Consider the following 55141-nt stretch of genomic DNA (forward strand, 5'->3'; position numbering starts at 1 on the left):
GGCGCTGAGCGTGAGCGACGCCGCGCCGGTCCAGCCGATGGTCGAGGCCACGTCGATGTCGCCGCTCGTGCCGCCCGCGCCGGTGGTCTGCAGGTTGATGGACGTACCCGCGTCGAGATTGCGCTGGAAGACCGGCGCCGCCAAGCCGTCGATCGTAAAGCCGGGTACGGTGATATTCCATTGCCTTGCGGTCACGGTCGGGCCGCCCGCGATCCGCAACGTGGCGGCGTCGGTATCGACGGTGCCGCCGCTGCCGTCCGCATTGTCCGCTTGCACCGTGCCGTCGAGCCAGACTCTGCCCGTATCGGCGACGAGCCAGACGCGACCGCCACGCGTGGTAGTGCCCGTCGCGCGTAGAACGGAATGATTGCCGGCCAGCGCGTAGATATTTCCGTCGGCCGCTTGCAGGTTGATCTGGGCCGCTTCGATGGCGCCGCGATTGACGATCGTACCGTTGTTGCCGTTTTGGACGAACACTTGCCGGCCTTCGGTGGAATCCTGTAACAGCACCCGTTGCCCCGCGGCAATCTCTACGGTTCCATTGGGCGCGCTGATGCTGCCGACGTTATCGATCTCGCTGCTGGCGATGAGGAATACGTCGGCGCCGCTCGAGGCAATTTTGCCGAGGTTGACGACGGTGCCGGCGGCGGTCCCCAAGGGGCTCGAGAACGTCAGTGCCCCGCCGTTCATGAACGCGGCGTTGTCGGTATCCAATGAGGAAGCGACGAAGCGTCCGCCGGTGGAGACGACGCCGCTTTGGCCGACGACGATGCCTTGCGGATTGATCAGATAGACGCTGCCGGTCGCCGAAAGCGTACCGAGAATCGACGAGGGATTCCCACCGGTCACGCGGTTCAGCGTCGCGCCCGTGCCGTTGTTGATGGTCACGTGGTTACCGCCGCCGATGGAAAAGCTATTCCAATCGATGATGCCGCGACCGGATGTTTGGTTGATCTGCAGCGAAGTGGTATTACCCGTGATCGAACCGGTGCCGGCGACGAACTGCCCCCCGCTCGGCAACGGCCCGGCGGCTCGAGCGATGCCCGGCACAGCGAGCGATAGCGCGAGGAAGATCGGTGTGAGTGCCGGTAGCGTCGCGCGACGCAAGCGGCGAAATCGTTCGACTTTCGAGGTGACGAGCATCGCGGTTACCCCTGGATCTTTTTGGAAGATGTTCGAACCCACGCGGTGAACTCGGCCTCCACTCGACGAGTGGGATGCGGCTCATTCTATTTGTCTGATGAAAATGATCTACCGCTACGCACGCCATAAACGCAGTCGTTCGCGCCATCGTGGACTGGAATGAAGGGTCGATCGAAGCAGGTACCGCTTGCGCGAGGGATTACCTCTTAAGGATGGTTTAAGGCGCCATGCCCAATATTTGACCCCAGCTCTACGCGATGGAGGCCGGCCCGATGAATGACTCAAAAGAACTCGCCACGCCGCGCAAGGCGCGCACGATGCTGCGGCGCATCCTAAGCCATCACGAGCTGGCCACGCTGCTGCTGTTGCTGCACTCGCCCATCGATCTCTCCGCCAAACCTGAAATCCCGATGCTGCAAGAGGCCGGGCTCGTCGAGCCCGTCGAACTGGAATCGGGGGCTACCCGGTTTCAATTAACCGAAGACGGCACCGCCGTCTTACGCGGGCTCGGACTCAGTTAAACGCCGCCCCTCATCCCGGTCAACGCCACGTCCGCCTAACAGGTGGCAAATGCGCTCACGCAAAGTGAGCGGCTTGAGCATCGAAAGCGGCCGCCGCGCTGCCTACACTTCGACGCGTAACATATCGGCATAAGCGGCCAAAGATCCGCCATGCCCGGCGCATCGATCGGAGACAACGATGAACGCATCACAGCGCTTTCTAGCCGCGCGCGATTTCCTGCTGCGCCATCGGTCGGACTACGACCACGCCTATCGCCACTTCTCATGGCCCGAACTCGGCGAGTTCAATTGGGCGCTCGACTATTTCGATGAGATCGCACGCGGCAACGACGCCTGCGCGCTTTGGCTCGTCGATGGGAGCAGCGGGCTCGAAACGAAGCGCTCCTTTGCTCAGATGTCCGAGTGCTCGGCGCGCATTGCGAATTATTTGCGCGAGCTCGGCGTCGGCCGCGGCGACCGCGTTTTGCTGATGCTGCCGAACCGGGTCGAACTATGGGACGCGATGCTCGCCGCGATCAAACTCGGCGCGATATTGATGCCGGCGACCACGCAACTGTCCGCGGACGACTTGCGCGAACGCATCGAAATCGGCGTACCGCGCTTTGCGATCGTCGATGCCGCCGAATGTGCGAAGTTCGACGGTATCGAGGCGCCGCTCGTCAAGCTGGCCGTCGGCGCGCAAGTCCCAGCCGCGGGCTGGCACCGCTTCGAAGACGGCTATCGCGCCTCGCCGGCTTTCGAACCGCTTGCCGTCACCCGTGCGCGCGATCCCCTGCTGCTCTATTTCACGTCGGGCACGACCGCCAAGCCCAAGCTCGTCGAGCATACCCACGAAAGCTACCCGGCGGGCCATCTGTCCACCATGTATTGGATCGGCCTCCAACCGGGCGACATCCACTGGAACATCAGCTCGCCCGGGTGGGCCAAGCACGCTTGGAGCTGCTTTTTCGCACCATGGAATGCACAAGCCTGCGTCTTCGTCCTCAACTACGCGCGGTTCGATGCGAAGACCGTGCTCGAGACGCTCACGCGTTACGGCATCACCACGCTGTGCGCCCCGCCCACCGTCTGGCGCATGCTCGTGCAAGAGCCCCTCGCGTCGCACCGCGTGTCGCTACGCGAAATCGTCGGCGCCGGCGAACCGCTCAATCCGGAGATCATCGAGCGCGTCAAAACGGCTTGGGGCATCACGATCCGCGACGGCTACGGCCAAACCGAAACGACGTGTCAGATCGGCAATTCGCCGGGGCAACCCGTGGTGCCGGGCTCGATGGGCCGCCCGCTGCCGGGCTACCGGATCATGCTCGTCGATCCGGACGGCGAGCGCGCCGACGAAGGAGAAATCGCGGTGTTGCTCGGCTCCGAACCGGATGATGCGGACCGTGCTCAGCGCCCGCTGCCGCTGATGACGCGCTATGCGAACAACGCGGAGGCAACCGTGCACGTCACGCGCAATGGCCGCTATCACACGTCGGACGTGGCGATGCGCCGCGACGACGGCTACTACGTCTACATCGGCCGTGCCGACGACGTTTTCAAATCGTCGGACTATCGTTTGAGCCCGTTCGAACTCGAGAGCGCGTTGATCGAACACGAGGCCGTGGCCGAGGCCGCGGTCGTCCCCAGCCCCGACCCGCTCCGTCTTGCCGTTCCGAAGGCGTACGTGATGCTGCGCCATGGCTACACGTTCGGCCCCGAGCTTGCAAAAAGCATCTTCGCGTTTTCCCGCGCGCGGCTCTCGCCGTACAAGCGCATTCGGCGACTGGAAGCCTATGAGCTGCCGAAAACGATTTCCGGCAAGATCCGGCGTGTCGAATTGCGCCGCCGCGAGATCGAGCGCGGCGACGCGGCCGAGCGGCTGCCGGGCGAATACTGGGAAGAGGACTTCCCCGAACTACGTTGATTTACGAACCGATCAGGAGTCTATCGATGAGCACCCCTTCCGCCGCGGGCACGAACGTTCCGTCCGTCAAGCTGCTGATCAACGGCGAATTCGTCGAATCCGCTTCGACCGAGTGGCGCGATATCGTCAATCCCGCCACGCAGGAAGTCTTGGCGCGCGTTCCGTTCGCGACGCCCGACGAAGTCGATGCGGCGGTGGGCGCCGCCCAGGCCGCGTTCGCGCAATGGAAATCGACGCCGATCGGCGTACGCGCCCGCATCATGCTCAAATACCAGGCGCTGATCCGCGAGCACATGCCGCGCATCGCGAAAATTCTGACCGCCGAACAAGGCAAGACCCTGCCCGACGCCGAAGGCGATATCTTCCGCGGGCTCGAAGTCGTCGAGCATGCCGCGTCGATCGGCACGCTGCAACTGGGCGAATTCGCCGAGAACGTCGCCGCCAACGTCGATACGTACACGCTGCGCCAGCCGATCGGCGTCTGCGCGGGCATCACGCCGTTCAACTTCCCCGCCATGATCCCGTTGTGGATGTTCCCGATGGCGATCGTCTGCGGCAACACCTTCGTGCTCAAACCGTCCGAACAAGACCCGCTCTCGACGATGGCGCTCGTCGAACTCGCGCTCGAGGCCGGCATACCGCGGGGCGTATTGAACGTCGTGCATGGCGGCAAGGACGTCGTCGATGCGCTGTGCACGCACGAGGATGTGAAAGCGGTGTCGTTCGTCGGCTCGACAGCGGTCGGCACCCATGTCTACACGCTGGCGAGCGAACACGGCAAGCGCGTGCAATCGATGATGGGGGCGAAGAATCACGCCGTCGTATTGCCTGACGCCAATCGCGAACAAACGCTCAATGCGCTGGCCGGCGCCGGCTTCGGCGCGGCGGGCCAGCGTTGCATGGCCACCTCGGCCGTGGTGCTCGTGGGCGAGGCGCGCGAGTGGCTGCCCGATCTCGTCGGGCGCGCGAAGACGCTCAAAGTCAACGCCGGCACGGAGCCCAATACCGACGTGGGCCCGCTCGTTTCGAAAGCGGCCAAGGAACGCGTCGTGTCGCTCATCGCCAAGGGCGTCGAGGAAGGTGCGACGCTCTTGCTCGACGGCCGCGACGTGCGGGTGCCTGGCTATGAGCACGGCAACTTCGTCGGTCCGACGATCTTCTCCGACGTGACGACGGAGATGACGATCTACCGCACCGAGATCTTCGGTCCCGTGCTCGTCGTGCTGTCGGTCGATACGCTCGACGAAGCGATCGCGCTCGTCAACCGCAATCCGTTCGGCAACGGCGTCGGCCTATTCACGCAAAGCGGCGCCGCGGCACGCAAGTTCCAGAGCGAGATCGACGTCGGTCAAGTCGGCATCAATATTCCGATCCCCGTGCCGGTCCCGATCTTCAGCTTCACGGGATCGCGCGGCTCGAAACTGGGCGACCTGGGCCCGTACGGCAAACAGGTGGTGCAGTTCTATACGCAGACGAAGACCGTCACGGCGCGCTGGTTCGACGATGCGCCCGGCACGGGCGTGAACACGACGATCAACCTGCGCTGATACCCAAGCCGAGCACGACAACCGGAGACATTCGCCATGAAGATCGGATTCATCGGACTGGGCAACATGGGTGCGCCGATGGCGCGCAACCTGCTGAAAAACGGCCACGCACTGCAAGCGTTCGACTTGAACGAACCGGCGCTGCGCGCCCTCGCCGAGGCGGGCGCGACCGCGTGCGCTTCGCCGCGACAAGCGGCCGCCGATGCCGAACTCGTCATTACGATGCTGCCCGCCGCCGCGCACGTGCGCGCCGTGTTGACGGACGAGCACGGCGTGCTGGCCGGCATCGCGCCCGGGGTGACGATCATCGATTCGAGCACGATCGACCCGGCAAGCGCGCAGGCTTTCGCCAAGCTCGCGGCCGCGCACGGCAACGCGTTCGTCGATGCGCCCGTCTCGGGCGGCACGGGCGGCGCGGCGGCCGGCACGCTGACGTTCATGGTCGGCGCGAGCGAGACGCTATTCGCGCACGTTCAGCCCGTGCTGGCCGCGATGGGCAAGAATATCGTCCGATGCGGCGACACGGGCATGGGCCAGGTCGCGAAAATCTGCAACAATCTCCTACTCGGCATCACGATGACGGGCGTCGCCGAGGCGATGTCGCTCGGCACGGCGCTCGGCATCGATCCGAAAGTATTGGCGGGCATCATCAATACGTCGACGGGCCGTTGCTGGAGTTCGGATACCTACAACCCGTATCCGGGCATCGTCGAAACCGCACCGGCATCGCGCGGCTACACGGGCGGTTTCGGCGCGGATCTCATGCTCAAGGACCTGGGGCTAGCCACCGAAGCGGCTCGCGGCGCCAAGCAGCCGATCTTCCTCGGCGCGCTCGCGCAGCAGCTCTATCAAGCGATGAGCGCGAACGGCCAAGGCGGGTTGGATTTTTCCGCCATCATCTCTTTGTATCAACACCGCGCGGCGCGGCAATGAACGAGGCTCGGCCGCGCTTACCGTCCTGTATCGACCATGAATGGAGACAACGAATGAACGCACGTGTTGAACTCTCGGATGCCGGCCGCGACGGCGTACCGGGCGCCACGCCGCCGGCCGAGGGACGCGTGCTGACTCACGTCGTGAACGGCGTCGCGATTCTCACGCTCGATCGGCCGCACGCGCTCAATGCGCTCTCGCATGCGATGGTGCGCGAACTCGCCGAAGCCGTCGCGCGTTATCGCGACGACGACGCGATCGTCGCCTTGGTTCTGCGCGGCAGCGGCGAGAAAGGTTTTTGCGCGGGCGGCGACGTGCGCGCGCTCTATCACGCCGCGAACGCCGGCCGCGCCGAAGGCGATGACGGCTGGCGGCAGTTTTTCGTCGACGAATACCGGCTCGACTTCGCGCTGCACGCGTTTCCCAAGCCGATCGTCGCGCTCGCCGACGGCATCACGATGGGCGGCGGCATGGGCCTTGCGCAGGCCGCGTCGCTGCGCGTGGCGACCGAGCGCAGCAAAATCGCCATGCCCGAAACGCGGATCGGCTTTGTCCCCGATGTCGGCGCCACGCGCTTTCTGAGCGTCATGCCAACGGAACTCGCGCTTTACGTGGCGTTGACCGGCGCCGTACTGACGGGCGCCGACGCGGTGCGCTGCGGCTTGGCCGACGTTTGCGTCCAAAGCGAATGGCTGCAAGGATTCGAGGCGCGTCTGGCCGCCTTGCCCGCCGGCGAGGTCGGCGCGCGTCTGCGCGAGGCCTTCGTGCCGCCCGCCGCGCCGCTGCCGCCCGCGCCGATCGAAGGGGTGCTGCGCGGGATCGAAAAGCACTTCGCGGCCCGCTTGACCGTCGACGAAATGGCCGCCTCGCTGGCGGCCACGCTGATCTCGAACCCGCCCGCCGAAATGCGCGCGTGGCTACAGACGGCGCTCGATGCGCTGCACGGCTATTCGCCGACGATGCTCCACGTCACGCGCGAAGCGATCCTGCGCGGACGGCGCATCACACTGGCCGACGCCTACCGGATGGAACTCGGGATCGTCTCGCGCGCGATCGAGGAAGGCGATTTCCGCGAGGGCGTGCGCTCGCACCTGATCGACAAGGACCGCAGTCCGCGCTGGCAACCGGGCTCGCTGGCCGAAGTGCGGCAAGAGCGGATCGCGCACTTTTTGCGCTCGCCGTGGCCCAGCGCCCGGCATCCGCTCGCCGAACTCGGCGCCCTGCCGGAGCAGCGCGCCTCGCGACTGCCGTCGTAGGCGGCTAACCCACGTCGTCGTCAAGCGATCAAACCGACGCGATCAGCCCCATCGCGATCGCTTTGACGACCGCCTGCACCTTGTTGGTGGCGTTGAGCTTCAACAAGACGTTGTTGACGTGAAAGTTGACGGTCCGCTCCGAGATATTGAGGATCTGGCCGATCTCGCACGCCGTCTTCCCCTCGCCCGTCCAGCACAGCACTTCGCACTCGCGCGGCGTCAGCACGACGCCCGCTTCGGGCGCGAGCCGCGGCACGAGAAACTCGCTCATCAGCGAGTGCGACAAGTTCGCGAGCCAACTCGCCTGCAGCGTCAAGTCGTCGATTTCGCCGGTGCTGAGCGCGCCGTCGTGCCGAGCCATCGTCAGCAAACCGTAGACGCCATGCGCGGCCCAGCTCGAGTGGGCCACGCCCACGCGCAAGCCGAAATCGCGCGCATCGCTCCATAGCCGCGGCGCGTTGGCCGATGCTTCGGGCCACACGATGAGGCGCGAGCTCGTCATACCCTCGCGCACCGTCGGATCGACGTCGATGAAGTGGTTTTCCTGATAGTGCTTCATCCACCCCGACGGGTAGGTATCGAAGATGGCGACGGCCGGATTCGACACGGGCAGCGGTACGCGAATGCCGTAACAGCAGTACTCGAAGCCGAGCCGCTTGGCCAACCCCGCGATCCGGTCGAACAGTTGCCGCTCATCGCCCGCCGAGCGCAACTCCTCGTAACTATCTTGCCACCGCAACGGCGCTTCCATGAATACCCCAATTGATAAGTAACACGGGACACAAGGCTGTCATAGTTGCCAGGTCCCACGGCTGCGACAGGCTGCTACAGTCCGGCGCATGAGACACCCTTCCGCCACGCTGCCCAGCCTCCATGTCGACGGCTATGTCCGCCTCCAAGAGTGCGCGCTCGCCGGGCTCCATTTCGTCCACGTCGACTCCGCGCTCGACGACGGTCTGCTCGCGGAATTGCGCGCCGAAGGGGTCGATGCGAGCACCGCCGGCTACACCGAATGGCAGCGCCCGCGCGCGCCCGGCGCCGTGCACGTGACCCTCGGATGGGACTGGTACGTCGATCGCGCCTCGGGCGCCCTGCTGGTGGCCTGGAGCGATATTCGCAGCAACGTCATGTGCATCGACACGAACGGCGTCGACATGGGCATGAGCCATACGGCCCAAGCACTGCTGCGGCGCGTCGCGGGTCTGAACTGGCCGAACGCCGTCGCACAAGCCGCACTGGCCCCATGGGGCAACGCGGTCAACCGCGGCCCGACGCTCCAATAAGGCCGAGTGGGGTTGCCTAATCGGCAAGTCCGTACTCGATTCATCTGTAAATTCATCCACAGGTCTCATTTATAAGCAAATCGTCGGCTCATTTCAATCTCATTATTAGTTTGGACTGACTTGCCCGGAAGCTGAGCAGCGCTTCGGCAGGAAAAAGTGCGTCTTTTGTAGTCCTGTCAACGTTGACAGTTACCGACCCTCGGAGCGCGCGCTGTAATGCGCTCATCAAAAATCAAAAGCGAGGGATTTCATGCGGACTTCTGTTCACGGCGACGGGCGACTGCCCGAAGATCTCGATGCCGCGCTGGCGAATTACCGGCATCGGATTTTCGTCGAACTGTTGGGATGGCGTCTGCCGTGTGCCGATGATCGCTTCGAGCGTGACCAATACGACCGCGACGACACCGTGTATGTCGTCGCTCATGACGAATCGGGGGCCATTTGCGGTTGCGCGAGGCTGTTGCCAACTACCCGTCCTTACTTGTTGCAGGAACTCTTCCCGTCCTTGCTGGCCGACGGCATGACGCCGCCGAGCTCCGCGGACGTCTGGGAACTCTCGCGTTTTGCGGCCAGCACCTCCGATGGCGCCTTCGGGGAAGAGGCGGGAGCATGGGCCGTGCGCCCGATGCTCGCGTCCGTCGTCGAGTGTGCCGTCAAGCTGGGAGCGCGCCGTTTGATCGGCGTCACCTTCCTCAGCATGGAACGGCTCTTCCGCCGCGTCGGCGTCCACGCTCACCGGGCCGGGCCCGCGCAGCGTATCGATGGCCGGATGGTTGTCGCTTGCTGGATCGATCTCGATGCTCAAACGTTGACGGCGCTCGGCCTCGATCCGGCGCTGGCCGTGCACACCGAGGAGCGCGAGCCGGCTTTGCTGGCCTTGGCCTGACACGCTCGCTGCGGGCCGCTCTCCGGGGTTCGCGAAGGAGCGGCGGCGACCGCCTTCCAAGTTCGGCCGCTTGGCCGATCACGCGCGGCGCGTATCTGTGGTTTTCCACGAAGCCCTCGCTTGCACGCTACCGCGCGACGAGGCCGCCTATGCGCTCGGATCGGCGCCGCGGCCCGCTGGCGTAATGTAGAAGGAGAAACACCGTGTATATCACTCGCGACCTGCCGGCACCCGTTTTCGACGACGATTTCACCGCCCGGACCCGAATCGAGGTTCGATACGTCGACCACCCGGTTTCGATGCCCCTGACGCGGCTGGATCGGCACGGGTTGACCGTCACTGTCGCCCATGCCGAACAGCCGGTCATCGGTCTGCCGCGGCGCGCGCTGATCGTTGCCGATGGCGCGACGCTTTGCGAGTTGCGCCTCGTCGCGCGCTCGACGGCTCCGCTGCAAGGCGATTGCGTTGCGGCGACGCTGCAACCTTCGCGTGCCGACGATCATGATCTGCTTTGGCAGGCGTTACGCGCCTATCAACTGCACCTGTGCGCCGTCGCCTCGGGCGACGAATCGGCTCGATGGGCCGGGCCCATGGCCGGCGAAGCCGTTGCGACGACGCCCCATGCGGTTCGAACGCCGCGCGGCGTGACGCGGAGCACCGCCCTCCCGGCGCGGGCGTCCGAGGGTCCTCATGCGACGGCGTCGCTGTGGGAAAGCGAATCCGGTTTGCACAGCGTCGTTTCGTGCGATGCGGCGTTTAGCTTGGCGAGCCAAGAAGATGCTTGGTTTTTCTCGCATTGGCTCGATTACCACTTCGAGGAAATCCGCGCTTGGGCGAGGATGAGCGACGGCGCAGCCGACCTGCGCGAGATTTTCATGCGCGTCGCCGATCACGAGGTAGAGGTTCGTTTCGTCTTCCAATCTTCGGAGCGGGCCATGCGAGCCGCCACGGAAACGGCCTGCGGCTGCATCAAGGCGGAGGCCGCTCGCCAACTCGCGATGACGATCGACTACTGCTTGCCGGGTACCGGAGCTACTTTGGCTTCGCCGATAGTATGGTCCGGGCGCGGGGCGGGCGGCCGGTCGGGGGCGAGCGTTTGCGCGTTTTCCTCGAAGTAACGCGTCGGCTAGGTCGGTCTGGATAGGTCACCGAAAGGCAAAGCCCGCGGTGACCGCCGGATGAGCATTGGATAATTGTTGCGTTGTCGCGCTCAAAGCGGGTAGACGCGCAACGACTTGACCGACATCGCGTGGCCGGCCGGATCCGCGGGAATCTTGCCGGCGTAGTCCATCAGTGCCGACGACAGACGGATATCGGCCCGGCCGTTGATCGAGCCGTTCGTGCGGATCGCCGCTACGGGCTCGCCATCCACCTCGAACACGATATCGCTTGCGGTCCACAACACGCCGAAATCGTGAAAATCGCTGGAAAAATTGTCGGCGAAGCGGCTGTCGAAGCCGACCGCGAGCGGGAATGCACCGTCGATTTTGTTGTTATCGTGGAGCGTCATGCGATCGATATTGGGGTAATGCAATTCGCAGATGTCGATCTCGAAGTGATCGTCGGTGACGAGCCAGAACGCGTTATTTAGACCATCGATATCGGCGGCCCTAATGCTCGCTTCATAAAAGCCGTAGCCAAAGCGTTGCCGGCTGATGATGAAGCCGGTCGACCATCGCGCCCGGCAACCCGCGGCATCACGAGTCTGCAATTGCAGTCCGGACTCTGTCGCGACGGCGTTTTCAGGCCGCCGGCACGATTTCAGATAGTCGTCGGACTGCGCCTGCCAGTCGGAGCCGAGCGCCCCCGGATCGGAAAAGCCGGTGACGAAAAGCGGGCTGCCGTGCCGCCCGGCGCGGTAGCGCTGAATCGCCGCTCGATCGGCTTCGGTAATAGGCCGCCTCGTGCCCCATGACTGGTCGGGGTTACCCCATGTCAGTTTTTGCAGGCTCGCGGCTCGCGATAGGCAGGGTAAGCACAGGACCAGTACAACGAGAAACGCGAATTTCAGCGGACGCATGCGAACCACCTCTCGAGTTTTCGCTAGGCTGCACTATAGCAATAGCCGATTTGGCCAGTACGCGAAAATACGTGGGATAGGTTCCTAATGGTTCCGAATGTGTAGCAGCGTGAACGCCGCAACGAGGCGGCCGCCCGAGGCGGCCAGCCATCGCTCAGTGCACTTTCGGAAAGCCGTGACGCTCCGCCAACAGCGCGAGAATTCGCTTCGAATCGGTCACGAAGCGCTTGTCGCCGAGCGTTTGCGCGTCGTCGGGGACAGGGTATTCGTCGCCCAAGACCAAAGCCGGCAACCCCTGATGCGCTTCGTCGAGCGCCGCGATCACGTCCGGCCTCGGGCGCGGGAACGGGACGCGTTTGATATCTAGCCGAGCCGTGCGCGCCGGGTCGCTCGCGAGCAGCCCTTCGATCGGCGCACCATGAGGGCAGATGAAACGTTCGCCAGGATAGGCGGGATCGGTAAAACCCGGTTCGAGCAACAGCAGCAAATCTCGACTCATAATTCGACACTCTCCTTCAAGGATGAGCCGGCGGCTCTGAAACGAGCGCGACCTTCGCGTAGCCGGCGTCGTTGATTTCTCCCATCGTCGCGATGACCTTCCCATAGGGCAGCGTCTGATCGCCGCGCAGATAGATTCGGCGTTCGCGATCGCCGCTCGATGCCTGCGCGAGCACGGGCAGCAGGGTATTTTCGTTGACCGCGGTTTTGTCGACGTACACCTGGCCATGCGCATCGAGGCTCACCGCGATCGGCGGCTTTTCTTCATTCAATGGCTTGGCATTGCTCGTCGGCAAATCGACCTTCACACCCGACGCCATCAACGGCGCTGCAATCATGAACACGATCAGCAGCACGAGCATCACGTCGACGAGCGGCGTGACGTTAATGTCGCTAACCGGTACGCCGTAAGTCGCACCCGGCCCATAGCCCGAATTGGGTAGACGCACGCCCATGTCAGGCTCCCGTCGCGGCCACGCCGCCGGTCGCGAAACCGGCCGCATGGCCTGCCGTCTCGCCGCCCGTCCCGCGCGCGGCGGCACCCGCGTGATTCAAGCCGTGCGCGCCGTTCGAATGAGCGAGCTGGGTATCGCCGGCTTCGAGCGCTCGCGACAGCTCCACTTCGACGATTCCGGCCAGGGAGCCGAGGCGATTCGCGTAGACGCCGAGGTCGCCGGACGCGCGGTTATAGGCCACGACAGCCGGAATCGCGGCGACGAGCCCGAGCGCGGTGGCAAAGAGCGCCTCCGAGATGCCGGGCGCCACGACGGCGAGGCTCGTGTTGTTAGTCGCCGCGATACCTTGGAACGCGTTGATGATGCCCCACACCGTGCCGAACAACCCGATGAACGGCGCAACCGACCCGACGGTCGCCAGCAACGGCAAGCCGCGCTGTAATCGCTCGATTTCGACGCCGGTCGCGATATGTGCGACTCGCCCGATGCGCTCCTTCAAGGCATCGCGAGCGGCGGGCGTATGCGTCAACTGCGCCGCATGGCTTCGATCCCACTCGCCGGCGATCGCCGCATGGACGCTCGCGAATGGATCGGACGGCGCTTTCGCGAGCGCCTCGGATAGCGCCGCGAGTCCATCGGGCTGCGCGAGCGCCGCATGCCAGCGCGCGGCGCGCTCGCGCAATTCGCGAAAGCGCAAGAGCTTGTCGGCGATAACGGCCCAGCTCGCGAGCGAAGCGAGCACGAGTACCGCCATGATCGTCTTGACGACGGGATCCGCCTGCAAAAAGAGTCCCCACGGAGAGAGATGCTGCGCGATTTGAACAGTGCTCATGAAATGACGTCCTCAACGATGATGCGGGGCAAGCCGTCAATCGGCCTGATAAACGATGGTGCCTTGGAGCACGTAGGAAGAGCCGCCCAACTCCGGCAGCCGCGGGAACGGCGCCGCGGCACGAATGGCGTCGTTCGCGGCCGTGTCGAGCGTATCGTCGCCCGAAGAACGCAATTCGCAGCGCAAGAGCGTTCCGTCGGGCGCCAACGTCAAGCGATAACCGACGCGCCCTTCCAAGTGTTTGAAGCGCGCGATGCGCGGATAGTGCTCGGCCGCACTGCTGTTGATGCGCTCGAACACCCGGTTGACGTAGTCGGACGGGATGCCGTCCTGGCTAATCACACGCGGGGCCGGTGGCGCGGACGGTGCGGGCGGCGCAGGCGGTGCGGCCACGACGGGCTGCGGCGCGGCCGGTTGCGCGGGCGGTGTGGCAATCTGCGCCGTTGCGGGCGGCGCGGCTACCGTACGCGGCTGCGGCTGCATGCTACGCACCGGCTGCGGCGCCACATGCGGCACGTTAGGCCGCGCGGGCTCGGCGCGCTTGAGAGGTTGCGGCTCGGGCTGCTCGACTTTTGGCGGCACTACTTTGACGGGCTGCGGCGCGGGTCGCTCGAGTATCAGCGTGATCGCCTTCTCGGGCGCAGCGCTGTGCGGTTCGTACGCGGACCATGCGGCCAGCGCCGCGAGCGCCACCGCATGCAGCGCGACGGACGCCAGTAGGCCACGCTGCTCGCGCCACGCCGACGCTTGACGGCGCACGGACGCGGTACGCGCATCGAGCAGCGGCCATGCAAGTGCGGAACCGTCGTTCATCAGAGCACCTTCGACAAAAACTCGCGCGTGCGCGGATGCTCCGGCGAACCAAGCACCCTTTCGGGCGAGCCTGTTTCGACGATACGGCCGCGATCCATGAACACGATCGTATCGGCCACTTCCCGCGCAAAGCCGATCTCATGGGTGACGATGATCAGCGTCGTCCCCGAGCGCGCCAATTGACGAATCACATCGAGCACTTCGGTCACGAGCTCGGGATCGAGTGCCGAGGTTGGTTCGTCGAACAACAATACTTTCGGTTTCAACGCGAGCGCGCGCGCGATCGCCACGCGCTGTTGCTGCCCGCCCGATAGCTGCCGCGGCCATGCATCGGCCTTGTTCGCCAAGCCCACCCGCGCGAGCAGCTCGCGCGCAAGCTGCTGCGCCTCGGCGCGCGGCACGCCCGCCGCGACGGGCGCTTCGACGATGTTCTCCAGCACGCTCAAATGCGGAAAGAGGTTGAAGCCCTGGAACACCATGCCGACGTCGACGCGCCGCGATAGGATGTCTTTTTCCTTGAGCTCGTACAGCGTGCGGCCCTCGCGGCGGTAGCCGAGCAACTCGCCGTCGACGTCGATGAAGCCGTCGTCCAGGCGCTCGAGATGGTTGATCGAGCGCAGCAGCGTCGATTTGCCCGAGCCCGATTGACCGAGTACGACCGTTACGCTGCCCGAAGGCACGGTCAGCGAGATGTCGTCGAGCACCTTCTGCGCACCGAAGCTCTTCGACACGCGATGAATGCGCACCGTACCGCCCGTGCGGTGCTCGGCCCAGCGCGCGGCGGCCGCCGCGTCGATCGACTGGGCCGGCGCGGCCGCCTGCGCGCTGGCGCTCGTCCGTCGCTCGTCGCGCAAGCGGGCACGCCATCGCGCGATCTGCGCGCCGATCTTCGAAGGCACGGGATTGCGCGTCGCACCGCGCGCGAAATAACGTTCGACGTGCACCTGAATGGCGGACAGGACGGTCAAGATGATCAGGTACCAAACCGTCGCGACCATCAACAACGGAATCACCTCGAGGTTACGGTGGTAAATGATCTGCACCGTATAGAACAATTCGGGCATCGCCAGAACATAGACGACGGACGTGCCCTTGGCGAGCCCGATGATGTCGTTGAACGCGGTCGGCACAATCGAGCGCATCGCCTGGGGCAGCACGATGCGACGGACTTGGCGGCCGCGCGGCAAGCCCAGCGCCGCTGCCGCCTCTAACTGCCCTTGATCGACCGATAGGATCCCGCCCCGAACGACTTCCGCTGAAAACGCCGCATGATTGAGCGCGAGCCCGAGTACGGCCGCGAGGAACGGCCCGATCAGTTCGGTGGTCGGTTGCTCGAAGAACGTAATGTGCGTAAACGGCACGCCAAGCCAGACGTGCTCGTACAGATAGCCGAGATTGTTCAAAATCAACAGCAGCACGATAAGCGGGATCGAGCGGAAAATCCAAACGAACGCCCAGGCGCACGCAGCGAGCAACGGCGAACGCGAGACGCGCGCCAGCGCCACCGGTACGCCGAGCGCAAAGCCGATCAACGCGCCCAGCGCGGTCAGCAGCAGAGTCCGGCCCAGCCCCGACAGCACCGGTTCGGCGAAGAACCAATGCGCGAACACGTCCCAGCCCCAGCGCGGATTGCCGAGCACCGAGTTACCGACGATCGCGATCAATACGGCCGCCAGTAGCGTGCCGGCCGTCCGCGCGCGATTGCGCGCGGGCACGATACGGTAATGCGAATAGTCGTCGGGCTGGCGCGCGTCGGCGCCGAGCAGATTGGCGGGCGCGGGAGTATGCAACAGGGAATCGCTCATGATCCGCTCCTTCTTGCTCGCGTGCTCAGGCCGTTTCCGCGAGCGCGTACCGGCTCTCGCGTCGCGGCAACCCGAGGTGATCGCGCAGCGTCTTGCCGGCCGGCGCGCGGCTATAGCGGCCGCGCGCCTCGAGCACCGGCAGCACGTGCGCGACGAAATCGTCGAGCCCTTGCGCTTGCACGGGGAAGCCGAGAATGAAGCCGTCGGCGGCGCCAAGGTCGATCCAGCGGATCAACGTGTCGGCGATTTCCTCACCCGTGCCGATGAACTGCGTGCGCGGGGTCGCGACGTTGAGCGCGACTTCGCGCAAGGTCAAGCCGTCCTTGCGCGCGTCGGCCTTGATCCGGTCGGTCGTCGATCGGAAGCTGTTCTTGCCGAGATCGCCGAGTTCGGGGAACGGCGCATCGAGCGGATACTGACTGAAATCGTGGTGATCGAAGAAGCGTCCAAGATACGCCAACGCCTCGTCGATGTTGAGCAGGTTGCGGATCGCATCGTGCTTGGCTTCGGCCTCTTCGCGCGTCGCGCCGACGATCGGTCCGATACCCGGATATATCTTCACGTCGTCGGCGGAGCGCCCGTGCTCGACCGCGCTTTGCCGTACGCGCTCCCTGAACTCGCGTGTTTCTTCGAGCGACGGCGAATGCGTGAATACCGCGTCCGCGTATTTGCCGGCGAGCGCGATGCCCGCGTCGGACGAGCCTGCTTGAAAGATCACGGGCTGTCCTTGCGGCGAGCGCTGGATATTGAGCGGCCCGGCCACCTGGAAGAACTTGCCCTTGTGATCGAGCGTATGCAACTTGTCGCGGTCGAAGAAGCGCCCGGTCGCACGGTCGCGGACGAAGGCATCGTCGTCCCAGCTATCCCAGAGCCCCTGCGTGACGCTCAGATATTCGTCGGCGATTTCATAACGCAACGCATGATCGGGATGCGAGCCGCCATAGTTCTTGGCGGTGCCTTCGAGCGGCGTCGTCACGACGTTCCAGCCCGCTCGTCCGCCGCTGATCAAATCGAGCGACGCGAACTGACGCGCGACCGTGAACGGATCGCTGTACGACGTGGAGACGGTGCCGGCCAGGCCGATCGTCTTCGTCACGGTCGCCAGCGCCGACAGGATCGATATCGGCTCGAAGCGGTTCAGGAAGTGCGGGATCGACTTCTCGTTGATGTACAGGCCATCGGCGACGAACGCGAACGCGAAGCCGTTCGCTTCGGCCTTGCGCGTGACCTCGATGATGAAATCGAGGTTCACGCTGGCATCGGCCGGCCCCGACGGATGCTTCCAGGAGTTCATATGGCCGCCTGCGCCGTGCAGCATGATGCCGAAATTGACGTTACGCTGAGTAGTCATGCGAGGAATCCTTTTCTTCAAGCGGATAGCGGGTATCGGGCTAAACGAAATTCAGAGCGCCGTGGCGTGAATCGCACCGGCCAGCAGCTCCACCGAACCGAGCCGCAGCGCATAGTCGGTGACGGGCGAGTCGATCACGAACTCGTCGATGCCGTAGCGCGCGTGCAGCGCATCGAGCTCGGCGTGTACCGTATCGGGCGTGCCGGCGATCACGTGCGGGCGAGTCTCCTCCAATCGATAATCGGCGATGCCCGCTTGCCGCGCGAATTCGGCGGCGGCTTCCGGGCTCGGCAAATTGACGCTCTGCCCGCTTGCGAAGTGCACCTTGAAAATGCGCAGCGGCCCGACCTGCCGTTGCGCTTCGGCCTGCGACTCCGCGGCGAAGGCATACAGCGCAAGCAACGGCGCACGCCCGGTTGCGTTGCGATAGGCGTCGACCGAACGCTCGATATTGGCCTCGTCGCCGTTGAAATGCCCCGCGTAGCAAAACTCCCAGCCATAGCGCGCGGCAAGCAAGGCGCTCCCTGGGCTGCCGCCCAGCACGATGCGCTGCGGCGCCTCGGGCGGCACGGGCAGCGCGATCGCGCCCGCGAGCGGATGATCTTCCGCGACGCCCCATTTTAGAAACGCATCCAGTTCGGCGAGCTGGTGCTCGAAGTCGGGCTTTTTGGCCTTGTCGTGAAACCACTGCAGCGCGCGTGTCGTCAGCGGCAAACCGCCGGGTGCCTTGCCCACGCCGAGATCGACGCGGCCCGGCGCCAGCGTCGCGAGCAGCTTGAACGATTCGGCCACCTTGAATGGGCTGTAGTGCTGCAACATGACGCCGCCAGAGCCGACGCGAATACGCGACGTATGCGCCAATACATGCGAGACGACGATCTCCGGCGCCGAACTAGCCAGCCCGGTCGCGCCGTGATGTTCGGCGAACCAATAGCGCCGGTAGCCGAGTGCCTCGGCCCGCTGTGCGAGCCGCACCGAAAATCGCAGCGCATCTTGGGCGGTCGCTCCCTCGGCGACCGGGCTCTTATCGAGAATCGAAAGCGAATAGGCCATCAATGAAATCCGGATTGATGCGGGCTGACCCGCGCAGCCAATGGCTGATCAAGCGGTTGAACGGTTGCCGTGCGCGGCGGGGAACTCTGACTACTCATTATGGTGAATCGAGCTTGCGCGCGTTGCGATAAATGCTGCTATCGATATTTACGAGCAGGTCAAATGGTTTTGCCGATTAAAACTGATAGCGCGCGCGTAAATAGTAGAAACCGCCGTTCGTGCCGATCTGCGAGCCGTAGGCGTCGTACTGGAAGCCCTCGAGCTGCGCGATCGCCGGCAGCTTGCTCGGATAGGCATCGAACAGATTGTTCGCACCGAGCGCGACTTGCAGGTGGCGATTGACGTCGTAGCGCACTTCGAGATCGGTGATGTACTTCGGCGCGTTGTGAAACTCGAGGAAGTTCGTCGTCGAAAACGCATTGGGGCCGGTGAAGTACGTGGCTTGCGTCGTAGTCGGGCCATAACGCGTTTCATGCAAGCTGACCGCCCACTGATCGAGATGCCACGTACCGCCCACGATGATCTTGTTCTTCGGCGTCGACGTACTGAGCCACGCTACCTGCTGCGCGTTCAGCGCGGGACGACCGTTCTGGCCGGGCGCGATTCCCGTGACCGACGTATTGTTCAAGTTCACGCCGAGGTCCCAATCGACGCGCCCCCAACGCCCGAAGCTCGAGTGATAGGTGCCGGTCAAGTCGATGCCGCTCGTGCGCGTGCTCGCACCGTTCGTGAAGTAGCTGGCGGATACCGCGCTTGCCGGCACGGTCGATGGAATGGCGATGCCCGCCGCGCTCATCGCCGCGATCGCCGCGGCGCCCGAGGCCGTGCCGCCGATGACGATACGATTGCGGATATTGATCTGATAGGCGTCGATCGTCACATTGAGATCGTGCACGGGATTGAGCACGAGCCCCAGGTTGTAGTTCGTCGACGCTTCCGGCCTGAGCGGCGCGGCGCCGATCAGGCGCGCGGCATTCGAATTCGCCGCGAGGAGCCCTTGCGCCGAGGCAGGCGACACGTTCAGGTTGGTGAAATACTCCTCGGCGAGCGACGGCGCCCGAAAGCCGGTGCTGACGCTGCCGCGCACCGCGATCCGCGGCGTGAAGTCGTAGCGCGTGGAAATCTTGCCGTTGGTGGTGTCGCCGACGTCGCTGTAGTGCTCGTACCGCCCGGCCAACTCGACCTGCCATTTCGGCGTGAGCTTCGTCGATAAATCGATGTAGGTGCCCAGCACGTCGCGCGAGTTGTTGCTCGCGCTGACCGGCGCGAAACCCGGCAACGCTTGGGCACCGCCATCGAGATACGAAGCGGGTTCGCCCGCCCCGACTTGGTAGGTCTCGTGCCGCTGCTCAAGGCCGACGGAAACATTGACCGGAGCCGGCAGCAACGGAAGCCGGAACGGCCGCGACAAGTCGAGGTTGCTGGTCCATTGACGGCTTTCCAGACTGCCGAGGCGAAAATCGGTCGGCGTCGTTCCGGTCGCCGCGAAAAGGCCGCTATTCGCGGAGTTCACCATCCCGAGGCCGTTGTAGTCGCCGCCGTAGGTCGAGCTCAAGTCCCACGTCCAGCCGAACAGATGTTCGCCTTTGGCGCCGACCGTGAACGAGTAGTCGTTCTCGTTGACCGTCTCTTGCGGCGAGAAGCCGTTCGGGTACACGGCCGGCAGGACGATCGGCGGACGGTAGTTCTGGTAGGCGGCCGCGTTGCGATGGGCATACGTACCGAAGCCGTACAACTCGACGTCGTTGCTGACGAAATACCCTGCGTTGAAGCCGACCGTTTCGCGCGTGCTCGACGGGTCTCCCTCGATCGGGTTGTACAAACCGTGCGGATAGGCCCCGAAGTAATCGTCCAAGCCCGTACGGACCGTGTGATTGCGCCGATCGTACTCGGCGCTCAAGTCGAGGAAGCCGTTTTGCCCGAGTGCGATCGCGGCCGTGGCCGAGTTGCTCTGTCGCAGCCCGTCGCCTTTGTAGGTCTGTCCCGTTGCATTCTCGATCGAACCGCCATGCGTATCGGACTTCAGAATGATGTTGATCACGCCCGCGATGGCGTCGGAGCCATACTGGGCCGACGCGCCGTCGCGCAGGATTTCGATGTGGTCGACGAGGCCGACGGGGATCGTGTCGATATCGACGCCGGTCGAGCCTTGCTGCGGACCGCTATCGAGCGAGACGTTCGCCGACGTATGGCGCCGCTTTCCGTTCACGAGCACGAGGACGTGATCGGGGGACAGACCGTGCAAGGTCAGCACGTCCTTGAGCACGGCGGTATCGCCCGCATATTCCTGGCGCGCGATCGCCGGCGAGATCGCGATCAGCGCATCGCGCAGATTTTGTTGACCGGTTGCCTGAAGATCCTTCGCGCCGATCACGTCGACGGGACTCAAGCTCTGCGCTGCCTTCTTGTCCGTTTCGCGCGTGCCGGTACTGACCACGACGTCCTGGACGGTGCCCGCGAACGTCCCCTGCTGCCCCGAGACCGGCGCGCCCTTCTGCTCATCGGACGGCGCGGCCGCCGCCGCACCGCTTGCCAGCATGAACGCGGCAAGCACGGCTGCGCGCTTGCGTTGCGTCTTCGCATCCGCGCGCACGCGGCCCCTGTTTCCGGTCGTCTTTTTCATAGAATTTCGTTCGATTATTAATTCGTAGTACTAAGTAATGATGGCATGAAAATGGAGGCGATACGCTTTCGGCGAGTTGCGTGAATTCAGGTCTTCGGCAACCCCGGCGGATTCGTCTGTGCCTTGTCGAGTGCTTCCGATTCGAGATTCCAGCGCTCGAGCACCTGGCGGTACTTTCCGTCTTGAATTAAATCGTTGAGTAAGATCGTGAGCGGCGCGGCGAGCCCGCTACCCTTTCGCGTGGTGATCGCGAGATCGGCGGTGCGGGGCCACCCGCCGCTAATCGAACCCACGGGTCGAATCTTGCCTTGCTGCGCCTGTTGATAGGAAAGCAGCGCGTTGACGCTCAAGACGATATCGGCGCGCCCCGAGAGCAGCGCCACCGAACGCACCGCGGGGTCGTCGTAGTATTGCACCTGAACCGGCTTCAGTCCGTGCGCGACGTTCTCTTTATCCCATTCGAGCAGGATCTTTTCCTGATTCGTGCCCGCATCGGTAATGACACGCAAGCCGGCAATATCCTTGGGCTCGCGAATCGACTTGATCGAGCTGCCGTTCGCGACGTAAAAGCCGAGTTGATCGCGACGATAGGTCGAGAAGTCGAACTTCTCCTTGCGCTCCTCCGTCACCGTGACGTTCGCAATGACCGCATCGACTTTTCCCGACTGCAACGCGAGCGGCCAGTCGGGCCATGACAGCGCGACGATCTTCAGCTTGCGGCCCAGACCGTCCGCGACCAATTGCGATAAATCGGGATCGAAACCAACGAGCGTCTTCGCATCGGTCGCGTAGGCGCTGAGCGGCGGCGAACCCGCGGAAACGCCGATCGTCAGCACGTCTTTCTCGACGAACGGGAACGACGGCGGAACGGCGGCGATGGCCGCCGCATCGGCCGTGGCCCGGATGCGTCCAGGCTGCTGTGGGCTCAGATCGAGCGGATGCGCCGCCAAGACCGAATGGGATGCGGCAAACGAGAGGGCGAAAAGCGCCGGCGCGAGCGTGCGCGCGAGGTTGCGACTAAGGATCGTCATGATGGTCAGGCGAGTGAAGAATACGGACAGGCGCTTCGAGAAGCCTTGCCTACTTATTGAAGCCCAGCGGCTCGAGCGGTCGCAGATCGTCGAGCGTCTCGGTGCGCTCGGGTTCGATCAGGTCCTTGCCGAACGGCAGTACGAGATGGACCTCCGGCGCAATGGACCGATCGAACAACGGCGTGTAACCCGAACGCTCGTACAAGGCCCATGCTTCGGGCTGCTTGAAACCGGTGGTCAGATAGATCCGTCGATACCCTTGCTTCAGCGCGCGCAGCTCCAGCGCCTCGACGACGCGGCGCGCGAGGCCCTGGCGGCGCAGATCCGCATGCGTCCAAATGCGCTTGAATTCCGCCGTGCGCGCATCCTTGCGCTTGAAACCGCCGCCGCCGATCGTTACCCCGTCGCGCAAGAGGAGTACGAACGCACCCTCGGGCGGGGCGAACAGTTCGGCCGGATAGCGCGCCAGTTCCGCCGCCGCGGCGGCGTCGCTATTCTCGCGATACTCGCGATAGCGCGTGGCATATTCGTATTGCAATGCGTCGATTAACGGCCCCGCGGCTGGGTCCGACGGGGAAGCATCGACAATGGTGTCGTTCGTGGCCATCGTTGTACGCTCATGATGACCTGACCCACCGGATATAACCCGGGCGGTCAGGTGATAAGGATTGTTTCGAAATAACCGATTCAGTGAAATCTCAATTCGCTTCAGAAACAATACCCGAGCACCACTCGCCGATTAACCAACATTTTCCTATATCGATAGTCGCGCTGTTCCCTCTTTAGATATCGTCGGGTTCGGCAAGATGGAATAAGCAATCGCCGCGCTGTACCGCGGCCTGCGCGCGTTTGCAGACCACGAGCCCGCCGCCCTCGAACCGCATCGTGACGGGGCCGCGCAACGGCGTATCGGGAAAATGAATCCGGGCGGCGCTCTGCCCTGCTTCGACGGTATCGCCGAGCTCGACGAGCGGCTCGAAGACACCGCGCTCGTAGGCATACACGTAATGACGCGAGCCCGAGACGCGCATGAAGCGTGTCTCGTGGGGCGGCCGTTCGGGCACGAGCGGGCCGTGGAGCACGCCGACATGGCCGAGCCAATGCAGCAAGCCTTGCCGCGCTTCGCGCAACAGCGCAGATTGCACCGTGCCGCCGCCGCCGAGCTCCGTCAGGATCGAAATCGCCCCTTGGCGCAGCGCGCCGGTCGCGGCATGCACGGGATTGGGCGGGTGCAAGAACGCGCGCGGCAGCCCGAAGGCTGCCAGCAGCGCGCGCAACTGGTCGTGCTCTTTCGCGTCGCGGGGCTCGATCGCGAGCATGTTCGCCCCGTCATACACGAGCGAGCTGCCGCCGGAATGCAGATCGATGAGGTACTGCACACGCGCCAACAGCGTGTTTTCGATGTAGTCCGCGATGACCTGCGTGGGAGTCCCCGTCGGATCGCCGGGGAAACTCCGGTTCAGATTGCCGCCGTCGAGCGGCGAGGTGCGCAAACCCGCTTCCGCGGCCGGAAAATTCGCCATCGGCAAGAAGATGATCTGACCGCGTATCCATTGCGGTTCGATCTCGCGCATCAGTTGCGAGACCAGGATCTGGCCTTCGTATTCGTCGCCGTGGTTGCCGGCCATCAGCAGGACGGCCGGGCCTTCGCCGTTGCGCACCGAGGCGATCGGGATCGGAATCCAACCGTAGGCCGACCGGTGAACCGAATGAGGCAGTCGCAGATACCCGCTATGAAGGCCGTCCGCATCCAGATCGATTTCACTGCGAATAGGGTTCATTTGAAGCATGGGAAGGGACTTGCCTCCATACGCGTGAATGGGGCTGCTATTGCAGCCAGACGCCGTCGAACCGATGACTGCCCAATGGAGAAAGCGGCAACCCTTTGACCCGTCGCGACGCCGGCAGGAAGACGATCGAATGATCGATCGGCGTAAACGGCACCTGCTGCTTGAAAATGACCTGCGCCTCTCGGTAGAGCGTCGTGCGCTCTTCGACGTTGGGCATCGAGCGCGCTTGCTCGATCAGCGCGTTGAATTTCGCGTCGCACCACTTCGAGAGATTGCTGCCATGCACCGCGTCGCAGCCGAGCAGCGTGCCGAGCCAGTTATCGGGGTCGCCGTTGTCGCCCGACCAGCCATACAGGATCGCATCGTGTTCGCCGCCCTGCTTCGCGCGCCGGTTGTATTCGCCCCACTCGTAGCTGACGATCTTCGCGCGCACGCCGATCTTGGCCCAGTCCTGCTGAATCAATTGCGCCATCAGTTGCGCATTGGGATTGTAGGGCCGCTGCACCGGCATCGCCCACAGCGTGATTTCGAATCCGCTCGGAAAACCCGCTTGCGCGAGCAACGCCTTCGCGCGCGCGGGGTCGAAGGGTGCATCCTTCAACGTGTTGTCGTACGACCATTGCGCGGGCGGCATCGGATTCGTCGCAACGGTCGCGTTGCCGGCGAATACCGCTTGGATGATCGCCGGCTTGTCGATCGCCATGTCGAGCGCGCGGCGCACGTCCACACGATCGAGCGGCGCATGCTGGGTGTTATACGCGACGAAGCCGACGTTGAAGCCGACGCCGGAGACCGTCGTCAGCGTGGGATTGCGCTTCACGGTGTCGATGTCGACCGGACGCGGAAACGCCGATACTTGGCATTCGCCGTTCGCGAGCTTTTGAATGCGTGCGGCTGGGTCGGGCGTGATAGCGAAGATGAGATGGTCGAGCTTTACTTCCCCGGGCAGCCAATAGTCGGGATTCGCGTCGTACCGGATCAGCGCATCCTTCTGATACGAGCGGAATACGAACGGTCCCGTCCCGATCGGCCTTTGGTTGATGTCCGCCTCGCGATGCTCGCGGCTTAGCTGCGCGGCATATTCCGCCGATAGGATCGACGCGAAGCTCATGGCGAGATTGCGCACGAAGATGACGTCGGGCTCCTTGAGTTGGAAGCGCACCGTGTAGTCATCGATTTTCTCGATGCGTTCGATGCTTCGATCGAAGCCTAAATCGCTGAAGTACGGGAAACTCGCCGGGTAGGCCTTGCGGAACGGATCGTCCGGCTTGAGCATCCGGTTGAACGTAAAGAGCACGTCGTCGGCGTCGAACTCGCGCGTCGGGCGGAACCATGGCGTCGTGTGGAATTTGACGCCATGGCGTAGATGAAACGTGTACGCCCGGCCGTCGCTGGAGACCTCCCAACTCGCGGCAAGCGCCGGTTCGGGATCGAGCGTGCCTCGGCGAAACTGAACGAGTTCGTTGTAGACGGTGTAGGTGCTTGCGTCGAAGTCGGTGCTCGTCGTGTGTTGCCCGGGATCGAAGCCGGCGGGACTGCCTTCGGAGCAGAATACGAGCGTCTTGCCGGAAGCGGCGTTGGCGGGCAGGCTCAGTAGCGCCGGGATGACAGCCAGCAGACACCGGAGGATCGTGGAACGCCAAATACGCGCGACGACCATCGAGCCAAGCGCGCGACAATTCACCGAAGGTGGATTCATGGGGATCACGCCGAAAAATGACTATTCGATTCTCGGCGGACGGTTTTGCGCGCGCCACCAATAAATCGGCAGAACATTATTTGCGGCAGTGCTAAACAAGGCCCACGAGCCCCGCTCAGATATCGAAAAACACCGTCTCCCGGCCGCCGTCGGGCGTGTCTTGCAAACGGATATCGAGCGAGTAGACGGCCACACCGTCACGCTCGGTGCGCGGCGCGATCATCGTTTGGCGCCGCACTTCCCATTCGATTCCAGTCAGCACGGGATCGCATCGATTGGCCTCGATCTCGTCGCCGAAATAAAGCCGTGTATGCAATCCCGCATTGATGCCGCGTGCAAACAGAACGATGCAAACGTGCGGCGCTTGCATCGTGCCGCCCGGGCCGGGCAAAGCGCCGGGCTTGATCGTGTCGAAACGGAAGATGCCGGTTTCGAAATCGGCGCCCGCCCGTCCCCAGCCTCGGAAAGAAGGATCGATCGGCAAATCCCGGCTGTCGCCGGGATGCGCATATTTGCCGTCGGCATTCGCCTGCCAGATCTCGACGAGCACGTCCCGCACGAGCGTGCCCGTGCCGTCGAACACGCGCCCTTCGATCGCAATGCGCTCCCCGCGCGTTTCGGCCGTGGCCAGTTCGTGGCCGAAATTATTCTCGAAAATGTCGAAGCCCGCTTGCTTGGGCGCAAGGCCAATGTGGACGTAGGGGCCGCCCGTCTGCGAAGCCGTCTCGGGTAAACGAACGGGACCGAACGCAGTCAACGGAGAGAAGATGGCGCGATTCGTCATGTCATTTGTCTCCGCGCCGCGTCGGCTCGAAATAGGTCATGCGGCGTCCGCGCAGGGTGATGTCGAAGCGGTAGCAACGGCTATCGAGCGCGATGTTGTTGCCCGGGTCCTGCAGCGCAATCAATCCGCGCACCTGCTCTTCGCTCGGGAGCGTTTTGATGATGGGGCACTGGGCAATGAGCGGATCGCCTTCGAAGTACATCTGCGTGATCAGTCGCTGCGCCCATCCGTCGCCGATCAGCGAATAATGAATATGCGACGGGCGCCAATCGTTGATCCGATTACGCCATGGGTAAGGTCCCGGCTTGATCGTGCGATAAACGTAATAGCCGTTTTCATCGGTCAGCATGCGTCCGCAACCGCCGAAGTTCGGATCGATCGGTGCGATGTACTTGTCGTTGCGATGGCGGTAACGGCCGCCCGCATTCGCTTGCCAAACTTCGACGAGCGCATTCGGAACGGGGCGCCCGAATTCGTCGCGAACAAAGCCATGCACGACGATGCGCTCGCCGACCGGCAATCCTTCCTTGGCGAAATTGAGGATGAGGTCGTTGTCGAGCGGCCCCAGTTCGTCCGCTCGAAATACGGGGGCCGTCCGCTCCGATAGTGTGTTCAGCGTCGAAATCAACGCATTGCGCGGCGAGCGCAGCACGCTCGTCTTGTAGCCTGGCGTAAAGGCCGGCGGATGCAACGCCGTATCGCGCTGGGCGAAATCGCCGTAGAGGCGGCCGGAATCGGCCGTCGGCATGTCTGACATGATCAATACACTCCGCAAGAATGAGCCCGGCGCCGCAAGTGGTTCAAGCGCGACCTTACGGCGTTCACTTTAGGGCCCCAAGGCACGCGCGTAAATTGACTTCGGTTCCGTCATTCCATAACCTGCGGTAATGGAAACCCGCATCAGCTTTCGTCACGTCAGTTGTTTTCTCGCGATCGCGCGAGAGCGGCACCTTGGCCGCGCCGCGCAGCAGTTGAATCTGACGCAGCCCGCCGTTTCAAAAACGCTGGCCGAACTCGAATCGCTCGCCAATGTTCGTCTGGTCGAACGGGGACGGCACGGCGCGCGTCTGACGCCGGCCGGCGAGCACTTCCTGCGCTACGCCGTCGGCGTGGCGAACGCGATGGAATCGGCCGCGGGCGCCTTGCAAGGCCCCGTCGCACCTCCTATGCCGATTCTCGAACTCGGCGCTTTGCCGACGGTGGCAAGCGGCGTGCTGCCCGATGCGCTGATTCGACTACGCGAGCGCGAGCCGCAAACGGGCGTGCGGCTTCATACGGCGACGAACCAAGTGCTGCTTTCCGCGCTGAAGGCAGGACGCCTCGACTGCGTGGTCGGCCGGATGGCGGAGCCTTCGGCGATGCAAGGCCTATCGTTCGAACTGCTTTATGCCGAACCGCTCGTCATGGCCGTGCAGCCGCGCCATCCATTGCTGGATGCACGCCCCGTCTCCCCGCAGGCCGTACTCGAGTACCCGCTCGTCGTGGCGCCCGCCGGCACGGTGCCCCGGCTTCACACCGACGCCTTCTTCGACGCCCATGCGTTGCACGTCCCGGGCAACTGCACGGAGACGCTATCCGTATCCGTTGCACGATTGCTGGCTCGGCGTTCGAACGCAGTGTGGATCACGCCGGAATTCGCCGCACGGGACGATCTCGATCGCGGCGAACTCGCTCGGTTGCCGCTGCCCGTGGCCAATGCGGAGGAGCCCGTGGGACTGTTGCGCCGCAGCGCGGGAGAGCCCTTGGAGAGGGTCGAGGCACTGGCCGAGATCTTGCGCGCGCTGACGAACGGCGACCCAAGGCATACCCGACCGAGCGAGCGCCGCGCTACCCGGCGCAGCCCCCGCTGAACAAGCGAGACAGCCGGATCGAGCGCACGACACGTCGGCCCGGGCTTGACCCTTACCCTACCGCGCGCATACGATCGAGGTCGCAGCGTTCGATATTCCGCTGGTTGTGCGATTACCGAACAACTTTTTTCTCCTCATCGAAGCTCGTCCCCATGTTCGCGTACGAAGGCCGACTCAACGACCGACTCACCTCGACCGATGCCATGCTGGCGATTTTTGCGCCGGCGTCCACGGTACAGCGGATGCTGGACGTCGAAGCGGCGCTCGCGCGCGCACTAGCGGCTGCCGGCGTCATTCCGGCCGATGCGGTGGCGCCGATCGAAGCGGCTTGCCAGGCCGATCGAATCGACGGCGAAGCACTCACTGCCGCGGCGGCCCGTGCCGGCAATCTCGCCATCCCCCTCGTCAAGCAACTGACGGCCCGCGTCGCGGAGCGCGCTGCCGAGGCCGCCAAATACGTCCATTGGGGTGCAACGAGTCAAGACATCATCGATAGCGGCATGGTGCTGCAACTGCGCGATGCGCTAGATCGGATCGAAACGGGCGTCGATGCGTTGTGTGATGTGCTCGCGCGTCAGGCAGCGGCATACCGCGACACGCCGATGATCGGGCGCACCTGGCTGCAGCAGGCGTTGCCGATCACATTGGGCTTGAAGTTCGCGCAATGGCTCGATGCACTCGAGCGGCACCGCACGCGGCTCGCTCAGTTGCGCGAGCGCGCCCTTGCCTTGCAATTCGGCGGAGCGGCCGGCACGCTCGCCAGCCTCGGCGATGCAGCGCCCGCGGTGGCACAAGCACTCGCGAGTGCCCTTTCGCTCCCGCTGCCCAGCCTGCCTTGGCATACGCAGCGAGACCGCGTGACAGAGGCCGCGACTGTGCTGGGCCTGCTGACGGGCACGCTCGGCAAGATCGCGCGAGACATTTCTCTGCACATGCAAACCGAAGTGGGCGAATTGGCAGAGCCGTCCGGGTCGGGCAAAGGCGGGTCGTCGACGATGCCGCACAAGCGCAATCCCGTCGGCTGTGCCGCCGCGCTGACGGCCGCGGCCCGCGTGCCGGGCCTCGTCGCCACGATGCTTTCAGCCATGGTGCAGGAGCACGAGCGCGCGCTCGGCGGTTGGCAGGCCGAGTGGGAAACGCTGCCCGACATCGCTCGCCTGTGCGCCGGCGCCCTGGCGAACGTCACAGAAGTCGTAGCGGGGCTCGACGTCGATACCGCACGGCTTGCCGCGAATCTGGACATGACGCGAGGCTTGATCCTGGGCGAATCCGTGATGCTTGCGCTCGGCGCATCGATCGGGCGGTTGCGGGCGCACGAGCTCGTCGAACACGCCTCCCGTGAGGCTGTGCGCAGCGGACGCGGCTTGCGCGAGGTACTCGGCGACAACCCCGACGTCACGCGCGTGCTCGGCAACGCGCAACTCGATGCATTGTTCGATCCCGCCAATTACAGCGGACAGGCGCGGCAATTTGTCGATGCCGTGCTCGAATGCTATCGCGGCGCGCACTCATAAACGGGCCTTCATCCGAATTGATCGGCGACTACACAAATGACTGACGACGAACGTTATGAAGCGGGCATGCAAGTGCGCCGCGCCGTGCTTGGCGATGCGCACGTGGACCGCTCGCTTGCCAATCGAACTGCGTTGACGGAAGAGTTTCAGGGTTTCATCACGCGCTATGCGTGGGGCGAGATCTGGACGCGCGAAGGATTGCCGCGCCATACACGCAGCCTCTTGACGATCGCGATGATGGTCGCGCTCAACCGCGGCGAAGAGTTGGCACTCCATTTGCGCGCCGCGAAGAACAATGGCGTGACCCGCGACGAAATCAAGGAAGTGCTGCTGCAGACCGCGGTTTATTGCGGCGTGCCCGCGGCCAATTCGGCGTTCCATCTCGCCGACCGGATCTTCCGTGAGGAAGACGATCAGACGTAGCGTCGTTTCGGCGATCGAATCCAGTAGCGTCGCCACGCATCGGCGATCTCTCGGATAGACGGAGGTGGCGCGATCACTCGGCCAAAAAGCGCAAAACGGCATCGGTGAACGCGTCCGCCGCCTCAATATTCGACAGATGGGATGCCTCGAGTTCGGCGACTCGGGCACCGACCACGCGCTCCGCGATGAACCGTGCGTCGTCGACCGTCGTTACCGGATCGTGCGCGCCGGCGACGACGAGCGTGGGACACGCAATACGCGCGATGTCTTCGCGCAGGTCCGCATCGCCGAGCGCCTCGCAGCAGGCCGCATATCCTTCGGGCGAAAGCGACCGCAGCCGAGCGGTCAACGTTTCGACGGTCGAGGGTTGCGCTGCGATGAAGCGCGGCGTAAACCATCGCCCGGCCGCCCCGTCGGCCACTTCGGCGAGCCCTTGCCGGCGAACGAGCTCCGCGCGAGCGCGCCAACCTTCCCGCGTGCCGATGCGTGCCGCCGTGTTGGAAACGACGAGCTTATCGATCCGCGTTCCAGCATGCACACCGAGCCATTGCCCCGTGAGCCCGCCCATCGATATCCCCACGAAGTGCGCGCGTTCGATATCGAGCGAATCGAGCAGATCGATGACGTCGCGACCGAGCGCCTCGATCGTGTAGGAACCCGGCGGCACCGCGGAGCGTCCATGACCGCGCGCGTCATAGCGCAGCACACGAAACTTCGCCTGCAACGCATCGATCTGCGGGTTCCACATGTCGAGCGTGGTGCCGAGCGAATTCGAGAGGACGATGACCGGCGCGTCGGCCGGCCCGGAGAGCTCATGATGAAGCGTCGTCATAGTGGCCGTGATTCCCATGTTGTTGCAAGCGATCGGCGTCGAACGATCAAACTCGCTCGATGACGACGGCGATGCCTTGTCCAACGCCGATGCACATCGTGCACAGCGCATAGCGTCCGCCTATACGCGCGAGCTGGTACGTCGCGGTGGTCGCGAGCCGGGCCCCCGAGGCGCCGAGCGGGTGGCCGAGCGCGATGGCGCCTCCGTTGGGATTGACACGCTCATCGTCATCGGCAAGTTCGAGGCTGCGCGTGACCGCAAGCGCCTGCGATGCGAACGCTTCGTTCAACTCGATGACGTCCATCCGATCGAGCGTGAGTCCCGCGCGTTCGAGGACCTTGCGCACGGCTTGCGCGGGACCGAAGCCCATGATGCGCGGCGCAATGCCCGCTGTCGCCATGGCAACGATGCGTGCGCGCGGCGTCAGGCCATAGCGTGCCGCTTCGCGCTCGTTGGAAAGCAGCAGCGCGCAAGCGCCGTCGTTGACACCCGACGAATTGCCGGCCGTCACGGTGCCGTCCGGACGCACGACGCCCTTCAGCTTCGCGAGCGCTTCGAGGGAAGTGGCGCGAGGATGCTCGTCCTTGGCGACGATGATGGGCTCGCCCTTTTTCTGCGCAACGCTCACGGGAATCAACTCGTCGTCGAAGCGCCGCGCCTCTTGCGCGGCGGCGACGCGCAGTTGGCTACGCAGCGCGAACTTGTCTTGGTCCTCGCGGCCGATCGCAAACTCGACCGCCACGTTCTCGGCCGTTTCCGGCATCGAATCGATGCCATACATCGCCTTCATCGCCGGGTTGACGAAGCGCCAGCCGATGGTCGTATCCTCGATCTTCGCCGAGCGGCTGAAGGCCGTCTCGGCCTTGCCCATGACGAACGGTGCACGGCTCATGCTCTCCACGCCACCCGCGATCATGAGGCTCGTCTCGCCCGTCTTGATCGCGCGCGCCGCCGTGCCGAGCGCATCGAGCCCCGAGCCGCAGAGGCGGTTCACGGTGCCGCCCGGCACGTCGACGGGCAATCCCGCGAGTAGCGCCGCCATACGCGCGACGTTGCGATTATCTTCACCGGCTTGGTTCGCGCAGCCGTAGATGACGTCGTCCACCGCGCTCCAATCCACGCTTTTGTTGCGCTCCATGAGCGCTTTGATCGGCAGCGCGGCGAGATCGTCGGCGCGCACGCTGGACAACGCGCCGCCGTAGCGGCCGATGGGCGTTCGGATTGCATCGCAGATGAAGGCTTCTTCCATGATCTATTTCCTGTTTGTCAGGCATGCGTGGCCGAGGTTGCGAGGATCAGCGGCACGGGGGTCACTTTCTGTAGCTCGTCGAAGCTCAAGCCTTCGACGAGGTCGATGACTTCGAGCCCGCGCGCTGTGATGTCGATGACGGCAAGGTCGCTATAGATGCGATCGACGCAGCCAATGCCCGTGAGCGGATAAGTGCAGCGCTCGACGAGCTTGCATTCGCCCTGCTTCGTTAGATGATCGGTCATGACGAACACCTTCTTCGCGCCGATCGCCAAATCCATCGCGCCGCCGACCGCGGGAATCGCATCGGGCGCGCCCGTGTGCCAGTTCGCGAGATCGCCGCGCGCCGAGACCTGAAACGCGCCGAGCACACAGATGTCGAGATGGCCGCCGCGCATCATCGCGAATGAATCGCCGTGGTGAAAAAAGCAGCCGCCTTCGAGGAGCGTAACGGGCTCCTTGCCGGCGTTGATAAGCTCGGGGTCCTCTTGACCGGGCGCCGGCGCGGGGCCCATGCCGAGCAAACCGTTCTCGCTCTGCAGGAAGATCTCGCGCTCTTTCGGCAGGTAATTGGCCACCTTCGTCGGCAGACCGATGCCGAGATTCACATAGGCGCCTTCGGGAATATCTTGCGCGACGCGGCGTGCCATGTCGTCGCGGGTCCATTTGTTCATGCTTTGCTCCTCTCCACTCACGCGGCCAGCGCCGCTCGACCACTCACGGCCACGACGCGTTTGACGAAGATGCCCGGTGTGACGACGGCCTCGGGATCGAGCGTGCCGAGCGGGACGATCTCGCTCACCTGCGCGATCGTGACCGACGCGGCCATCGCCATGATCGGCCCGAAGTTGCGCGCCGTCTTGCGGTAGACGAGGTTGCCCCAGCGATCGCCGCGATAAGCCTTGATCAATGCAAAGTCGGCCTTGATCGGATGTTCGAGCACGTACTGCTTGCCGTCGATCTCGCGCGTCTCCTTGCCTTCGGCGAGCAAGGTGCCGTAACCCGTCGGCGTAAAGATCGCGCCGAGCCCCGCTCCCGCCGCTTGAATGCGGACGGCGAGGTTGCCCTGCGGCACGAGTTCGAGCTCGATCTCCCCCGCGCGATAAAGCGCGTCGAACACTTGCGAATCCGCCTGACGCGGAAACGAGCAAACGATCTTGCGCACGCGTCGCGCTTTTAGCAGCGCGGCAAGCCCGATTTCGCCATTACCCGCGTTGTTGTTGACGATCGTGAGGTCTTTTGCGCCTTGCGCGATCAAGGCATCGATGAGCTCGGCAGGTTGTCCGGCCGTGCCGAAGCCGCCAATCATCACGGTGGCGCCGTCGAAGATGCCGGCCACGGCCTCTTCCGGCGAAGAAACGGTTTTGTCGATCATGGGAGCTGTGGCGCTCGAAGGAGCGCCTGGGTCGCTGTCGGGAGCACTCAATGTAAGGACGGGCGACAGTGACGGTCAAGTGCGATAATCGAAATACTGTGCGATCATCGAACACGTACGCCAACGTCATCGCCCGAAAAGGGCCGTCCGCGCGCACCAGAATGGAGCATCCGTTCGATTACCGAACGCCTCTATTAGAATGTGGCCGGTTACCGTGGAAAACTTTGATATGAATGAGCCGCTTTACCCATCTGCTGCCGCGCCGGCAACGCCCACGGCTGACGCTGAGCCCGCCGTCGATCAACCGAGCGAATCCGATCCCGACTTCATGACTTCGCTCGCGCGGGGGCTCGCCGTGATTCAAGCGTTCTCGCCGCAGCGTCGCGTCCTGACCATGTCGCAGATTAGTCAACGGACGGGGATTCCGCGTGCCGCGGTCAGGCGCTGCTTGCATACCCTGGGCAAGCTGGGCTTCGTTACTGCCGAAGAGGGTCGCAATTTTTCTCTGCGTCCGCGCATCCTCGCGCTCGGCCACGCTTACCTCGCGTCGACGCCGCTCGCGAACGCCGCACAGCCCGTGTTGCGCCACATCAGCAACACATTGAACGAATCGAGCTCTGTAGCGATTCTCGACGGCGATGAAATTCTCTATATCGCGCGAGCGTTCACGTCGCGAATCATGACGATCGATCTGCACGTCGGTAGCCGCTTGCCCGCGTATTGCACATCGATGGGTCGCGTGCTGCTGGCTCATCTGCCGAGCGCGGAGCTCGACGGGTACCTCGAGCGCGCGAAGCTGATTCAGTACACGACCAATACGATCGTTTCGCCCGAGGGCTTGCGCGAAGCCTTGGAATCGGTGCGCCGCGACGGCTACGCCATCAACGATCAGGAACTCGAGATTGGTCTGCGCTCGATCGCCGTGCCGATCACGGCGCCGGACGGGCGCGTCGTGGCCGCGCTCAATGTCGGCGCTCAAGCCGCGCGCGTGCCGGTGGCGGAAATGCGCGACCGTTTCCTGCCGGTCTTGAAAGACGGCGCGCGAGAGCTTGGGTTACTGCTGACTTGACTAGTTCTCGACGGCCCGACGCATCACCGTCACGAATCTCTCGGCAATCGCCGGCAACGTCCTGCCTCTTCGTTTTACGACGGCGATCGACCGCACGAACGCGGGATGATCGATCGCCTTCGCGACGAGCCCCGGTTCGGCGCGCAACTCGCGCGCGCTCTCCGGTAGGATGGTCACACCGAGACCGGCACGGACCATCGCCACGGCGGTCATCATGTAGGTCGGTTCGCACGCAATATCGAGCGGCTCGCGCGATTCGCTGAGGGCGGCATCGACGACCGCGCGCACGCTCGTTCCCGGCGCGGTGAGCACGAGAGACGCCCGCGCGAGATCGTTCAGACCAATTGAACGTTTCTTCGCCAGCGGGTGCTCACGCGGACACACGGCGACGAGCCGGTCCGCACCCGAGCACAGCACTTCGAGCAGTGGGTCGAAGACGTCGCCGCCCGTGAGACCGATGTCCGCTTCCTCGGAGCGCACGAGCGCATTGACGGTACTGGCCACGACATCACGCACTTGAAACGCCACGCGCGGCACCTCCCGCTTGATGCGGATGACCAGTTCCGGCAACACGCTTGCCGCGAACGTCGGCAGACATGCGATACGTATCGTGCCGCTCTGCCCTTCGCCCAGCGCACGCGCGTCGCGCAGCACGTTCTCCATGTCCAGCAACGACTTGCGCAAAAGCGGCAACAGCTCGCGCCCGGCAGGCGTCAGCGCGACGTTGCGGCTGTTGCGATCAAAAAGACGCGCGCCAACCACTTCCTCCAGCCGCCGAATTTGCACGGTCAGCGCAGGCTGCGACAAATGCAGCCGTTCGGCCGCTCGCGTGAAGCTGCCCGCCTCGGCCACGGCCACGAGCGCGCGGATATCGCGAAGATTCAGATCCATTATGAAGTTCGATAGCTGCAATCAAATCATTTCAATTGTGTAATCGCCGGATCGAACTTACTCTCAGCCGCATCAGAAAACAAGATTCGGAGACACGTCCATGCTGCCGTTGCTTGGCCTGGCCACCATCGTCGTCCTGCTCGGGGCGATACTCTCGAAGCGCATGTCGCCGCTCGTCGCGCTCATCATCGTGCCGATAGCGGCCAGCCTGATCGGCGGGTTTGGCTTGCACACCAGCAAGTTCGTGATCGACGGATTGAAGAGCCTCGCGCCCGTGGTCGGCATGTTCGTATTCGCGATTCTCTACTTCGGCACGATCACCGACGCGGGCGCGCTCGATCCGATCATCGACCGCATCCTGCGCGCGGTCGGCACCAAGCCGACCCGTATCGTCATCGGGACGGCGCTGCTCGCGCTGCTGATCCATCTCGACGGCTCCGGCGCGGTGTGCTTTCTCGTCACGATTCCCGCGATGCTGCCGCTCTACGAACGCTTGAACATGGACAAGCGCGTGCTCGCCGCAGCCGTGTCGATGGCGGCAGGCATCAACTTCCTGCCTTGGACCGGACCGATGATCCGCGCATCCGCATCGCTGCACCTGCCGATTTCATCGCTCTTCAATCCGCTGATACCGGTACAGGCGATCGGCCTCGTGTTCGTCTTCGGCATGGCGTGGATGCTCGGCCGCCGCGAAGAAAAGCGTCTTGGCTATTCGACCTCGACCGGCTCCGCTCCAATGCCAGTGCCCGAACGCAAGCTCAGTCCGGAGGAAAAGGCGCTGCGCCGCCCGCGGAACTTTTGGTTCAACATCGCCCTCACCCTCGTCGTGCTCGGCACGATGGTCGTGATGGGCGAGAAGATTCCACCGGCCATCATGTTCATGGTCGGCCTTTGCATCGCACTGATGGTGAACTACCCGAATGTCGACATGCAGCGAAAGCGCATCGATGCGCACGCGCGCGCCGCGCTGATGATGGCGGGCATTCTGCTGGCCGCCGGCGTCTTCACCGGCATCATGCAAGGCAGCGGCATGCTGAAGGCGATGGCGCAGACGGCCGTCGGCTTCGTCCCGCCCGCGATGGCCGGTCACGTTCCGGTCGCGCTCGGCCTTTTGTCGATGCCGCTCTCCTTGCTGTTCGATCCGGATTCGTTCTATTTCGGCGTGCTGCCGGTGATTGCCGAGGTTGCGTCTCAACTGGGTGTGCCCGCCGTTCACATCGGCCAGGCCGCGCTGCTCGGGCAGATGACCACCGGCTTCCCCGTGAGCCCGCTCACGCCCGCGACGTTCCTCGTCGTCGGCCTGTGCGGCGTCGATCTCGCGGATCACCAGAAGTTCACGTTCCCGCTCTTGTTCGGCGCATCGATCGTGATGACGATCGCGTGCGTCGTGCTGGGCGTCTTTCCGTTGTAAGGGATGAGCATCATGAAGGCGATCATCAGGATAGGCGCGGGCGCGGGGTACTCGGGCGATCGGATCGAACCGGCTGTCGAGTTGGCGGAGTACGGCGAGCTCGATTATCTCGTGTTCGAATGCCTAGCCGAACGCACTATCGCGATCGCGCAGCAGTCTCGCCTGCGCGATCCATCGGCTGGCTACGACCCGTTGCTCGAAGCGCGCATGCGGGCGGTGCTGCCGATCGCCGCCAGGAAACACGTGCGCATCGTGTCGAACATGGGGGCGGCCAATCCGGTTTCCGCCGCACGAAAAACGGCGCGCATCGCACGAGAACTCGGCCTGCCAAACCTGAAGATCGCAGCCGTCACGGGCGACGATGTGCTGGACGTCGTCCTCGGCTCGTCCCTGCGTTTCGAGGAATCGGGGGATGACGTACGCGATTACGCAGAGCGCATCGTATCGGCCAATGCGTACCTCGGCGCCGCGCCGATCGTCGCGGCGCTGGCGGCAGGCGCGGATATCGTGCTGACCGGGCGCGTCGCGGACCCGTCGCTGTTCACGGCGCCGCTCATCCACGAGTTCGGCTGGCGCATGGACGACTGGAACACGCTCGGTCAGGCCACCGTGGTCGGCCATCTGCTCGAATGCGCGGGCCAGGTGACGGGCGGCTATTTCGCGGATCCCGGCCGCAACGATGTTCCGGACCTCGCGCGGCTTGGTTTCCCGATCGGCGAAGTCGATGCGCGCGGCAACGTCGTCATCGGCAAGGTCGCACACGCGGGCGGCTGCGTGACCGAGGCGACTTGCAAGGAACAGCTACTCTACGAAATTCACGATCCGGCGCGCTACTACCAGCCCGACGTCGTCGCGGATTTCACGCAGGTCCGAGTCGAGCGGGAGGCGAAAGACCGCGTACGCGTCACGGGCGGACGCGGCGTCGCGCGCACAGCGACGCTGAAGGTATCGGTCGGGTATGTCGATGGGTATATCGGCGAAGGACAAATCTCCTACGGTGGACCGAACGCGGTGGCACGGGCACGGCGCGCGCTCGATATCGTGCGCGAGCGGTTGGCGATCACGGGCGTCGATGCCAGCGAACTGCGCTTCGATCTGATCGGCGTGAACGCGCTCTATGGCGATCGCTTCGCGGCGTCCCATGAAGAGCCCTATGAAGTTCGCGTGCGCGTGGCGGGCCGCGTTTCGCGCAGGGAGGAAGCGGTGCGCATCGGCAATGAGGTGGAAACGCTTTACACGAACGGACCATCGGGCGGCGGCGGCGTGACGAAAGCGACGCGCGAAGTGCTCGCCGTGCAGTCGGTCCTGCTGCAGCGAGATAAAGTGAAACCCGTCTTCGAGATCGTGGAGGCCAGCGATGAAACTGCGTGAACTCGCCCACGGACGCACAGGCGACAAGGGAAATACGCTCAACGTCTCCGTCATCTGCTTCGACGAGGCGCATTACGCTTACTTGCGCGAAGTATTGACGCCCGAGCGCGTGAAGGCTCATTTCGGCGATGTGATCAAAGGCGATGTGTTGCGCTACGAACTCCCGCTATTGGGGGCATTCAACTTCGTGCTCGGTCAGGCGCTGGGCGGCGGGGTGACCCGATCGCTCGCGCTGGACGCCCACGGCAAATCCATGAGTTCAGCTCTTTTGGACCTTGAACTGAACAGCTAGCCGTTGTCGCCGCCCGCGACCGGTAACACCGCGCCTGTGATATAGCCTGCCTCGTCCGAAGCAAGAAAAAGAATCGGTGCGATCTGCTCATCCAGCGAGCCATAGCGTTTCAAGAATGTCGATTCGGTGACCTGCTTCACCGCTTGTGCCATCCACGCTTTCTCATGCTCGGTGTCTCCCGCGGCGTTGCGCGGCACCCGTCGCACGGGCGCCTCGGTTCCGCCAGGCGCCGCGGCGACCACACGGATGTTGTGCTGCCCATACTCCATCGCGAGCGACTGGGTCATCGCGTTGACGCCGCCCTTGGCCGCGGAGTAAGGGACACGGCGAATGCCCCGCGTTGCATTCGATGAAATGTTGACGATGGTTCCGCGACCTTGCGCGAGCATGTGCGGAAGCGCCGCGTGACAGGCATACAACGTAGGCATGAGCGAGCGGCGAATTTCCGCATCGATCTGCTGCGGTTCGAATTCGGCAAACGGCCGCATGCGAATGGCGCCGCCCACTCCATTGATGAGAATGTCGATTCGTCCGAACCTCTGCACCGCAAATGCCATCGTCGACGCCGCCCCTTCGTAGGTTTCGAGATCGGCGACGAAGCTTGCCGTATCGGCGTCCGTCGCTTCGGCAGCGACCTCGGAAACAAAATCCGCGCGGTCGACGAACAGGACTTTCGCGCCTTCCGCGGCGGCGCGCAAGGCGACGCCGCGGCAAATGCCTTGTGCCGCACCCGTGACGACCATGACCTTTCCATCGAATCGTTGAGCGTTCATGCGGTCACCGCGGTTGCGTTGGGCGTGAACTTCTCGTAGTGGAAACTGTGAGGCTTCACGCCGTTATCGTCGAAATACTTGCGCACCGCATCGACCATCGGCGGCGGGCCACACAGGTAAACGTCGACATCGCCGTCGTTCAGACATTCAGCCGGCATGTGCTGCGTCACCCAACCTTTGCGAGGATGGCTCGATGCCGCTTCCGCAACGACCGTACTGAACGTGAAGCCAGGCAGCTTTGCAGCGTAGGCCTCGATCGCGTCGACCTGTACGAGGTCGAGGTCGCGTGTGACCCCGTAGATGAGATGGACTTTGTGCTGCGAGTTTGCGCGCATCAGAACTTCCAGCATCGACAGGAACGGGGCCAGTCCCGTACCGCCGGCCAGGAACAACAGCGGGCGCTCCACGGCGCGCAGGTAGAAGCTGCCCAGCGGTCCGGTCATTTTCACTATGTGACCCGGTTGCGCTGAATCAAGCCAGGTGCTCATCACCCCGCCGGGAATCTTCTTAATGAGGAAGCTGATTTTCGATGCACCCGGTGCCGACGAGAACGAGTAGGAGCGGTGCTGTCCGCTGCCGGGAACATCGATGTTGACGTACTGTCCCGCAAGGAAAACGGGAGGGGCGCCACCGTCCACCTCCAACTCGAGAACCACGGCCGCATCGTTGTGCGGTTCGACTTTGGTCACCGTCGCGACGAATGTGCTTTGCCCGGTTTTACACGCCGTGGACGATGCCGGAACCGCAATGACGCAATCGCTTTTCGGCACCATCTGGCACGTGAGCACGAGCCCGCCTTCCTTCTCATCGTCGCTCAGCGCGTCTTCGATGTAGTCTTCGCCCAAATCATATTCGCCGTTTTCGGCGCGGCACTTGCAGGTGCCACAGACGCCGTCGGAGCAGTCCATCGGCAAATTGATCTTGGCGCGGAAAGCGGCGTCGAGCACTTTTTCGCCGGCCTTGCATTCGATGAAGCGGGTCACGCCGTCTTCAAAATTCAGTGCGATGTTATAGCTGCACATGCTGCCTCCTACTTCCTGTCTCACTGCGACCGGCGACGTCAGACGTGATAGACGTCGAGCACCTGGCGGATATAGTCGTTCTTCAACGCGATCTTCTTGCGGGCAATCAACAAGCGGTCGTCGACCTTGCGGAGGGTGACGTAGATGGTGCCGAAAAACTGATCGGTGATCTTGTAACGATGATTGAGCGTGTTGAAGTTGTAGCGGACGTCGATTTCGTTATCGCGTTGCGCGAGCACTTCCACATTGGTCACGTTGTGGCTAGTACGCGGCTCGGGCATCGACGCGCCGCTTCGCTCGGTCTTGATCCGGAATACGCGGTCTTCGAGCCCCCCTCGGTTCGGGTAGTACATCAGCGAGATTTGACTGTTCGGATCTTCGGTAAGCCTGTCATCGTCGTCCCAAGCCGGCATCCAGTATTGGACGTCGTCCGTATAGCAAGCCAACCACTCATCCCACTGACGGTCGTCCAAGAAACGCGCTTCCTGATAAAGCGCGTTGCAGATCGTTTGATAGTCGATGCTCATGCGGCCACCTCCGCCTGTTCCTTGCGCAGCGCTTCGCGCATCACCCTCGCCCAGTATTCGTGTTGAACCACGAAAAGTCCTTCGTCTTCGCTGCGCTCGCCCGAGATGAGCGGGTTCAAACCCATACCCTTTGCATTTGCGTCCGGCCCGTGAATCCACAGCGGCGCCCCCCGGGACATGTCGTTCCACATCGAGGCAGTGCCGGCGTAGCCCGCCTGGCACGCACGGAATTCCTCGAGATCGTCGCTCGTGCCCATACCCGACACGTTAAAGAAATCCTCGTATTGACGAATGCGGACGGCGCGGCTCTGTGCGCTCTCGCCCTTCGGTGCGAAGCAGAAGATGCTGACTTCCGTCTTGTCGACGCTGATCGGACGCACGACTCGAATCTGCGTGCTGAATTGGTCCATCAGGAAAACGTTGGGATACAAGCAAAGATTGCGCGTCTGGTTGACGATGTATTGGGCCTTGTTTTCTCCGACGCGCGCGGCGATTTCATCGCGATGTTGATAGATCGGGCGCACTTCCGGATTGAGCGTGTTGGTCCACAGCAGGATATGGCCGTGCTCGAAGCCGTAGACGCCCGCAATCGACTTGCTCCAGCCGTTGGCATCGACGGCCTTCGTGCCCTCCACTTTGCGGCGGCCCATCGTTGCCAAGTAATTCCAGTGAACGGTGCTGACGTGATAGCCGTCGCAACCGTTTTCCATCTGCAGTTTCCAGTTTCCGTCGTAGACGTAGGAAGAGTTGCCGCGCAATACTTCGAGCCCCTCCGGCGCCTGCGAGACGATTTGATCGATGATGACCTTCGTTTCGCCGAGGTAATCCTCGAGCGGCATGACGTCTTCGTTCAGGCTGCCGAAGAGGAACCCCCGGTAGTTCTCGAAGCGGGCGACCCTCTTCAGATCATGAGAGCCCTGCGTATTGAACTGCACCGGATACTCAGTGGTCTTCTCGTCCTTCACCTTCAGAAGCTTGCCCGCATTGGAGAACGTCCAGCCGTGAAACGGACAGGTGAAGCTGCCCTTGTTGCCGTGCTTGCGCCGGCAAAGCATCGCGCCCTTGTGTGCGCAAGCGTTGAGGACCGCATGCAATTGACCGGCTTTGTCACGCGTGATGACGATCGGCTGGCGGCCAATCCACGTGGTGTAGTAATCGTTATTGTTTGGAACCTGGCTTTCGTGTGCGAGGTATACCCAATTGCCCTCGAAGATGTGCTTCATCTCGAGCGCGTACAAATCCGGGTTCGTGAAAATGTCGCGACGGCAGCGGAAAACACCGTTTTCCCTGTCATCCTGAACAGCGTTGTTCAATATGTCGTCCAGTTGCCGTGCTTTATCGATCATTGCGGACATGCGTCATCTCCCCATGCCGGCTTCGTGACGAAGCCTTGTGCATCGGTTCAAGTAGTTCTTGCAGGGATATTGGCGGCCTAGCGGCAGGCTGCCAGGTGGGCGGTCACGCCGAGACAGAGGCTCGCGGGCGAGTCACCAACTGGTTGTCCGTGCCTTGAACCAGCGCCGTCAACCGGATGTTGAATTCGATCTCCTTGTACGCGTCGTCCTTCAGGCCAAGCGCCGCGCCGCCGGTCTTGTCGACGATGTGCGGTACGAGCTCTTCGCGAGTCGCGTAAGCGAAGTCATCCCAGATCAGCGGGTCGCCTTCGATGTTGATTTGCGTCGTCAGCTTGCGCGTCTTGTCGCTCGTCACGAAGAAATGCACGTGCGCCGGGCGGTTGCCATGGCGAGCCATCAAGTCGAGCAGTTGCTGCGTGGCGCCCTGCGGCGGGCAACCGTAGCCCACCGGCATGAGGGTTCGAAATTCGTACTTGCCGTCGGCGCCGGTCTTCACGGCACCGCGCAGGTTGAAGTCGTCCTGCGCGCCCGTCGGATCGAAATGCGAGTAAAAGCCCTTCGAGTTCGCGTGCCAGCATTCGACAACCGCGTCGGCCACGGGCTTGCCGTCGGGTCCGGTCACCGTGCCGCGAATGACGAGCGGACCTGCGTCTTCATCGGGGTTGAGGTCGATCTTGGCAACGCCATCGCGAACCGGGGCGCCCGCGACATACAGCGGTCCTTCGATGGTGCGCGGCGTGCCGCCGTGGATGTCCGCTTCGCGGTCTTGCGCATCCATGCGGATGTCGAGGTATTTCTCGAGGCCGAGACCCGCGGCGAGCAGAGCGGCCTCGCCGTCTTGTCCCAGTTTGTTGAAGTAGTTCACGCCGGCCCAAACCTCGTCGGGCGTCATGTCGAGGTCGTCGATCGCCTTGAAGAGGTCGCTGAGCAGACGATGAGTGATCTGCTTGGCGCGTGCATTGCCGTCCTGGCTTCCGAGGTTAGCGGCGGCCCTAAGCAGGCCCTGCACTTCCTTCGAGTCGAAAACGTTGGCGCTCATGTCTGCTCCTATCTCGCTATCTTTTTCGATGGGGTTAACCCTTGATTCAGATCGGCCCAGGTATGCTCAGAAGGTATAATCTGGCGCTGAAACAAGCGTGAAGGCAGAATAATGGACGCAAAAAGGCGCAGTCCAACACTGTTTTAGTATCGGGCTATATCCCGGAGGTATTGTATGGAACTGCGACATCTGCGCTATTTCGTGGCAGTGGCCGAAGAGCGAAACTTCACGCGCGCAGCAAACCGGCTTCATATCGCGCAGCCGCCGCTCAGCCGTCAGATACAGCAGTTGGAAGAGACGTTGGGCGTGCAGCTTTTCGAACGGAATTCGCGCCCCCTGAAGCTCACCGAGACGGGGAAGTTCTTCTACGAGCACGCCGTGCAATTGCTGGCGAAGACGTCGGAACTGGAATCGATGACCCGGCGAGTCGGCAATATCGAGCGCAGCATGTCCGTCGGTTTTGTCGCGTCGACGCTCTACGGGCTGTTGCCCAAAATAATCCGGCGTTTTCGGGACGAGAACCCGACGGTCGAGCTGAGCCTGCACGAGATGTCGACGATGGAGCAGATTCGGGCGCTCAAGGAAGGGATCATCGACGTAGGGTTCGGGCGCATCCGCATGGAAGACGCCAACATTCGGCGCGTCGTCCTGCGGGAAGAGAAGATGATCGTCGCTTTCCCGCTCGGGCATCCTCTTGCACTCGCCAAGCCGATCGCGGCCCTGCGGGACCTCGTCAACGAGACGCTCATCGTCTATCCGAAGACTCCGCGTCCGAGCTACGCGGACCAGGTCCTCGCGGCCTTTCAAGACCGAGGGCTCAAGCCCCGAAAGATCTATGAGGTTCGGGAAATCCAGATCGCGCTGGGACTCGTGGCTGCCGGCGAGGGAATTTCCGTCGTTCCAAGCAGCGTCTATGGCCTCAAGCGAGACGACGTCAGCTATCGTGAGCTCGACGACCCGACCCTTGTCTCGCCCATCATCATGAGCATGCGTGCGATGGACGAGTCGCGCGACCTCAAGGAGATGCTCGCTCTGATCTATCGGCTATACGAGGAGGAGCACATCCCCCATGTGCCCGCTGCGGACAAGGCGCCGTAGACGCGTCATACCCGCCGGGTATCGCACTAGACATCGATGGTCTTGGACAGGCGAACGTTGCGCACGCAATACTGCGGCAACCTGTCCATTTCGACCTTCCAGGTATGAACCCCCGAATCACTTCCGTCGAAACCATCCTGGTCGATCTTCCGACCATTCGCGCCCATCAGCTCTCCATGGCGACGATGCAGCGGCAAACCATGGTCATCATCCGCCTGCGATCGAGCGATGGCATCGAGGGCATCGGCGAAGCCACGACCATCGGTGGGCTGTCCTACGGCGAAGAAAGCCCCGAAGGGATCAAGCTGACCATCGACACCTACCTGGCGCCGGCGTTGATCGGGCAGGAAGCTGACAAAGTCAACGCGATCATGCTGATGCTGGCCAAGGTCGCGCGCGGCAATCGGTTCGCCAAGTCAGGCATCGAAACGGCGTTACTGGATGCTCAGGGCAAGCGCCTCGGCGTACCCGTCTCCACGTTGCTCGGCGGCGCTGTGCGCAAGACGCTGCCGGTTCTGTGGACGCTCGCCAGCGGCGACACGAATCGCGACATCGAGGAAGCGCAGATGTTGCTGGCCGAACGCCGCCACAACGTGTTCAAGCTGAAGATCGGCCGTCGCAGCGTGCGGGACGACGTGACGCACGCGTCCAAGATCAAAGCGGCACTGGGCGAGCGCGCCAAAGTGACCGTCGACGTCAACCAGGCATGGAACGAAGTCGAAGCTGCCTCCGGTATCGAAGCCCTCGAGGCTGCCGGTATCGACCTCATCGAGCAACCGACGCCGCGCGAGCAACGCGCAGCGCTGGCTCGGCTCGCGGCGCGTTTCGTCGTGCCCATCATGGCCGATGAAGGCGTCGCGGGTCCGGAAGATGCGCTCGAACTCGTGCGTGATGCTTGCGCGGATGTATTCGCGCTGAAGATCGCGAAGTCCGGCGGTATCTACGGAATGATTCGGACCGCTGCGATCGCCGATGCCGCGGGCGTCTTGCTCTACGGCGGGACGATGCTCGAGGGCAGTATCGGCTCCATCGCTTCGGCCCATGGCTTCAGCGCGCTGCCGCAGTTGGCATGGGGGACCGAGCTGTTCGGGCCTCTGCTGCTCAAGGATGACGTCGTGACGGCCCGCCCGCATTACCGCGACTTCGATCTACATATTCCGGAAGGCCCGGGGCTCGGGCTGCAAATCGACGAAGACAAGCTCGCGTTTTACCGTCGCGACAAGAAGGCGTGAACGCCTGTCACCGAAGTATCGACGTGACGTGCCCTCTTGCACACGGGAGCGCTACCTCTCTCAGGAGCAAACATGCTGTATCTCGTAAGAATGGACGTGCGCCTGCCGCACGACATGCCGCAGGCACTCGCCGATGAAATCAAAGCCCGCGAAAAGGCCTACTCGCAGGAACTACAGAGGGCGGGCAAATGGCAGCAACTGCATCGCATCGTTGGCGAGTACGCGAATTACAGCGTCTTCGATGTGGACTCGCACGACGAACTGCACACCATCTTGTCGGGCTTGCCCTTGTTTCCGTACATGACGATGCAGGTGACTCCGCTCGCGCACCATCCGTCGTCGATTCGCTGAGGGCTCGGGTTCACGTTGCGTTTCACGCCGCGAGCCGATGCTCGCGGTACGGCAATTTGCAACCTAAGCGCTGCTTTGCGCGCCTACGCCGCCTTCACGAGCTCGGCATCGATTGCCGAAACCAGCGCGGTATCGTCAGCCTCGACATCAGGCGCGAAGCGCGCCACGACCGTGCCCTCGCGGCTCACCAGAAACTTTTCGAAATTCCATAGCACGTCGGGTGCGGCATTCGGTTCGATACCGTAACCCTTCAGTCGCTCGCGAAACGGGCCGTCGCCGGTGGCCCGCGGCTGCGCTTCAGTCAAGACGCGATACAGCGGATGCTGGTCCTCACCGACGACCGAAATTTTCGAGAAGAGCGGAAACTTCACGCCAAAGGAAGCCGAGCAAAAGGCTTGAATCTCCTCATCGGTGCCCGGCTCCTGGCCCTTGAAGTTGTTTGCCGGAAACGCGAGCACTTCGAGACCATCCTCGCGCTTGCTTTCGTACAGCGCTTCCAGGCCTTCGTATTGCTTCGTCAAGCCGCATTTCGAAGCCACGTTCACGACGAGCAACACTTTGCCCTCGAAAGCACGCAGAGTCGTGGCGGTACCGTTGATCGCGTTTACCGGGATGTCGTACAGCGTCGTGCTCATATCGATGTCCTTCTCGTATTGACGGGTCAATGAAAAATTCGGCAGCGGGTATGCCGTGCCGGGCTGGCGTCTGCATCCCTTAGCGCAGGACCTTACCGGTCACTATTCGGTGAGAGTCAATGGCAACTGGCGTATGACGTTTACCTTTGACGGCACCGATGCGATTCTAGTGGACTACCAAGACTATCACTGAGGCAATCATGACTCGAATCTTCAATCCGCCGCACCCCGGCGAAACGCTGCGTGAAGACGTATTGCCGTTAATCCGATCCCGCTTCTTGAGTGCAACCAGTAGTTTCTCCGTGAGATCGAGTTCGACATCGTCACCCGCGGCTCGCGCCGCTGCTTCCGCGAAATCATCGAGGCCCGAGCGCTCGTATTGAACGTTCTGCGTATGAAGCGGGACAACAGGCACGGCTTAGGTTCTTGCAACGAGCGTAGCCCGTTCGAGCGCCAAGGGCGCCGAGACTACTCGTTCTCATCAAAATAATGACCGAACTTGACCTGCTTCGTCCGAATGTATCGTTCGTTCTCGTCGCGCACCGGGATCGCGAGCGCGACGCGCTCGCACACGGGAATGCCGTGACGCGAAAGCGTCTCGAACTTCTCGGGATTGTTGCTCATCAACCGCACCGAGGTCACATTCAGATCCCGCAGAATGGCAGCGGCGGAATCGTACTCGCGCGCATCGTCGGGTAAGCCCAGCTCGAGGTTGGCCTCCACCGTATCGAGCCCCTGCTCCTGCAACTGATACGCGCGGATCTTATTCGACAAGCCGATGCCCCGCCCTTCATGGCCGCGCAGGTAAAGCAGGACGCCGCGCCCTTCCGCCGCTATGTAGCGCAGCGCCAAATCCAGTTGTTCTCCGCAATCGCACCGGTACGAACCGAGCACGTCGCCCGTCAGGCATTCCGAATGCAAGCGCGTGAGGACGGATTCCTGGCCACCGACGTCGCCCATCACCAGCGCCAAATGTTCGGCCTCCCCCGCCGCGACGCGATAAGCGTACGAAGTGAATGTTCCGTACCGGGTGGGCAAAGTGGCCTTCGCGGCGAGCGAGACGCATTGCGTGGCGTGCTCGTCACCGGCATGCGGCGGCTGGGCTGACGTGGACATAACTAATTGATCGTGACTATAGAGCGTATATCGGTTGGCGCGCACCAACGGCCGGCCCGCGCACCGCGAGTTTAACCCTAATCGCCCACGGCAGCCCGCCAGGGGCGCCACCGCACCGCGCGTCACCGCCTATACTGGGACATAGCCCTGCGTCGGCACGAACGTGCGGCGCTGGCCGATCCCCGCCCCAACGAAAACAGAAGACGGAGACTCATATGCCCAACGTAGCGCAGATTCTCAAGTCGAAGCTGGACGATCCGCAAGCCGCAAAGAGAATCGCTCAAGCGCCGGTCATCACGATCGATGCCCAATCATCGGTTTTCGAAGCCGTCAAAATGATGGCTCAGCATCAAATCGGCGCACTCATCGTCACCGAAGGAAACGAAGGGAAGATCGCGGGAATCATCACCGAGCGCGATTACGCCCGCAAAATCGTCTTGCTGGACCGCTCATCGAAGTCCACCGCGGTCGGCGAGATCATGACCAAACAAGTGCTGCATGTACGGATGACGGACACCACCGAGGACTGCATGGCACTCATGACCGAACACCGAATGCGCCACCTGCCGGTCATCGACAACGGCAAGCTCGTGGGTATGGTCTCGATCGGCGATTTGGTCAAAGCGATCATCTCCGAGCAGCAGTTCACCATCCAACAGCTCGAACATTACATCTCGGGCGTCCATATCTAAGTCGTGCCCGCCGCGAGTGCGCCCCGCACTCGCCATCCATCCCGCCCGCGCGGGCAGCCCTGTCGCGTGGTTTCCCGCTCCTCCCTTTTTCCGCTGGATCGCGAAAACGGTTCGTTTCCGCTAATGACTTTTGCAATCCTCGCAAATATCAAGAACCCCAAAATACGAAGGGCCACCGCATTTACAACAAAACATCCAATGGTATCGGTTTAAACCGCCGTCAACTACTAGAATTAGGCAGCACATCCACGCTGACTCCGAACCAGGTTTGAAATCGATCCCGCGCGCCCCTCGGTCGAGCTTCTATTCAAAAGCCCCATTTTTACTCCGACAATACCCCACATACCAGGTAGCAGCAGGATAGTATTCAAACGGTCTGTTAGATTCATACAAAATGAGAGCGGCCTGAAACGATTCTCGGTAGATCGGGCAATTTACCTGTTTCGGGCAAGTAATATTTTCGATATCCGAGGACATATGTCACGCCACTTTATTGAACCCATGTCACCGCTTTGGCGCGCGACCGACGAGAAAACATGGTTTGAGGCGCTCGCGCTACTAGGTAGAAAATACGGTTTCGAGCACACGCTATTTGCGGTAGTACCGAGGCCAGGCATGCGTTTTAGCGACGCTTATCTGCGCAGCACCTATGACGCGAGCTGGCGTGAGACGTATAACGAGCGAGCCCTTTTTCACATCGACCCGACCGTCGCTCACTGCCTAACCCAAACTTCGCCGTTGATTTGGACATCGTCGAATTTTGCCGAAGTCAACCAACGGGAAATGTACGAGGAGGCTTGCCAGTATGGTCTGTGCAGCGGCATTGCGCTGCCGATCCACGGCCCGAAGCAGGAAGTGGGGATGCTGTGCTTCGTGCGTGACGAGCAGCCCCCCAATGGGCTCGACGCGCACGTGGAGCGTAATTTGCCGATGTTGACGCTGCTGCGCGACGTCGCTTTCGATACGAGCCAGCGTTTTTTGGACGGTTATACCGAACGGCTCGTACCGAAACTGACCCCGCGCGAATACGAATGCCTGAAATGGACCGCGCAAGGGAAGTCCACGTGGGAGATTGCCAAGATCTTCGGTTGCTCCGAAGCGACCGTGAACTTTCATATGACCAACATTCGGAGCAAATTCGGCGTCAGTTCGCGAAGCGCCGCCGCGGTCAAGGCGACCCGAATGGGGTTGATAGATCTTGATTGACGAGGGCCGGCCGAACGGCCGGCGACCGCTTTTGCGACACGCTGCGGATGTCTTCGTCCGAAATTCGTGCCTCGAAATAGAGCCTCAGGAGGATCATCACGGGTTTCGGGATATTCGCGCCCAGTTCGAAACGGCTACCGCGCGACTGAGTTACGCCGAAACGGGCCCAGAAGGTCTTTTGGCTTTCCTTAACTTGCCTGCGATAAGCCTGAACGAAGGCACTGTTGATTTCGGTCCGAACCGGCCGGGCCGCATCTTCAGTTTGCGGTTGACGAATATCGGCTAAGGACATGATTTTCACCTGTTCAAGGGACGTACTCGATACACGCATCATCCCAACTGTCACCGATGTTTTGTACCTATCTTGCTTGACAGTTACACCTAGCACGCAAACTGCATATGGTCGGTGCCCCTTAGCCGCACGACAATCCGGGAGAGCGAGATGACTATGACGATTACGATCGATAAACAAAGCCGCTTCGATCTCGACGCACTCGCGCAAATGTATCGGCTGCGCGCCAAGATTTTCGGCGAGCGGATGGGATGGGAAGTGGCGGTGTTATCGGGGATGGAAATCGACGAATATGACGCCCAGTCGCCCCACTACATGATAATGCGAGATATTTACAACGAAGTATGCGGGTGTTGGCGGCTGTTACCCACCGAAGGGCCATATATGCTGCGCAATACGTTTCCCCAACTGCTTTACTCGCAAAACGCCCCCGTCTCCCCGCGAATCTGGGAATTAAGCCGTTTTGCGGTCGTCTCGCGCGAAAAAACGCGCTTCGGTTTCGGCCAATTAGCGCTGGACGCCATGCGAGCCGTCGTCGTATTCGCCGATCGCCACGCGATCACGCATTACGTAACGGTTACGACGACCGGTGTGGAGCGTCTACTCCAGCGAGCGGGGATTGCGACGCGGCGCTATGGCCCGCCGATCCGGATCGGAAACGCCGACGCGCTGGCGCTGTCCATCGACCTCGGCGAACAAACCCATGAGGCGCTATTTCGCGGCGCCGAGTCCGATATGTCGGCTTACGGCGGGTTCGAGCAATCGCTTGGGGCCACTCACGAAAGCGCTGCCCGGCTCATAGAACCTGAGCGGCTCGTGCATTTCGCGAGTCAGCCCGATGCGCTTGGTCACGGCGATCCGCGCAGGCGCCGCACCGCGCTCGTCTAAACGCCCGATCCATAGCGCGTGGCCCGCGCACAGGTCGATCCCGTCCCATTCCGGACCGATGGCGAATGCGGCGCACAACCGCCCCGGGCCACGCGCAAGATCGGTATCTTTGACTCCGCCGCGCCGCTCGCGCATGAGGGGCAAGCCATCGAGCGGCTCGACGGCCCGCAGCAGCACCGCCGCCCCCTTCCCCTCGGCTTCGGCCGACATATTGATCATGTACGACGCGCCATAGACGAGGCGCACGTACGCGTGGCCGGGTGCTCGGAACAACGCGCCGTTGTACGAACGCAACCCTCGATAGGCGTGACTCGTCGAGTCGCCGATGGGATAAGCCTCGGTTTCGACGAGGCGGCCGCTGACCCGCCCTCGCGGCGAATCGTGAACGAGACATTTTCCGACCATGAAGCGCGCGAGCTCGACCGTATCGATCGGCAATTCGTCGCGCCGCAAAGGAACGATGCAACGCTGCGCCGGCCCGGCGCATACCGGTCCGGTCACGCTGGCGGGCCCAGTCACACGCCGCCCGTTTGGCATGCGCGCGCGACGCGGCATGCCGCGAGGTCCCAGGCAGCGCAGCCCACGCTCTTGAAGACGACCGGCATCCGGGCGTCATCCGCGCCGGAAGCCGGCGTCCCCCGCTTGGCCAATACATCGGCCAGCGCGCCGACGCGTCCCCAATCGACGCCCGCCTGGATGAAATCGCCGGCCTCATGAGGCGCCCCCTCGGGATCGTCGACGTAAAGGGCGCTGCCCCGCAGCGTGCGCGCACCGATTTCCGCCATTTCAGGTGTGAACGCCCCAACGCCGACCACGAGCCGGTCGACGCGAGCCGGCTCGTCATAGACGGGCGCGCGACTCGTCGTCAGCGCAATCACGACGTCGACGCTTTCGGCAATCGCAACGCCTTCGTCCGGCCGCATGTCGAGACGCCCTCCATGCCGCGCGCAAAATGCGCGGGCACGCTCGGCTGAACTGCCGCGCACCGTCACGCGAGCCTCGGGATAGACGGCAGCCAGCGCATCGGCATGATGCGCCGCTTGCGTACCCGTGCCGATGAGCAGCACATCGCGCGGCGGCCCGCTCAGGAACGTACGCAGCGCCAGCAGCGTCACGGCAGCCGTGCGCCGGCCGGTCACGGTGGGGCCGTCGAGCGCCAGTAGAGCTTCCCCCGTATCGGGATCGGACACGCTCACCTGACCGTGAATCGTCGGCAACGCCCGTTCCCGGTTGGCTGGACACACGGTAACGAGCTTATGAATGGCCAAATCGCGCGCCGCCGCCGGCATCGACAGCATGATCCCCCCTCGATTGAGCGGTACCACGAGCCGGGCGGGACTCGCGATCTCGCCGCGCGCGGCATCCAGGCACGCCTGACCGAGCGCATCGACGAGTGCCGGAAACGGGGTAAGCCCGGCTGTTGCCTCGGCATCGAAGAACGGTATCGTCATAGGGTTATCTCCAATACGGGACTTTGCTCGCCGCTATCGCGCCGCGAGCGCTTGGGAATAAGGATACGGCCATGCGCCGCGGGGACGAAATCGAACATTCGGCAATTGCCTGAGATATCGCCATTGACCACCAGTAACGAACGTAACCTGTCGATACATATTTGACGAGCGCGGCGCGACGTGTTGCCCGTTAAAATACGCCCCGCCTCCATACTTTTACCGCTGCGGTCAAGCCTCGTGGCCCGGCGATACTCGATCCGTGACCGCTACCTACGCCGCAGCGCCCTGAAGCAGCATGACCACAGAAGCCACATTAGCGGACTCACTCGCCGTTGCCGATCGCGTGCGCGCGCTGATGGTTCGTCATGGCATCGGCAAACGGCAGCAAACCACCGAGCTGTGCCGGATCCTCGATCTGAGCTTTTCGCAGGGACACCGCAAATTGCGCGGGAGCAGCCCCTGGACGCTCGCGCAGATCCGCAAAGTCGCGCAAGCCTTCGGCGAGCCCCCCACGCAGCTTTTCGGCGCCCAGGAGAACGGCCTCGGCGCAGCCGGGGCGCAACCGCGCGAGGCGACGCTGAACCTCGGCGGCTTCGAGGGCCCGTGCATCGCGTGGATCGGCGGCCCGCTCGGCCCCTACGAGCGCACCGAATTCGTCGCGTACGGCGAAGGCGAGCGCTGGCGTATCGTTCGATGCGACGGCGCACCCGGTGAGCACGCGCATGAAGTGCAGAAGATCGAGATTCATCCGCGCCGGGGCGAAGCGCAAAGAGCGACGGTCGCTGTCGTCGATGCCGACCGAGCCGCCGCCGAGGCGCTGTGCGACTATCTCCTGCAGAACGGTTTCGAGGCGCTCGCCTACGATCGGCTCGCCGCGTTCACCGATGCGCTTCAGACGCAAACGTTTGACGCGGTCGTGACCGATTGGCTGTTCGACTCGTGCACGGCGGCCGCGGCGATCGAATCGGTGCGCCGCTCCGCGCAGCCCGATGCCCCGATCTTCCTGCTCACCGGCGATTTGCTCACCGGCAAGGCAAGCGAATCGGAGATCAGCGAGGTCATCCGCCGTTTCGACGTGGCTTGCTACGAAAAGCCCGCCCGTCTGGCCATTCTCGTCGCGGATCTCTCGAAACGATTGGGCCGGGTATAAGCAGGAAGCCGCCAGCGCGCCGGCCCGCCGCCAGGCGTGATCGATCGGCCCCGGCAAAGCCGGGGCCGCGAAGCGCGCGTTCAAACGTCGAACTTCACGCCCTGCGCGAGCGGCAACTCGCGGCTGTAATTGATCGTGTTCGTCGCGCGGCGCATGTAGTTCTTCCACGCGTCCGATCCCGATTCGCGCCCGCCGCCCGTTTCCTTCTCGCCGCCGAACGCTCCACCGATCTCGGCGCCGCTCGTGCCGATGTTCACGTTGACGATGCCGCAATCGCTGCCGGCCGCCGACATGAACTGCTCCGCTTCGCGCATGTCGTTCGTGAAGATGGCCGACGACAACCCTTGCGGCACGGCGTTATGTACGGCAAGCGCTTGGTCGAATTCGTCGTAGACGAGGACGTAGAGGATCGGCGCGAACGTTTCGCGCTCGACGACGGCCGTTTGCGCGGGCATCCGCACGATCGCCGGACGCACGTAAAAGGCACCGTCGTGGCCGACATCGACACGCTCGCCGCCCAGCACTTGGCCGCCGTCCTTGCGCGCCTCGGCAAGCGCCGTCTGCATCGCATCGAACGAGCCGCGGTCGATGAGCGGACCCACGAGCGTATCGCTCTCGAGCGGATCGCCCACCTTCACCGATGCGAATGCCTTTTCCAACCGCGGCAGCAATTGATCGGCCACGCTGCGATGCACGATCAGGCGGCGCAGCGTCGTGCAGCGTTGACCCGCGGTGCCGACCGCGGCGAACGTGACGGCGCGCACGACGAGATCCAGATCGGCGCTCGGGGCCACGATCATGCCGTTGTTGCCGCCGAGTTCCAGGATGCTGCGAGCGAGCCGCTTGCTGAGCGTTTGCGCCACTTCGACGCCCATGCGGACGCTGCCCGTCGCACTCACGAGCGGCACTTTATGCGAACGCGTCAGCGCCTCGCCCACGTCGCGGCCGCCGATGACCAATTGCGAGAGCCCTTGCGGAGCCACGCCGGGATGCGTTTCATCGAAGCGCCGCAGCGCTTGTTCGAACAACGCTTGGCAAGCAATGGCGGTGAGCGGCGTCTTTTCCGACGGTTTCCAGACGACGGGATCGCCGCATACGAAGGCCAGCGCCGCATTCCAGGCCCATACGGCCACGGGGAAGTTGAACGCGGAAATCACGCCGCAGACGCCGAGCGGATGCCACGTCTCCATCATCCGATGGCCGGGACGCTCAGAGGCGATCGTCAAACCGTAAAGCTGGCGCGAAAGACCCACGGCGAAATCGCAGATGTCGATCATTTCCTGGACTTCGCCGAGGCCTTCCGAACGGATCTTGCCCGCTTCGAGCGTCACGAGCCTGCCTAGCGCATCCTTGTTTTCACGCAATACGTTGCCGAAGACGCGCACGAGTTCGCCGCGCAGCGGCGCGGGCACGGTGCGCCACTTCAGGAAGGCCGCATGGGCGGCATCGATCTTGCGCTCGGCGCCGGCGGCCGAATCGACGGCGAGCGTCGCCAGCGTCGCGCCGTCGCGCGGCGAGCGGGCCGTGAGGGCATCGCCCTTCCAAGCCGAAAGGTCGACGCCTAGCGCTGCGAAAATATCGTTGACTACCATCACGTCCTCTTTAGTCGAGTTACTTACTTCGTCAAAATTCGTCTGAAACGTCTCATTCGCCCATTACGTGAAACGCTCGCATCCAGCGATTGAAGCGCGTTCGCCGCGCGCACGCAAGCGGCTAGTCCCGCGCCAGCGCTTGAGCGAGCCTGCGCGCGCCTTCGAACCCTTCCGCTTCGCTCGGCGCGGCGAAGGACAGCCGCAAACTACTCGCGTCCG

The 55141-nt window shown here is 63.2% G+C and carries 55 protein-coding genes and 2 pseudogenes (2 of these 57 running past the window's edge); 23 read left to right on the forward strand and 34 right to left on the reverse strand.

Annotated elements, in window-relative coordinates; all coding sequences use genetic code 11:
- Positions 1-1185: the 5' end (the start) of a two-partner secretion domain-containing protein gene (locus DXT59_RS26965; protein WP_240324700.1), read on the reverse strand. 1308 nt of this gene lie to the left of the window's left edge; 1185 of the gene's 2493 nt are visible here — the first part of the coding sequence; the start codon lies at positions 1183-1185; its stop codon lies beyond the left edge, outside the window.
- A 230-nt stretch (positions 1186-1415) separates the two neighbouring features.
- On the opposite strand from DXT59_RS26965, the gene DXT59_RS26970 reads away from it, so the two are divergent.
- The 5 genes from DXT59_RS26970 (at position 1416) to DXT59_RS26990 (ending at position 7303) form a co-directional block, all read left to right on the forward strand.
- Positions 1416-1664 (forward strand): hypothetical protein, encoded by a 249-nt coding sequence (locus DXT59_RS26970; RefSeq protein WP_116141179.1) that lies wholly within the window; start codon positions 1416-1418, stop codon positions 1662-1664.
- Between the two features lie 178 nt (positions 1665-1842).
- Positions 1843-3567 (forward strand): AMP-binding protein, encoded by a 1725-nt coding sequence (locus DXT59_RS26975; protein ID WP_116141039.1) that lies wholly within the window; start codon positions 1843-1845, stop codon positions 3565-3567.
- Positions 3568-3593: 26 nt separating this feature from the next.
- Positions 3594-5114: a CoA-acylating methylmalonate-semialdehyde dehydrogenase gene (locus tag DXT59_RS26980; protein WP_116141041.1), complete on the forward strand. Its 1521-nt coding sequence runs from the start codon at positions 3594-3596 to the stop codon at positions 5112-5114.
- A gap of 36 nt (positions 5115-5150) precedes the next feature.
- The gene (gene mmsB / locus DXT59_RS26985) at positions 5151-6047 is read left to right on the forward strand and encodes a 3-hydroxyisobutyrate dehydrogenase (RefSeq protein ID WP_116141043.1); all 897 of its coding nucleotides are present in this window, start codon (positions 5151-5153) and stop codon (positions 6045-6047) included.
- A gap of 53 nt (positions 6048-6100) precedes the next feature.
- Positions 6101-7303 (forward strand): enoyl-CoA hydratase/isomerase family protein, encoded by a 1203-nt coding sequence (locus tag DXT59_RS26990; protein ID WP_116141045.1) that lies wholly within the window; start codon positions 6101-6103, stop codon positions 7301-7303.
- A 28-nt stretch (positions 7304-7331) separates the two neighbouring features.
- Here DXT59_RS26990 and DXT59_RS26995 read toward each other — a convergent pair whose 3' ends face one another.
- Positions 7332-8054 (reverse strand): autoinducer binding domain-containing protein, encoded by a 723-nt coding sequence (locus tag DXT59_RS26995; RefSeq protein WP_116141047.1) that lies wholly within the window; start codon positions 8052-8054, stop codon positions 7332-7334.
- Between the two features lie 88 nt (positions 8055-8142).
- Here DXT59_RS26995 and DXT59_RS27000 point away from each other — a divergent pair, with 88 nt between their 5' ends.
- From DXT59_RS27000 to DXT59_RS27010, 3 genes are all read left to right on the forward strand, one after another.
- Positions 8143-8586 carry a DUF4902 domain-containing protein gene (locus DXT59_RS27000; protein WP_116141049.1) on the forward strand — a complete coding sequence of 148 codons (444 nt, stop codon included), beginning with the start codon at positions 8143-8145 and terminating at the stop codon, positions 8584-8586.
- Between the two features lie 250 nt (positions 8587-8836).
- The gene (locus DXT59_RS27005; RefSeq protein ID WP_116141052.1) at positions 8837-9472 is read left to right on the forward strand and encodes an acyl-homoserine-lactone synthase; all 636 of its coding nucleotides are present in this window, start codon (positions 8837-8839) and stop codon (positions 9470-9472) included.
- Between the two features lie 203 nt (positions 9473-9675).
- Positions 9676-10590 carry a hypothetical protein gene (locus DXT59_RS27010; RefSeq protein WP_162878258.1) on the forward strand — a complete coding sequence of 305 codons (915 nt, stop codon included), beginning with the start codon at positions 9676-9678 and terminating at the stop codon, positions 10588-10590.
- A gap of 92 nt (positions 10591-10682) precedes the next feature.
- Here the strand turns inward: DXT59_RS27010 and DXT59_RS27015 are convergent, their stop codons facing one another.
- The 15 genes from DXT59_RS27015 to pcaH all read right to left on the reverse strand — a co-directional run bounded on the left by DXT59_RS27015 (position 10683) and on the right by pcaH (position 26974).
- The gene (locus DXT59_RS27015; RefSeq protein WP_116141056.1) at positions 10683-11492 is read right to left on the reverse strand and encodes a glycoside hydrolase family 16 protein; all 810 of its coding nucleotides are present in this window, start codon (positions 11490-11492) and stop codon (positions 10683-10685) included.
- Positions 11493-11646: 154 nt separating this feature from the next.
- Positions 11647-11991 (reverse strand): DUF3088 domain-containing protein, encoded by a 345-nt coding sequence (locus DXT59_RS27020; RefSeq protein ID WP_116141058.1) that lies wholly within the window; start codon positions 11989-11991, stop codon positions 11647-11649.
- A 16-nt stretch (positions 11992-12007) separates the two neighbouring features.
- Positions 12008-12445, reverse strand: a complete 438-nt coding sequence (locus DXT59_RS27025; protein ID WP_116141060.1) for an ExbD/TolR family protein — start codon at positions 12443-12445, stop codon at positions 12008-12010.
- 1 nt (position 12446) lies between these two features.
- Positions 12447-13277 carry a MotA/TolQ/ExbB proton channel family protein gene (locus tag DXT59_RS27030; RefSeq protein WP_116141062.1) on the reverse strand — a complete coding sequence of 277 codons (831 nt, stop codon included), beginning with the start codon at positions 13275-13277 and terminating at the stop codon, positions 12447-12449.
- A gap of 36 nt (positions 13278-13313) precedes the next feature.
- Complete coding sequence (locus tag DXT59_RS27035) at positions 13314-14090, reverse strand: TonB family protein (protein WP_116141064.1); 777 nt, start codon at positions 14088-14090, stop codon at positions 13314-13316.
- Complete coding sequence (locus tag DXT59_RS31470) at positions 14090-15895, reverse strand: amino acid ABC transporter permease/ATP-binding protein (RefSeq protein WP_116141066.1); 1806 nt, start codon at positions 15893-15895, stop codon at positions 14090-14092. Before DXT59_RS31470 ends, DXT59_RS27035 begins: the two co-directional genes overlap by 1 nt.
- A gap of 25 nt (positions 15896-15920) precedes the next feature.
- Positions 15921-17246, reverse strand: a complete 1326-nt coding sequence (locus tag DXT59_RS27045) for an LLM class flavin-dependent oxidoreductase (RefSeq protein WP_116141068.1) — start codon at positions 17244-17246, stop codon at positions 15921-15923.
- A gap of 51 nt (positions 17247-17297) precedes the next feature.
- Positions 17298-18299, reverse strand: coding sequence for an LLM class flavin-dependent oxidoreductase (locus DXT59_RS27050; protein ID WP_116141071.1), 1002 nt, complete (start codon positions 18297-18299; stop codon positions 17298-17300).
- A 175-nt stretch (positions 18300-18474) separates the two neighbouring features.
- The gene (locus DXT59_RS27055; RefSeq protein WP_116141073.1) at positions 18475-20922 is read right to left on the reverse strand and encodes a TonB-dependent receptor plug domain-containing protein; all 2448 of its coding nucleotides are present in this window, start codon (positions 20920-20922) and stop codon (positions 18475-18477) included.
- An 86-nt stretch (positions 20923-21008) separates the two neighbouring features.
- A complete protein-coding gene (locus DXT59_RS27060) occupies positions 21009-21953 on the reverse strand; it encodes an ABC transporter substrate-binding protein (protein WP_116141075.1) in 945 nt (314 codons plus the stop codon).
- A gap of 49 nt (positions 21954-22002) precedes the next feature.
- Entirely contained in the window at positions 22003-22560 is a 558-nt protein-coding gene (locus DXT59_RS27065) for a GNAT family N-acetyltransferase (protein WP_116141077.1), read from the reverse strand.
- Positions 22561-22735: 175 nt separating this feature from the next.
- Positions 22736-23743, reverse strand: a complete 1008-nt coding sequence (locus DXT59_RS27070; protein WP_116141079.1) for a succinylglutamate desuccinylase/aspartoacylase family protein — start codon at positions 23741-23743, stop codon at positions 22736-22738.
- Positions 23744-23780: 37 nt separating this feature from the next.
- Positions 23781-25403, reverse strand: coding sequence for an ABC transporter substrate-binding protein (locus tag DXT59_RS27075; protein ID WP_116141181.1), 1623 nt, complete (start codon positions 25401-25403; stop codon positions 23781-23783).
- 154 nt (positions 25404-25557) lie between these two features.
- A complete protein-coding gene (gene pcaG / locus DXT59_RS27080) occupies positions 25558-26226 on the reverse strand; it encodes a protocatechuate 3,4-dioxygenase subunit alpha (RefSeq protein WP_116141081.1) in 669 nt (222 codons plus the stop codon).
- A gap of 1 nt (position 26227) precedes the next feature.
- Complete coding sequence (pcaH, locus tag DXT59_RS27085; protein ID WP_116141083.1) at positions 26228-26974, reverse strand: protocatechuate 3,4-dioxygenase subunit beta; 747 nt, start codon at positions 26972-26974, stop codon at positions 26228-26230.
- Positions 26975-27113: 139 nt separating this feature from the next.
- Between pcaH and DXT59_RS27090 the strand changes: the two genes are divergently transcribed.
- The 3 genes from DXT59_RS27090 to pcaC all read left to right on the forward strand — a co-directional run bounded on the left by DXT59_RS27090 (position 27114) and on the right by pcaC (position 30013).
- On the forward strand, positions 27114-28076 hold the full coding sequence (locus DXT59_RS27090; RefSeq protein WP_116141085.1) for a LysR substrate-binding domain-containing protein: 963 nt from the start codon (positions 27114-27116) through the stop codon (positions 28074-28076).
- Positions 28077-28228: 152 nt separating this feature from the next.
- Complete coding sequence (locus DXT59_RS27095) at positions 28229-29590, forward strand: 3-carboxy-cis,cis-muconate cycloisomerase (protein WP_116141087.1); 1362 nt, start codon at positions 28229-28231, stop codon at positions 29588-29590.
- 36 nt (positions 29591-29626) lie between these two features.
- On the forward strand, positions 29627-30013 hold the full coding sequence (gene pcaC, locus DXT59_RS27100; protein WP_116141089.1) for a 4-carboxymuconolactone decarboxylase: 387 nt from the start codon (positions 29627-29629) through the stop codon (positions 30011-30013).
- 73 nt (positions 30014-30086) lie between these two features.
- On the opposite strand, the gene pcaD is transcribed toward pcaC, so the two are convergent.
- The 4 genes from pcaD to DXT59_RS27120 are packed head-to-tail and all read right to left on the reverse strand — an operon-like array spanning position 30087 to position 33469.
- Positions 30087-30845 (reverse strand): 3-oxoadipate enol-lactonase, encoded by a 759-nt coding sequence (gene pcaD, locus DXT59_RS27105; protein WP_116141092.1) that lies wholly within the window; start codon positions 30843-30845, stop codon positions 30087-30089.
- Positions 30846-30891: 46 nt separating this feature from the next.
- Positions 30892-32094, reverse strand: coding sequence for a 3-oxoadipyl-CoA thiolase (gene pcaF / locus DXT59_RS27110; protein WP_116141094.1), 1203 nt, complete (start codon positions 32092-32094; stop codon positions 30892-30894).
- 17 nt (positions 32095-32111) lie between these two features.
- Positions 32112-32768: a 3-oxoacid CoA-transferase subunit B gene (locus DXT59_RS27115; RefSeq protein ID WP_116141096.1), complete on the reverse strand. Its 657-nt coding sequence runs from the start codon at positions 32766-32768 to the stop codon at positions 32112-32114.
- Between the two features lie 17 nt (positions 32769-32785).
- Entirely contained in the window at positions 32786-33469 is a 684-nt protein-coding gene (locus DXT59_RS27120; RefSeq protein ID WP_116141098.1) for a 3-oxoacid CoA-transferase subunit A, read from the reverse strand.
- Between the two features lie 229 nt (positions 33470-33698).
- Here DXT59_RS27120 and DXT59_RS27125 point away from each other — a divergent pair, with 229 nt between their 5' ends.
- Positions 33699-34538, forward strand: coding sequence for an IclR family transcriptional regulator domain-containing protein (locus DXT59_RS27125; protein ID WP_116141183.1), 840 nt, complete (start codon positions 33699-33701; stop codon positions 34536-34538).
- On the opposite strand, the gene DXT59_RS27130 is transcribed toward DXT59_RS27125, so the two are convergent.
- Positions 34539-35429: a LysR family transcriptional regulator gene (locus DXT59_RS27130; RefSeq protein ID WP_116141100.1), complete on the reverse strand. Its 891-nt coding sequence runs from the start codon at positions 35427-35429 to the stop codon at positions 34539-34541. It abuts the gene before it with no gap.
- 100 nt (positions 35430-35529) lie between these two features.
- On the opposite strand from DXT59_RS27130, the gene DXT59_RS27135 reads away from it, so the two are divergent.
- Genes DXT59_RS27135 through DXT59_RS27145 form a run of 3 tightly spaced genes read left to right on the forward strand, consistent with a single transcriptional unit; the run spans position 35530 to position 38503 of the window.
- Positions 35530-36840, forward strand: a complete 1311-nt coding sequence (locus DXT59_RS27135) for a CitMHS family transporter (RefSeq protein WP_116141102.1) — start codon at positions 35530-35532, stop codon at positions 36838-36840.
- A gap of 12 nt (positions 36841-36852) precedes the next feature.
- Positions 36853-38211, forward strand: a complete 1359-nt coding sequence (locus DXT59_RS27140; RefSeq protein WP_116141185.1) for an acyclic terpene utilization AtuA family protein — start codon at positions 36853-36855, stop codon at positions 38209-38211.
- Positions 38198-38503 (forward strand): AtuA-related protein, encoded by a 306-nt coding sequence (locus DXT59_RS27145; RefSeq protein ID WP_116141104.1) that lies wholly within the window; start codon positions 38198-38200, stop codon positions 38501-38503. The genes DXT59_RS27140 and DXT59_RS27145 overlap by 14 nt, the downstream gene beginning before the upstream one ends.
- On the opposite strand, the gene benD is transcribed toward DXT59_RS27145, so the two are convergent.
- The 5 genes from benD to catA form a co-directional block, all read right to left on the reverse strand.
- Positions 38500-39276: a benzoate diol dehydrogenase BenD gene (gene benD, locus DXT59_RS27150; RefSeq protein WP_116141106.1), complete on the reverse strand. Its 777-nt coding sequence runs from the start codon at positions 39274-39276 to the stop codon at positions 38500-38502. The genes DXT59_RS27145 and benD overlap by 4 nt on opposite strands.
- Positions 39273-40298, reverse strand: a complete 1026-nt coding sequence (gene benC, locus DXT59_RS27155) for a benzoate 1,2-dioxygenase electron transfer component BenC (protein ID WP_116141108.1) — start codon at positions 40296-40298, stop codon at positions 39273-39275. Before benC ends, benD begins: the two co-directional genes overlap by 4 nt.
- 38 nt (positions 40299-40336) lie before the next feature.
- Positions 40337-40825: a benzoate 1,2-dioxygenase small subunit gene (gene benB / locus DXT59_RS27160; RefSeq protein WP_116141110.1), complete on the reverse strand. Its 489-nt coding sequence runs from the start codon at positions 40823-40825 to the stop codon at positions 40337-40339.
- Entirely contained in the window at positions 40822-42180 is a 1359-nt protein-coding gene (locus DXT59_RS27165; RefSeq protein WP_116141112.1) for a Rieske 2Fe-2S domain-containing protein, read from the reverse strand. The genes benB and DXT59_RS27165 overlap by 4 nt, the downstream gene beginning before the upstream one ends.
- 103 nt (positions 42181-42283) lie before the next feature.
- Positions 42284-43219 carry a catechol 1,2-dioxygenase gene (catA, locus tag DXT59_RS27170; RefSeq protein ID WP_116141114.1) on the reverse strand — a complete coding sequence of 312 codons (936 nt, stop codon included), beginning with the start codon at positions 43217-43219 and terminating at the stop codon, positions 42284-42286.
- A gap of 174 nt (positions 43220-43393) precedes the next feature.
- Between catA and DXT59_RS27175 the strand changes: the two genes are divergently transcribed.
- The 3 genes from DXT59_RS27175 to catC all read left to right on the forward strand — a co-directional run bounded on the left by DXT59_RS27175 (position 43394) and on the right by catC (position 45900).
- Positions 43394-44317 (forward strand): LysR family transcriptional regulator, encoded by a 924-nt coding sequence (locus DXT59_RS27175; protein ID WP_116141116.1) that lies wholly within the window; start codon positions 43394-43396, stop codon positions 44315-44317.
- A gap of 104 nt (positions 44318-44421) precedes the next feature.
- Positions 44422-45549 (forward strand): muconate/chloromuconate family cycloisomerase, encoded by a 1128-nt coding sequence (locus DXT59_RS27180; RefSeq protein WP_116141118.1) that lies wholly within the window; start codon positions 44422-44424, stop codon positions 45547-45549.
- A 72-nt stretch (positions 45550-45621) separates the two neighbouring features.
- Entirely contained in the window at positions 45622-45900 is a 279-nt protein-coding gene (gene catC / locus DXT59_RS27185) for a muconolactone Delta-isomerase (RefSeq protein ID WP_116141120.1), read from the forward strand.
- An 83-nt stretch (positions 45901-45983) separates the two neighbouring features.
- Here the strand turns inward: catC and DXT59_RS27190 are convergent, their stop codons facing one another.
- A complete protein-coding gene (locus DXT59_RS27190) occupies positions 45984-46535 on the reverse strand; it encodes a glutathione peroxidase (protein ID WP_116141122.1) in 552 nt (183 codons plus the stop codon).
- Positions 46536-46590: 55 nt separating this feature from the next.
- On the opposite strand from DXT59_RS27190, the pseudogene DXT59_RS27195 reads away from it, so the two are divergent.
- Positions 46591-46728 (forward strand): annotated as a pseudogene (locus tag DXT59_RS27195) (type II toxin-antitoxin system RelE/ParE family toxin); the annotation flags it as partial.
- A 275-nt stretch (positions 46729-47003) separates the two neighbouring features.
- On the opposite strand, the gene ribA reads toward DXT59_RS27195, so the two are convergent.
- Positions 47004-47651: a GTP cyclohydrolase II gene (ribA, locus tag DXT59_RS27205; protein ID WP_116141126.1), complete on the reverse strand. Its 648-nt coding sequence runs from the start codon at positions 47649-47651 to the stop codon at positions 47004-47006.
- A 215-nt stretch (positions 47652-47866) separates the two neighbouring features.
- Here ribA and DXT59_RS27210 point away from each other — a divergent pair, with 215 nt between their 5' ends.
- A complete protein-coding gene (locus DXT59_RS27210; RefSeq protein WP_116141128.1) occupies positions 47867-48343 on the forward strand; it encodes a CBS domain-containing protein in 477 nt (158 codons plus the stop codon).
- Between the two features lie 501 nt (positions 48344-48844).
- Positions 48845-49549, forward strand: a complete 705-nt coding sequence (locus DXT59_RS27215; RefSeq protein WP_116141130.1) for a helix-turn-helix transcriptional regulator — start codon at positions 48845-48847, stop codon at positions 49547-49549.
- Here the strand turns inward: DXT59_RS27215 and DXT59_RS31360 are convergent.
- Complete coding sequence (locus DXT59_RS31360) at positions 49512-49841, reverse strand: helix-turn-helix domain-containing protein (RefSeq protein ID WP_240324701.1); 330 nt, start codon at positions 49839-49841, stop codon at positions 49512-49514. The two genes, DXT59_RS27215 and DXT59_RS31360, sit on opposite strands and share 38 nt — an antisense overlap.
- Before the next feature lie 210 nt (positions 49842-50051).
- Here DXT59_RS31360 and DXT59_RS27225 point away from each other — a divergent pair.
- Positions 50052-50540: pseudogene (locus DXT59_RS27225) on the forward strand (acyl-homoserine-lactone synthase); the annotation flags it as partial.
- A 12-nt stretch (positions 50541-50552) separates the two neighbouring features.
- Here DXT59_RS27225 and DXT59_RS27230 read toward each other — a convergent pair.
- Entirely contained in the window at positions 50553-51284 is a 732-nt protein-coding gene (locus tag DXT59_RS27230; protein ID WP_420823433.1) for a DNA-3-methyladenine glycosylase, read from the reverse strand.
- Positions 51245-52180, reverse strand: a complete 936-nt coding sequence (lhpI, locus tag DXT59_RS27235) for a bifunctional Delta(1)-pyrroline-2-carboxylate/Delta(1)-piperideine-2-carboxylate reductase (RefSeq protein WP_116141132.1) — start codon at positions 52178-52180, stop codon at positions 51245-51247. The genes DXT59_RS27230 and lhpI overlap by 40 nt, the downstream gene beginning before the upstream one ends.
- Before the next feature lie 295 nt (positions 52181-52475).
- Between lhpI and DXT59_RS27240 the strand changes: the two genes are divergently transcribed.
- A complete protein-coding gene (locus DXT59_RS27240) occupies positions 52476-53330 on the forward strand; it encodes a helix-turn-helix domain-containing protein (RefSeq protein ID WP_116141134.1) in 855 nt (284 codons plus the stop codon).
- Positions 53331-53410: 80 nt separating this feature from the next.
- Here the strand turns inward: DXT59_RS27240 and amaB are convergent, their stop codons facing one another.
- Together amaB and DXT59_RS27250 are read right to left on the reverse strand one after the other, a co-directional pair.
- Complete coding sequence (gene amaB, locus DXT59_RS27245) at positions 53411-54922, reverse strand: L-piperidine-6-carboxylate dehydrogenase (protein WP_116141136.1); 1512 nt, start codon at positions 54920-54922, stop codon at positions 53411-53413.
- 121 nt (positions 54923-55043) lie between these two features.
- Positions 55044-55141, reverse strand: the 3' end of a protein-coding gene (locus DXT59_RS27250) for an aminotransferase-like domain-containing protein (protein ID WP_116141138.1). The gene runs 1144 nt beyond the window's last position; only the last 98 of its 1242 coding nucleotides appear in the window; its start codon lies beyond the right edge, outside the window; it ends in the stop codon at positions 55044-55046.

This window comes from Trinickia diaoshuihuensis, from assembly GCF_003390925.1.
In the GTDB taxonomy this organism is placed as follows: Bacteria; Pseudomonadota; Gammaproteobacteria; order Burkholderiales; family Burkholderiaceae; genus Trinickia; species Trinickia diaoshuihuensis.

What these genes read in the sequence shown, in the direction of transcription:
- DXT59_RS26970 (WP_116141179.1), top strand. Translation starts at nt 1,416, where the DNA reads ATGAATGACTCAAAAGAACTCGCCACGCCGCGCAAGGCGCGCACGATG.
- DXT59_RS26975 (WP_116141039.1), top strand. Translation starts at nt 1,843, where the DNA reads ATGAACGCATCACAGCGCTTTCTAGCCGCGCGCGATTTCCTGCTGCGC.
- DXT59_RS26980 (WP_116141041.1), top strand. Translation starts at nt 3,594, where the DNA reads ATGAGCACCCCTTCCGCCGCGGGCACGAACGTTCCGTCCGTCAAGCTG.
- mmsB (WP_116141043.1), top strand. Translation starts at nt 5,151, where the DNA reads ATGAAGATCGGATTCATCGGACTGGGCAACATGGGTGCGCCGATGGCG.
- DXT59_RS26990 (WP_116141045.1), top strand. Translation starts at nt 6,101, where the DNA reads ATGAACGCACGTGTTGAACTCTCGGATGCCGGCCGCGACGGCGTACCG.
- DXT59_RS26995 (WP_116141047.1), bottom strand. Translation starts at nt 8,054, where the DNA reads ATGGAAGCGCCGTTGCGGTGGCAAGATAGTTACGAGGAGTTGCGCTCG.
- DXT59_RS27000 (WP_116141049.1), top strand. Translation starts at nt 8,143, where the DNA reads ATGAGACACCCTTCCGCCACGCTGCCCAGCCTCCATGTCGACGGCTAT.
- DXT59_RS27005 (WP_116141052.1), top strand. Translation starts at nt 8,837, where the DNA reads ATGCGGACTTCTGTTCACGGCGACGGGCGACTGCCCGAAGATCTCGAT.
- DXT59_RS27015 (WP_116141056.1), bottom strand. Translation starts at nt 11,492, where the DNA reads ATGCGTCCGCTGAAATTCGCGTTTCTCGTTGTACTGGTCCTGTGCTTA.
- DXT59_RS27020 (WP_116141058.1), bottom strand. Translation starts at nt 11,991, where the DNA reads ATGAGTCGAGATTTGCTGCTGTTGCTCGAACCGGGTTTTACCGATCCC.
- DXT59_RS27025 (WP_116141060.1), bottom strand. Translation starts at nt 12,445, where the DNA reads ATGGGCGTGCGTCTACCCAATTCGGGCTATGGGCCGGGTGCGACTTAC.
- DXT59_RS27030 (WP_116141062.1), bottom strand. Translation starts at nt 13,277, where the DNA reads ATGAGCACTGTTCAAATCGCGCAGCATCTCTCTCCGTGGGGACTCTTT.
- DXT59_RS27035 (WP_116141064.1), bottom strand. Translation starts at nt 14,090, where the DNA reads ATGAACGACGGTTCCGCACTTGCATGGCCGCTGCTCGATGCGCGTACC.
- DXT59_RS31470 (WP_116141066.1), bottom strand. Translation starts at nt 15,895, where the DNA reads ATGAGCGATTCCCTGTTGCATACTCCCGCGCCCGCCAATCTGCTCGGC.
- DXT59_RS27045 (WP_116141068.1), bottom strand. Translation starts at nt 17,246, where the DNA reads ATGACTACTCAGCGTAACGTCAATTTCGGCATCATGCTGCACGGCGCA.
- DXT59_RS27050 (WP_116141071.1), bottom strand. Translation starts at nt 18,299, where the DNA reads ATGGCCTATTCGCTTTCGATTCTCGATAAGAGCCCGGTCGCCGAGGGA.
- DXT59_RS27055 (WP_116141073.1), bottom strand. Translation starts at nt 20,922, where the DNA reads ATGAAAAAGACGACCGGAAACAGGGGCCGCGTGCGCGCGGATGCGAAG.
- DXT59_RS27060 (WP_116141075.1), bottom strand. Translation starts at nt 21,953, where the DNA reads ATGACGATCCTTAGTCGCAACCTCGCGCGCACGCTCGCGCCGGCGCTT.
- DXT59_RS27065 (WP_116141077.1), bottom strand. Translation starts at nt 22,560, where the DNA reads ATGGCCACGAACGACACCATTGTCGATGCTTCCCCGTCGGACCCAGCC.
- DXT59_RS27070 (WP_116141079.1), bottom strand. Translation starts at nt 23,743, where the DNA reads ATGCTTCAAATGAACCCTATTCGCAGTGAAATCGATCTGGATGCGGAC.
- DXT59_RS27075 (WP_116141181.1), bottom strand. Translation starts at nt 25,403, where the DNA reads ATGGTCGTCGCGCGTATTTGGCGTTCCACGATCCTCCGGTGTCTGCTG.
- pcaG (WP_116141081.1), bottom strand. Translation starts at nt 26,226, where the DNA reads ATGACGAATCGCGCCATCTTCTCTCCGTTGACTGCGTTCGGTCCCGTT.
- pcaH (WP_116141083.1), bottom strand. Translation starts at nt 26,974, where the DNA reads ATGCCGACGGCCGATTCCGGCCGCCTCTACGGCGATTTCGCCCAGCGC.
- DXT59_RS27090 (WP_116141085.1), top strand. Translation starts at nt 27,114, where the DNA reads ATGGAAACCCGCATCAGCTTTCGTCACGTCAGTTGTTTTCTCGCGATC.
- DXT59_RS27095 (WP_116141087.1), top strand. Translation starts at nt 28,229, where the DNA reads ATGTTCGCGTACGAAGGCCGACTCAACGACCGACTCACCTCGACCGAT.
- pcaC (WP_116141089.1), top strand. Translation starts at nt 29,627, where the DNA reads ATGACTGACGACGAACGTTATGAAGCGGGCATGCAAGTGCGCCGCGCC.
- pcaD (WP_116141092.1), bottom strand. Translation starts at nt 30,845, where the DNA reads ATGACGACGCTTCATCATGAGCTCTCCGGGCCGGCCGACGCGCCGGTC.
- pcaF (WP_116141094.1), bottom strand. Translation starts at nt 32,094, where the DNA reads ATGGAAGAAGCCTTCATCTGCGATGCAATCCGAACGCCCATCGGCCGC.
- DXT59_RS27115 (WP_116141096.1), bottom strand. Translation starts at nt 32,768, where the DNA reads ATGAACAAATGGACCCGCGACGACATGGCACGCCGCGTCGCGCAAGAT.
- DXT59_RS27120 (WP_116141098.1), bottom strand. Translation starts at nt 33,469, where the DNA reads ATGATCGACAAAACCGTTTCTTCGCCGGAAGAGGCCGTGGCCGGCATC.
- DXT59_RS27125 (WP_116141183.1), top strand. Translation starts at nt 33,699, where the DNA reads ATGAATGAGCCGCTTTACCCATCTGCTGCCGCGCCGGCAACGCCCACG.
- DXT59_RS27130 (WP_116141100.1), bottom strand. Translation starts at nt 35,429, where the DNA reads ATGGATCTGAATCTTCGCGATATCCGCGCGCTCGTGGCCGTGGCCGAG.
- DXT59_RS27135 (WP_116141102.1), top strand. Translation starts at nt 35,530, where the DNA reads ATGCTGCCGTTGCTTGGCCTGGCCACCATCGTCGTCCTGCTCGGGGCG.
- DXT59_RS27140 (WP_116141185.1), top strand. Translation starts at nt 36,853, where the DNA reads ATGAAGGCGATCATCAGGATAGGCGCGGGCGCGGGGTACTCGGGCGAT.
- DXT59_RS27145 (WP_116141104.1), top strand. Translation starts at nt 38,198, where the DNA reads ATGAAACTGCGTGAACTCGCCCACGGACGCACAGGCGACAAGGGAAAT.
- benD (WP_116141106.1), bottom strand. Translation starts at nt 39,276, where the DNA reads ATGAACGCTCAACGATTCGATGGAAAGGTCATGGTCGTCACGGGTGCG.
- benC (WP_116141108.1), bottom strand. Translation starts at nt 40,298, where the DNA reads ATGTGCAGCTATAACATCGCACTGAATTTTGAAGACGGCGTGACCCGC.
- benB (WP_116141110.1), bottom strand. Translation starts at nt 40,825, where the DNA reads ATGAGCATCGACTATCAAACGATCTGCAACGCGCTTTATCAGGAAGCG.
- DXT59_RS27165 (WP_116141112.1), bottom strand. Translation starts at nt 42,180, where the DNA reads ATGTCCGCAATGATCGATAAAGCACGGCAACTGGACGACATATTGAAC.
- catA (WP_116141114.1), bottom strand. Translation starts at nt 43,219, where the DNA reads ATGAGCGCCAACGTTTTCGACTCGAAGGAAGTGCAGGGCCTGCTTAGG.
- DXT59_RS27175 (WP_116141116.1), top strand. Translation starts at nt 43,394, where the DNA reads ATGGAACTGCGACATCTGCGCTATTTCGTGGCAGTGGCCGAAGAGCGA.
- DXT59_RS27180 (WP_116141118.1), top strand. Translation starts at nt 44,422, where the DNA reads ATGAACCCCCGAATCACTTCCGTCGAAACCATCCTGGTCGATCTTCCG.
- catC (WP_116141120.1), top strand. Translation starts at nt 45,622, where the DNA reads ATGCTGTATCTCGTAAGAATGGACGTGCGCCTGCCGCACGACATGCCG.
- DXT59_RS27190 (WP_116141122.1), bottom strand. Translation starts at nt 46,535, where the DNA reads ATGAGCACGACGCTGTACGACATCCCGGTAAACGCGATCAACGGTACC.
- ribA (WP_116141126.1), bottom strand. Translation starts at nt 47,651, where the DNA reads ATGTCCACGTCAGCCCAGCCGCCGCATGCCGGTGACGAGCACGCCACG.
- DXT59_RS27210 (WP_116141128.1), top strand. Translation starts at nt 47,867, where the DNA reads ATGCCCAACGTAGCGCAGATTCTCAAGTCGAAGCTGGACGATCCGCAA.
- DXT59_RS27215 (WP_116141130.1), top strand. Translation starts at nt 48,845, where the DNA reads ATGTCACCGCTTTGGCGCGCGACCGACGAGAAAACATGGTTTGAGGCG.
- DXT59_RS31360 (WP_240324701.1), bottom strand. Translation starts at nt 49,841, where the DNA reads ATGTCCTTAGCCGATATTCGTCAACCGCAAACTGAAGATGCGGCCCGG.
- DXT59_RS27230 (WP_420823433.1), bottom strand. Translation starts at nt 51,284, where the DNA reads ATGCCGCGTCGCGCGCGCATGCCAAACGGGCGGCGTGTGACTGGGCCC.
- lhpI (WP_116141132.1), bottom strand. Translation starts at nt 52,180, where the DNA reads ATGACGATACCGTTCTTCGATGCCGAGGCAACAGCCGGGCTTACCCCG.
- DXT59_RS27240 (WP_116141134.1), top strand. Translation starts at nt 52,476, where the DNA reads ATGACCACAGAAGCCACATTAGCGGACTCACTCGCCGTTGCCGATCGC.
- amaB (WP_116141136.1), bottom strand. Translation starts at nt 54,922, where the DNA reads ATGGTAGTCAACGATATTTTCGCAGCGCTAGGCGTCGACCTTTCGGCT.